Origin of the sequence: Flagellimonas okinawensis (genome assembly GCF_029194005.1) — a bacterium.
In the GTDB taxonomy this organism is placed as follows: domain Bacteria; phylum Bacteroidota; class Bacteroidia; order Flavobacteriales; family Flavobacteriaceae; genus Flagellimonas; species Flagellimonas okinawensis.
Window position 1 is genome coordinate 115344 of sequence record NZ_JARFVA010000001.1, and the last position, 57671, is coordinate 173014.

At 40.9% G+C, this 57671-nt stretch carries 56 protein-coding genes (2 of these 56 cut by a window edge); 30 read left to right on the forward strand and 26 right to left on the reverse strand.

Annotated elements, in window-relative coordinates:
* The 12 genes from PY091_RS00570 to PY091_RS00625 form a co-directional block, all read left to right on the forward strand.
* Positions 1 to 1134, forward strand: partial view of a nickel-dependent hydrogenase large subunit gene (locus PY091_RS00570; protein WP_036382135.1) — the 3' portion only. It extends 459 nt beyond the left edge of the window; 1134 of the gene's 1593 nt are visible here — the last part of the coding sequence; the start codon falls outside the window, past its left edge; it ends in the stop codon at positions 1132 to 1134.
* A gap of 79 nt (positions 1135 to 1213) precedes the next feature.
* Complete coding sequence (locus PY091_RS00575; RefSeq protein WP_036382137.1) at positions 1214 to 1681, forward strand: hydrogenase maturation protease; 468 nt, start codon at positions 1214 to 1216, stop codon at positions 1679 to 1681.
* A gap of 8 nt (positions 1682 to 1689) precedes the next feature.
* Complete coding sequence (locus PY091_RS00580) at positions 1690 to 2010, forward strand: hypothetical protein (protein WP_051947244.1); 321 nt, start codon at positions 1690 to 1692, stop codon at positions 2008 to 2010.
* Positions 2007 to 2264, forward strand: coding sequence for a hypothetical protein (locus PY091_RS00585; protein WP_036382140.1), 258 nt, complete (start codon positions 2007 to 2009; stop codon positions 2262 to 2264). The genes PY091_RS00580 and PY091_RS00585 overlap by 4 nt, the downstream gene beginning before the upstream one ends.
* The gene (locus PY091_RS00590; protein ID WP_072877979.1) at positions 2239 to 3720 is read left to right on the forward strand and encodes a hypothetical protein; all 1482 of its coding nucleotides are present in this window, start codon (positions 2239 to 2241) and stop codon (positions 3718 to 3720) included. Before PY091_RS00585 ends, PY091_RS00590 begins: the two co-directional genes overlap by 26 nt.
* A gap of 7 nt (positions 3721 to 3727) precedes the next feature.
* Positions 3728 to 4075 (forward strand): hydrogenase maturation nickel metallochaperone HypA/HybF, encoded by a 348-nt coding sequence (locus PY091_RS00595; protein ID WP_036382147.1) that lies wholly within the window; start codon positions 3728 to 3730, stop codon positions 4073 to 4075.
* A gap of 31 nt (positions 4076 to 4106) precedes the next feature.
* Complete coding sequence (gene hypB, locus PY091_RS00600; protein ID WP_072878679.1) at positions 4107 to 4805, forward strand: hydrogenase nickel incorporation protein HypB; 699 nt, start codon at positions 4107 to 4109, stop codon at positions 4803 to 4805.
* Between the two features lie 7 nt (positions 4806 to 4812).
* On the forward strand, positions 4813 to 7074 hold the full coding sequence (hypF, locus tag PY091_RS00605) for a carbamoyltransferase HypF (protein WP_094998669.1): 2262 nt from the start codon (positions 4813 to 4815) through the stop codon (positions 7072 to 7074).
* Positions 7075 to 7077: 3 nt separating this feature from the next.
* Positions 7078 to 7353, forward strand: a complete 276-nt coding sequence (locus PY091_RS00610; protein ID WP_036382153.1) for a HypC/HybG/HupF family hydrogenase formation chaperone — start codon at positions 7078 to 7080, stop codon at positions 7351 to 7353.
* Positions 7354 to 7450: 97 nt separating this feature from the next.
* Entirely contained in the window at positions 7451 to 8545 is a 1095-nt protein-coding gene (gene hypD, locus PY091_RS00615) for a hydrogenase formation protein HypD (protein ID WP_036382157.1), read from the forward strand.
* 10 nt (positions 8546 to 8555) lie between these two features.
* Positions 8556 to 9617, forward strand: coding sequence for a hydrogenase expression/formation protein HypE (hypE, locus tag PY091_RS00620; protein ID WP_229702477.1), 1062 nt, complete (start codon positions 8556 to 8558; stop codon positions 9615 to 9617).
* Between the two features lies 1 nt (position 9618).
* A complete protein-coding gene (locus PY091_RS00625) occupies positions 9619 to 10713 on the forward strand; it encodes an NHL repeat-containing protein (protein WP_036382160.1) in 1095 nt (364 codons plus the stop codon).
* Here PY091_RS00625 and PY091_RS00630 read toward each other — a convergent pair.
* Positions 10710 to 11417, reverse strand: coding sequence for an urease accessory protein UreH domain-containing protein (locus PY091_RS00630; RefSeq protein ID WP_036382163.1), 708 nt, complete (start codon positions 11415 to 11417; stop codon positions 10710 to 10712). The genes PY091_RS00625 and PY091_RS00630 overlap by 4 nt on opposite strands.
* 267 nt (positions 11418 to 11684) lie before the next feature.
* Here PY091_RS00630 and PY091_RS00635 point away from each other — a divergent pair, with 267 nt between their 5' ends.
* The 3 genes from PY091_RS00635 to PY091_RS00645 are packed head-to-tail and all read left to right on the forward strand — an operon-like array spanning position 11685 to position 13256.
* Complete coding sequence (locus PY091_RS00635; RefSeq protein ID WP_093980791.1) at positions 11685 to 12272, forward strand: recombinase family protein; 588 nt, start codon at positions 11685 to 11687, stop codon at positions 12270 to 12272.
* A gap of 8 nt (positions 12273 to 12280) precedes the next feature.
* Positions 12281 to 13072 carry an AAA family ATPase gene (locus tag PY091_RS00640; protein WP_093980790.1) on the forward strand — a complete coding sequence of 264 codons (792 nt, stop codon included), beginning with the start codon at positions 12281 to 12283 and terminating at the stop codon, positions 13070 to 13072.
* 19 nt (positions 13073 to 13091) lie between these two features.
* On the forward strand, positions 13092 to 13256 hold the full coding sequence (locus tag PY091_RS00645; RefSeq protein ID WP_093980789.1) for a type II toxin-antitoxin system HicB family antitoxin: 165 nt from the start codon (positions 13092 to 13094) through the stop codon (positions 13254 to 13256).
* 728 nt (positions 13257 to 13984) lie between these two features.
* On the opposite strand, the gene PY091_RS00650 is transcribed toward PY091_RS00645, so the two are convergent.
* Together PY091_RS00650 and PY091_RS00655 are read right to left on the reverse strand one after the other, a co-directional pair.
* Positions 13985 to 14719 (reverse strand): alpha/beta hydrolase family protein, encoded by a 735-nt coding sequence (locus tag PY091_RS00650; protein ID WP_275647818.1) that lies wholly within the window; start codon positions 14717 to 14719, stop codon positions 13985 to 13987.
* A gap of 132 nt (positions 14720 to 14851) precedes the next feature.
* Complete coding sequence (locus tag PY091_RS00655; protein ID WP_275647819.1) at positions 14852 to 16501, reverse strand: AMP-binding protein; 1650 nt, start codon at positions 16499 to 16501, stop codon at positions 14852 to 14854.
* Between the two features lie 233 nt (positions 16502 to 16734).
* Here PY091_RS00655 and PY091_RS00660 point away from each other — a divergent pair, with 233 nt between their 5' ends.
* Positions 16735 to 17577 carry a 1,4-dihydroxy-2-naphthoyl-CoA synthase gene (locus tag PY091_RS00660; RefSeq protein WP_275647820.1) on the forward strand — a complete coding sequence of 281 codons (843 nt, stop codon included), beginning with the start codon at positions 16735 to 16737 and terminating at the stop codon, positions 17575 to 17577.
* Positions 17578 to 18326: 749 nt separating this feature from the next.
* Here the strand turns inward: PY091_RS00660 and PY091_RS00665 are convergent.
* Complete coding sequence (locus PY091_RS00665; protein WP_275647821.1) at positions 18327 to 19661, reverse strand: serine hydrolase domain-containing protein; 1335 nt, start codon at positions 19659 to 19661, stop codon at positions 18327 to 18329.
* Between the two features lie 52 nt (positions 19662 to 19713).
* Between PY091_RS00665 and PY091_RS00670 the strand changes: the two genes are divergently transcribed.
* The 6 genes from PY091_RS00670 to PY091_RS00695 are packed head-to-tail and all read left to right on the forward strand — an operon-like array spanning position 19714 to position 25256.
* Positions 19714 to 20586, forward strand: coding sequence for a pirin family protein (locus PY091_RS00670; protein WP_275647822.1), 873 nt, complete (start codon positions 19714 to 19716; stop codon positions 20584 to 20586).
* A 36-nt stretch (positions 20587 to 20622) separates the two neighbouring features.
* Positions 20623 to 22110, forward strand: coding sequence for an FG-GAP-like repeat-containing protein (locus PY091_RS00675; RefSeq protein WP_275647823.1), 1488 nt, complete (start codon positions 20623 to 20625; stop codon positions 22108 to 22110).
* Entirely contained in the window at positions 22110 to 22547 is a 438-nt protein-coding gene (locus PY091_RS00680; protein ID WP_417956714.1) for a 3D domain-containing protein, read from the forward strand. Before PY091_RS00675 ends, PY091_RS00680 begins: the two co-directional genes overlap by 1 nt.
* Positions 22534 to 23190 carry a peptidoglycan recognition protein family protein gene (locus PY091_RS00685; protein ID WP_275647825.1) on the forward strand — a complete coding sequence of 219 codons (657 nt, stop codon included), beginning with the start codon at positions 22534 to 22536 and terminating at the stop codon, positions 23188 to 23190. Before PY091_RS00680 ends, PY091_RS00685 begins: the two co-directional genes overlap by 14 nt.
* 2 nt (positions 23191 to 23192) lie before the next feature.
* On the forward strand, positions 23193 to 24641 hold the full coding sequence (locus PY091_RS00690) for a M14 family zinc carboxypeptidase (protein WP_275647826.1): 1449 nt from the start codon (positions 23193 to 23195) through the stop codon (positions 24639 to 24641).
* Positions 24642 to 24659: 18 nt separating this feature from the next.
* The gene (locus tag PY091_RS00695) at positions 24660 to 25256 is read left to right on the forward strand and encodes a 3-keto-disaccharide hydrolase (RefSeq protein ID WP_275647827.1); all 597 of its coding nucleotides are present in this window, start codon (positions 24660 to 24662) and stop codon (positions 25254 to 25256) included.
* Between the two features lie 58 nt (positions 25257 to 25314).
* On the opposite strand, the gene PY091_RS00700 is transcribed toward PY091_RS00695, so the two are convergent.
* Together PY091_RS00700 and PY091_RS00705 are read right to left on the reverse strand one after the other, a co-directional pair.
* Positions 25315 to 26262: a 3-keto-disaccharide hydrolase gene (locus tag PY091_RS00700; RefSeq protein WP_275647828.1), complete on the reverse strand. Its 948-nt coding sequence runs from the start codon at positions 26260 to 26262 to the stop codon at positions 25315 to 25317.
* Between the two features lie 73 nt (positions 26263 to 26335).
* The gene (locus tag PY091_RS00705) at positions 26336 to 27418 is read right to left on the reverse strand and encodes a vWA domain-containing protein (RefSeq protein WP_275647829.1); all 1083 of its coding nucleotides are present in this window, start codon (positions 27416 to 27418) and stop codon (positions 26336 to 26338) included.
* Between the two features lie 214 nt (positions 27419 to 27632).
* Between PY091_RS00705 and PY091_RS00710 the strand changes: the two genes are divergently transcribed.
* Complete coding sequence (locus tag PY091_RS00710) at positions 27633 to 27884, forward strand: MoaD/ThiS family protein (RefSeq protein ID WP_275647830.1); 252 nt, start codon at positions 27633 to 27635, stop codon at positions 27882 to 27884.
* A 15-nt stretch (positions 27885 to 27899) separates the two neighbouring features.
* Positions 27900 to 28529, forward strand: a complete 630-nt coding sequence (gene mobA, locus PY091_RS00715) for a molybdenum cofactor guanylyltransferase (RefSeq protein ID WP_275647831.1) — start codon at positions 27900 to 27902, stop codon at positions 28527 to 28529.
* Here the strand turns inward: mobA and PY091_RS00720 are convergent.
* Entirely contained in the window at positions 28526 to 28672 is a 147-nt protein-coding gene (locus tag PY091_RS00720; protein WP_275647832.1) for a hypothetical protein, read from the reverse strand. The genes mobA and PY091_RS00720 overlap by 4 nt on opposite strands.
* Positions 28673 to 28729: 57 nt before the next feature.
* Complete coding sequence (locus PY091_RS00725; protein WP_275647833.1) at positions 28730 to 29368, reverse strand: GntR family transcriptional regulator; 639 nt, start codon at positions 29366 to 29368, stop codon at positions 28730 to 28732.
* 86 nt (positions 29369 to 29454) lie between these two features.
* On the opposite strand from PY091_RS00725, the gene PY091_RS00730 reads away from it, so the two are divergent.
* The gene (locus PY091_RS00730; RefSeq protein ID WP_275647834.1) at positions 29455 to 31041 is read left to right on the forward strand and encodes a trehalase family glycosidase; all 1587 of its coding nucleotides are present in this window, start codon (positions 29455 to 29457) and stop codon (positions 31039 to 31041) included.
* A gap of 7 nt (positions 31042 to 31048) precedes the next feature.
* Here PY091_RS00730 and PY091_RS00735 read toward each other — a convergent pair whose 3' ends face one another.
* Entirely contained in the window at positions 31049 to 31510 is a 462-nt protein-coding gene (locus PY091_RS00735; protein WP_275647835.1) for a hypothetical protein, read from the reverse strand.
* Positions 31511 to 31655: 145 nt separating this feature from the next.
* Between PY091_RS00735 and PY091_RS00740 the strand changes: the two genes are divergently transcribed.
* Together PY091_RS00740 and PY091_RS00745 are read left to right on the forward strand one after the other, a co-directional pair.
* On the forward strand, positions 31656 to 32444 hold the full coding sequence (locus PY091_RS00740) for a hypothetical protein (protein WP_275647836.1): 789 nt from the start codon (positions 31656 to 31658) through the stop codon (positions 32442 to 32444).
* Between the two features lie 102 nt (positions 32445 to 32546).
* Complete coding sequence (locus PY091_RS00745) at positions 32547 to 33917, forward strand: aldehyde dehydrogenase (RefSeq protein WP_275647837.1); 1371 nt, start codon at positions 32547 to 32549, stop codon at positions 33915 to 33917.
* Positions 33918 to 33996: 79 nt separating this feature from the next.
* On the opposite strand, the gene PY091_RS00750 is transcribed toward PY091_RS00745, so the two are convergent.
* From PY091_RS00750 to PY091_RS00785, 8 genes are all read right to left on the reverse strand, one after another.
* Positions 33997 to 34830 carry a hypothetical protein gene (locus PY091_RS00750; RefSeq protein WP_275647838.1) on the reverse strand — a complete coding sequence of 278 codons (834 nt, stop codon included), beginning with the start codon at positions 34828 to 34830 and terminating at the stop codon, positions 33997 to 33999.
* Between the two features lie 298 nt (positions 34831 to 35128).
* A complete protein-coding gene (locus PY091_RS00755; protein WP_275647839.1) occupies positions 35129 to 35251 on the reverse strand; it encodes a hypothetical protein in 123 nt (40 codons plus the stop codon).
* 127 nt (positions 35252 to 35378) lie between these two features.
* Positions 35379 to 36227 (reverse strand): hypothetical protein, encoded by an 849-nt coding sequence (locus PY091_RS00760; protein WP_275647840.1) that lies wholly within the window; start codon positions 36225 to 36227, stop codon positions 35379 to 35381.
* Positions 36228 to 36323: 96 nt separating this feature from the next.
* Positions 36324 to 36944 (reverse strand): response regulator, encoded by a 621-nt coding sequence (locus PY091_RS00765; protein WP_275647841.1) that lies wholly within the window; start codon positions 36942 to 36944, stop codon positions 36324 to 36326.
* Between the two features lies 1 nt (position 36945).
* Complete coding sequence (locus PY091_RS00770) at positions 36946 to 38892, reverse strand: tetratricopeptide repeat-containing sensor histidine kinase (protein ID WP_275647842.1); 1947 nt, start codon at positions 38890 to 38892, stop codon at positions 36946 to 36948.
* A gap of 376 nt (positions 38893 to 39268) precedes the next feature.
* Complete coding sequence (locus tag PY091_RS00775) at positions 39269 to 39697, reverse strand: FKBP-type peptidyl-prolyl cis-trans isomerase (RefSeq protein ID WP_275647843.1); 429 nt, start codon at positions 39695 to 39697, stop codon at positions 39269 to 39271.
* 108 nt (positions 39698 to 39805) lie between these two features.
* Entirely contained in the window at positions 39806 to 40897 is a 1092-nt protein-coding gene (locus PY091_RS00780; RefSeq protein WP_275647844.1) for an acyltransferase family protein, read from the reverse strand.
* A gap of 23 nt (positions 40898 to 40920) precedes the next feature.
* On the reverse strand, positions 40921 to 41508 hold the full coding sequence (locus tag PY091_RS00785) for an ankyrin repeat domain-containing protein (protein WP_275647845.1): 588 nt from the start codon (positions 41506 to 41508) through the stop codon (positions 40921 to 40923).
* A 222-nt stretch (positions 41509 to 41730) separates the two neighbouring features.
* Here PY091_RS00785 and PY091_RS00790 point away from each other — a divergent pair, with 222 nt between their 5' ends.
* Complete coding sequence (locus PY091_RS00790; RefSeq protein ID WP_275647846.1) at positions 41731 to 43794, forward strand: helix-turn-helix domain-containing protein; 2064 nt, start codon at positions 41731 to 41733, stop codon at positions 43792 to 43794.
* Positions 43795 to 43862: 68 nt separating this feature from the next.
* Here PY091_RS00790 and PY091_RS00795 read toward each other — a convergent pair whose 3' ends face one another.
* The 4 genes from PY091_RS00795 to PY091_RS00810 form a co-directional block, all read right to left on the reverse strand.
* Complete coding sequence (locus PY091_RS00795; RefSeq protein ID WP_275647847.1) at positions 43863 to 44906, reverse strand: M8 family metallopeptidase; 1044 nt, start codon at positions 44904 to 44906, stop codon at positions 43863 to 43865.
* Positions 44907 to 45069: 163 nt separating this feature from the next.
* Complete coding sequence (locus PY091_RS00800) at positions 45070 to 45915, reverse strand: MORN repeat-containing protein (RefSeq protein WP_275647848.1); 846 nt, start codon at positions 45913 to 45915, stop codon at positions 45070 to 45072.
* Positions 45916 to 45948: 33 nt separating this feature from the next.
* Complete coding sequence (locus tag PY091_RS00805; RefSeq protein WP_275647849.1) at positions 45949 to 46785, reverse strand: DUF2490 domain-containing protein; 837 nt, start codon at positions 46783 to 46785, stop codon at positions 45949 to 45951.
* Positions 46786 to 46787: 2 nt separating this feature from the next.
* Positions 46788 to 48719 (reverse strand): hypothetical protein, encoded by a 1932-nt coding sequence (locus PY091_RS00810; RefSeq protein ID WP_275647850.1) that lies wholly within the window; start codon positions 48717 to 48719, stop codon positions 46788 to 46790.
* A gap of 255 nt (positions 48720 to 48974) precedes the next feature.
* Here PY091_RS00810 and PY091_RS00815 point away from each other — a divergent pair, with 255 nt between their 5' ends.
* Entirely contained in the window at positions 48975 to 52373 is a 3399-nt protein-coding gene (locus tag PY091_RS00815; protein ID WP_275647851.1) for an amidohydrolase family protein, read from the forward strand.
* A gap of 49 nt (positions 52374 to 52422) precedes the next feature.
* Here PY091_RS00815 and PY091_RS00820 read toward each other — a convergent pair whose 3' ends face one another.
* Genes PY091_RS00820 through PY091_RS00840 form a run of 5 tightly spaced genes read right to left on the reverse strand, consistent with a single transcriptional unit; the run spans position 52423 to position 55572 of the window.
* Positions 52423 to 52764, reverse strand: coding sequence for a tetratricopeptide repeat protein (locus tag PY091_RS00820; RefSeq protein WP_275647852.1), 342 nt, complete (start codon positions 52762 to 52764; stop codon positions 52423 to 52425).
* Entirely contained in the window at positions 52742 to 53218 is a 477-nt protein-coding gene (locus tag PY091_RS00825) for a tetratricopeptide repeat protein (protein WP_275647853.1), read from the reverse strand. Before PY091_RS00825 ends, PY091_RS00820 begins: the two co-directional genes overlap by 23 nt.
* Before the next feature lie 3 nt (positions 53219 to 53221).
* Positions 53222 to 53719 (reverse strand): hypothetical protein, encoded by a 498-nt coding sequence (locus PY091_RS00830; RefSeq protein ID WP_275647854.1) that lies wholly within the window; start codon positions 53717 to 53719, stop codon positions 53222 to 53224.
* A gap of 60 nt (positions 53720 to 53779) precedes the next feature.
* Entirely contained in the window at positions 53780 to 54283 is a 504-nt protein-coding gene (locus tag PY091_RS00835; RefSeq protein ID WP_275647855.1) for a hypothetical protein, read from the reverse strand.
* Between the two features lie 11 nt (positions 54284 to 54294).
* The gene (locus tag PY091_RS00840; RefSeq protein WP_275647856.1) at positions 54295 to 55572 is read right to left on the reverse strand and encodes an aminotransferase class V-fold PLP-dependent enzyme; all 1278 of its coding nucleotides are present in this window, start codon (positions 55570 to 55572) and stop codon (positions 54295 to 54297) included.
* Between the two features lie 153 nt (positions 55573 to 55725).
* Here PY091_RS00840 and PY091_RS00845 point away from each other — a divergent pair, with 153 nt between their 5' ends.
* On the forward strand, positions 55726 to 57671 hold the 5' portion of the coding sequence (locus PY091_RS00845) for a transferrin receptor-like dimerization domain-containing protein (RefSeq protein WP_275647857.1). It continues 250 nt past the right edge of the window; 1946 of the gene's 2196 nt are visible here — the first part of the coding sequence; its start codon is at positions 55726 to 55728; its stop codon lies off the right edge, out of view.

A 57671-nucleotide genomic window follows, 5' to 3' on the forward strand; every position in this document is an offset into this window, starting at 1 on the left:
GTTCAGATTTATGCCTTGTTCGGTGGTCAATGGCCCCACTCAAGTTACATGGTGCCGGGTGGGGTGATGTGCGCTCCTACCTTAAAGGATATTACCAGAGCTCATGCTATACTCGCACAATTTAAAAACGATTGGTTAGAACCGATTTGGTTAGGTTGCTCTATCGAGCGTTATATGGAAATCAAATCTTGGGACGACATGTTGGCGTGGGTCGAAGAAAATGAATCTCAAAAGAATAGTGATCTGGGATTGTTGATTCGTGCGGGTATCGAATTTGGTTTGGATAAATTCGGTCAAGGTGTTGGTAAATTCTTAGCAACAGGAACATACTTGCATAAAGACAGATATAATAATCCAACTATTGAAGGTAGAAATGACGCCTTAATTAGCTCAAGTGGATTCTTTGATGGTGAAAATTATCATGAGTTTGACCACATGAAAGTGAGCGAGCACGTTAAGCATTCGTGGTATAAAGACCAAGAAGATGGGCTTCACCCTTGGGATGAACCGCTTCCGACACCTATGAAATCGCAGACATTGCATGATAGTGACTTTGATAATCAATATAGCTGGGCAAAAGCTCCGCGTTATGACGGACATGCTGCTGAAGCTGGTCCGTTGGCTAGGGTGATTATGAACGCTAACCCAAATAATAAGGAACATCAAATTAGAGATCCTTTATTTGGTGATATCATGAAAAAGCTAGGGCCTAGCGTATTCACTAGAGTTCTTGCTAGAGTTCATGAAGCTCCTAGAATCTATAAATTCATTGAACAATGGTTATCTGAAATTGATTTAGATGGTGAGTTCTACACCAAACCTGTTGAGAAAGACGGCAAAGGTTTTGGTGCTACGGAAGCAGCAAGAGGAGCCTTAGCACATTGGATTGAAATTAAAGATGGTGTTATCAAAAACTATCAAGTTATGGCCCCAACAACTTGGAATGTTGGTCCGCAAGATGGTAATGATAATCCAGGACCTATTGAGACCGCTCTTTTGGGCACAACGATCGAAGACCCATTAGATCCAGTAGAAGTAGGTATTGTAGCGCGCTCTTTCGATTCATGTTTGGTATGTACGGTACATGCCCATGATGCGCAAAGTGGCGTTGAGCTATCAAGATTCAAATTATAACTTCTGACATGTAGTTTTTTTGAGACTTTCCTGAGGGTGACCTCGGGAAAGTTTTTTACTTTAATAGAAAGAAAAATAGATGAAAACGGCAATAATGGGATTTGGAAATCCGGTGCGCAGCGATGATGCAGTAGGCATTTATGTAATAGAACAGTTGCGGGAAAAACTTCCCGATTCTGACGACATAAGCATTATCGATATGGGTACAGCTGCCTTTGAAGTACTTTTTGGTTTAAAAGGCCATGATAAGATTATTTTGGCAGATGCAGTTCTGAATAGCAATGAACCTGTGGGTACTTTGTTTAAAGTCCCAGCGGAAGAAGTAATGAAAGCACCTCAAGATGACCCGATGGTTTTTCTCCATGGAATGAAATGGGACCAGGCTTTATCGTACACGAAAAAAATATTACAAGATGAGTATCCAGAAGATATTCAAGTGTATTTAGTGGCGATTGAAAATACCAAGCTAGAAGTTGATTTGAGTGACGTGGTGAAGGAAGCAGGTGATAAAGTCGTACAACATATTTTGGAAGAATTAAATTTATAGATATCTACGTGAGTGCTAAAATCACCCTGAAGACTTCACATATTTATTTGGACAATGAATTGATTCAACCCATCTTCGGAGACATTCATTACGCGTATGTCACCTATGTGGAAGAGCAGAGTAAGGTTTTAATCACTCCTGTTTCGAGTCAATGGTTCGTTAAAATGTACAAACCGACTCAGTTTCTATTGAAATCACGTAATTTAAAAGGTGATAAAACCCTAGCTATTCGAGAGATATTGATAGACAATGATTTAGATATGACTGACAGGGATTTGGATTATGAAATCATTGAAAAAACGAATTTGATAAAGGTGAGTATCTCATGACAAAACCAAAAAACGACTGGCTAATAGATGCCGAGGTGCAGTACAAGGTTACCCCTGTAAAAGGACGTTGGGAGGTTTCGCTCATATTTATAAATACCCAAGACCCTAACGAGGTTTTGGTTCAAGTTATCGGTGATTACCGTTCGGAACGACTCGCTGAAATCTATGGTAGAAATATACAGCAAACAGCTGCAAAAGACCCACGAGGTACACAAAAAGTAGACAAAGATGCTTACGATATTAACAACAACTGATGCCATCCTAAAGGTTCAGAAGGCGATTGCATCGGTAGATAGATTGGATGAGTTGGTTGGCATAACCGAGGACGCTGAAACTATAGATGACCTGAAAACCTTGGTGGTAGCATCGGATGAAATTACAGTTCCTTTAGATTGGTATGATTTGGAACCGCCTTATATATTTCCTGCGACTCCATTTAACAGGCAAAATCTACTGGCCTTGGTTTTCTATAAGCTTGGAAATCATCAAAAGGCCTTTGAGTTTGTTTCTGAAGAACATCCGCTATACCACCACCTTTTGATTGCAACACATTTGCAATTCGGTTATGAGATTTCGCCTGACATGGTAGATTTTTGTTACAATACATCGCCGCACAACAGTGCAGTTCTAAGTTATTATGGTGTCGTAGAAAACCCCAAAAACAATGAGGGACTTAAAAAAGAGTTTTCTGAAGCACTTTCCAAAGCTGAAAATGATGAAGTCAAGGTATTTACGGCTAAACACTACCTAAATTTACTTCTCGATTCTGGTGAATTGCAGGAGGCAAAACAACTGGCGCAAGAACAATTCGAAATTGCCATTTCAGAAGATGCCAAAAATGCAATGAATACCCATTTAGCGGGAATTTTAATGGCACAATTACAAGTGCCTTATGATAGTCAAATGTTAGAAGAAGTTCATGAACTGCAGTTAAAGGCCATTGCTCAATTCGAAGCAAAAGACCTGAAAATACAGGCAGGAATGTTGTTGGTCGATGCAACAGAAATTGCCAATTTTAAGGGAGACTTTGTTGCATCCAAAGAACTTATTAATAGAGCGATTCAATATTTTAAAGAAGAAGATATTCCGGAGTTCTTGGGAGAGGCCGGATTCAAAAAAGCGATTCTATTATATACTTGGTCAAAGAATGGAAGTCCTCAATATTATAAAGCAGCCATTAATGCTTTTCAGGATGTATTGAAAGTGTTCAAGCGAGATACACATCCTCAGAAATTTGCAGATGTACATCACAATCTGGCGTTAATTTATTCTGAAATTCCGGTAGGTGCTGACGAGAAACCAATGTGGACGGCCTTTTGTGCATCATCCTTCAAAGAAGTTCTGGCTTTTTATACAAAAGATAAGTATCCGTATGAAAATGCAATGGCAAGTCATAATTATGCGACAGCGTTAATGCATTTTCCTCCAGCAAAAATTCATGACAATCTTGAAAAAGCAGCTGGTCTGTTTGAGGAAGCGCTTGAGGTGAGAACGGCAGAAGCATATCCCTTTGAACGTGCTTTGACCTTGATGAATCAATTGGAATTGGGATGGCTTACACATAACGAAACTAGTGAGGAGGAGTTGAAAAAATATGAAGAAATGAAGGAAAAAGCCGAGGAAGTGAAAACTTTGGTGACAGATGCTGGTATACTAGAACAAGCTGAGAAGCATCTCCAAGAATTGGAAAAAGTAAAAAGTTTAATTTAGGAGGGTTATGCACGAAACATCTATCGTAAATAGCATTATTGCGACTTTGGAACAAGAGTTTGAAGCTGAGAAACTCCAGAAGATGAAAGCAATTCACCTGAAAGTGGGAATCCTTTCGAACATAGAACCGCGTTTGCTACACAACGCATATGATGTTTATCATTTAAGGGATGGCAGATTTCAGAACGTTGCTTTGAAAATAGAATCGACACAATTGAAAATTCAATGTGAAGTTTGCGATCATGTTACCAATGTGGAGAATTACAGGTTTCTATGCGAAAATTGCGAACGACCAAGTAAAAATGTAATCGAAGGGGAGGAAATGTTGATTCACAAAATAGAATTTGATGACTAGACCATTAGGTCTTTATAAACACAAAAAAACGATGAGCGTAGATAAATCAACAAAGGCGGCACGAGGAACTGTGCAATGCGAGAACACTAATATCAATTTGCTCAAAGCAAATGATTTTGTAGCGGATATTATTAAAAAGGAAATGGCTAAAACCAATACTCTTTTAATCAACATAACCTCATCAGCAGGTAGTGGTAAGACCACCTTAATGCAGAAAACCGCAGAAAAACTAAAGGATAAAATAACAATGGCCGTGATGGTCGGAGATTTAGAAACGGAACGTGATGCAGAGCGTATTCGGGAGACCGGCATACATGCCCTGCAGATAGTAACGGGAGGTATTTGCCATCTGGAAGCTCAAATGGTGCATCAGGTTTTAGACCAATTCGACTTGGAGAATATTGATTTATTGTTCATAGAAAATGTGGGCAATTTGGTTTGTCCGGCTTCTTTCGATTTGGGTGAAGACTATCGCGTTACCTTAATGGCAACAACAGAAGGTGATGACAAGCCCAAAAAGTATCCTAAAATGTTTTTGACCAGCGATATGATGGTCGTTTCAAAAGCCGATTTATTGCCTTACGTGCCTTTCTCAGTAGAAGCCGTAATCAAGGATGCGCGAGAGGTAAACCATGAAATAGAAGTGTTACAAGTTTCGTCTACGAACGGAGAGGGAATAGATGCTTGGTGTGATTGGTTACTGGAGAAAATTGAACGGAAGAAAGGATAATGGCTAAATGCAAAAAACCTTTGAAATTACTATTTCTGGTCAAGTACAAGGGGTGGGTTTCCGTCCTTTTGTGTATAGTTTATCTAAACAATTTCAATTGAGGGGTTCGGTTTGCAATAATCAAGACGGAGTACTAATTCACATCAATGCCTCCGAAGAAAAAGCAACTAATTTTCTGGTTCAACTACTAGAAAATGCTCCATCAATTTCTATCATTCAATCACATAAGATTTCCGAAATTCCGTTTCAAGAATTCGATGGCTTCAAGATAATTCCTTCAGAAGCAAAGCATCAAACCAACATTCCGTTAACCCCAGATTTTTCTATTTGCGAATCATGCAAAGCTGAAATTAGGGATAAAAGCAATCGGCGATATGGGTATGCTTTTACCACATGCACCAACTGCGGCCCAAGATTTGCGGCGACCACAAAATTTCCTTTTGAGAGGTCAAATACAACGGTTTCTGCCTTTAAAATGTGTGCTACTTGTCAATCGGAATATATCAATCCTGATGACAGGCGATTTCATTCGCAAACGAATGGCTGCCCCGATTGTGGGATTCAATTAAAACTGCAAGATTATGACGGGAGGCAATTTGATGGAGACCATAAGGAGCTAGTTAAGAAAACATCCGACTTCATCCGAAAAGGAAGCATCCTGGCACTTAAAAACACAAATGGTTATCTGCTATGTTGCGATGCCAATAATAAGTCGGCGATAGAACGTTTACGTGAAAAAAAGCAACGCCCTGCGAAACCTTTTGCCTTGCTCTATCCATCCTTGGAAAGAATCAAAAAAGACTTTAACCTAAGTGCTACAGAAGAAAATGCACTTACTTCATCTGTAGCTCCCATAGTTATTTTGAACCCGAAGAAGTCTATTCCTGACTTGGAACAAGATGGTATCGCTCCAGGATTGAATCAATTCGGTGTTATGTTACCATCATCAGCTTTGCTCACGGTTTTGATGGATGAACTTGGTACTCCGATCATCGCCACGAGTGGAAATGTTCATGGCTCCCCGATTATCTCGAAAGAATCAGAAGCAATTCAAAAACTATCTGGAGTGGCTGATTATTTCCTGCATCACGATTTAGAAGTTACTTTTCCTCAGGATGATTCTGTATTTCGGTTTACTGATGAACATCAAATTACACTTCGACGTTCTCGTGGATTAGCTCCCAACTTTCTGAATATGACACCTTCGGGAAACGAAAAGATACTGGCCATGGGTGCCCATTTAAAGAGCACGTTTACGTTTGTGCCTAATTCGCATACCTATATGAGTCCTTATCTTGGAAATCTGGATAGCTATGATGTTTCCGAAAGATTTCAGAATAGTATTGGACAATTTGAAAAGTTGTTTCAAACACAACCGGAAGTAATTTTGATAGATGCCCATCCACAATATCAAAGTAGCATTTTGGGAAGGGAGTTGGCTGAAAAATGGAATGCGGAATATATCTCCATACAACATCACAAAGCCCATTTTGCAAGTGTTTTAGGCGAACACGATTTATTTGATTCCAAAGAAAAAATACTAGGTCTAGTTTGGGATGGAACTGGGTTTGGAGAAGACAATATGATATGGGGAGGCGAGTCCTTTACGTATCAAAATCACGAAATGGAACGGCTGATTCACTTTGAATATTATGATTGGTTGGCTGCTGATAAAATGGCGAAAGAACCAAGATTGTCCTTTCTCAGTATACTTCCCAATGCAGAAAAGGAAATTGCCAGGAAGAAGTTTTCCGAAACGGAATGGAAAGTCTATTTAAAAATGTTGGAGAACAACCCATTGAAAACATCATCGGTAGGACGCTTGTTTGACGCGGTTGCATCCTTGTTGGGTATAATAGATGTGACTAGCTATGAAGGTGAGGCTGCAATGCTATTAGAAAATCAAGCAAGAATGTATGTTGGAAATGATGAAGTTGATTTTTTAGCAGGGGTAGTATTTGAAAACATTCCAACAAAAACAATTATTCAAAATATTCATCAAGCTATGGTAGATGGTTTCTCAATTCCAAGAATTGCGAATAGTTTTATTCATACGCTAGCGCGCGTGATTTTTAATATAGCAAAGCAGCATAATTTTAGTTGTATTGCTTGTAGTGGCGGGGTTTTTCAAAATGCTGTACTCATCGAAAAGCTTATAAAACTAGCTGAAAATTCGGGAATAAAGTTAAAATTTAATCGTATATTGTCTAGTAACGATGAGAATATTTCGTTCGGTCAGTTATCTTATTATCAGCATATTAAAAAGTAAATTATGTGTTTAGCGATTCCAGGTAAAATCAAGAGTATTGAAATGCAGTATGATGGCAAGGTGCGCATGGCTAAAGTGTTATTTGGCGGTATAACCAAAGAGGCCAGTTTAGAAATGCTGCCTGATGCCGATATTGACGATTATGTATTGGTACACGTTGGTGTTGCCATCAGCAAAGTAGATGAAGAAGAAGCGCAAAAAACGTTTAAGTATCTGGAAGAGATTGGGGAACTGGGAGACCTTACCGATGTAGATGAATATTTGCCAAAAACTAATTAAAACCGTTTGCCGTGAAATGATCCATTACAAACATTACATTCAATTTGCAAATTGAGCGAATTACATCTGACCAATTAATAAAAATAAAAATCTACAGATGAAATACATGTCTGAATACCGCGACCCTGAACTCGCAAAAAAATATTTGGAAGAAATAAAGAACACCGTTTCTAGACCTTGGTCGATTATGGAAGTTTGTGGTGGGCAAACACATAGCCTTGTGAAAAATGGTATCATTGAAATGTTACCGGATTCGGTTACTATGATTCATGGACCCGGGTGCCCCGTTTGTGTGACTCCTTTGAATTTAATCGATAAAGCGGTGTATCTCGCCTCAGACAAAGGAGTGATTCTTTGCTCCTTTGGAGATATGCTGAGAGTGCCTGGTTCTCAAAAAAGTTTGCTTGAAGCAAAAGCAGAAGGAGCCGATGTACGGATTTTATATTCTCCCTTAGAGGCTGTAAAAATTGCCGAAGACAATCCGGATAAAGAAGTTGTTTTCTTTGCCGTTGGCTTTGAAACAACGGCTCCGGCAAATGCCTTGTCGGTAGTGCACGCGCATCGTAGAGGCGTAAAAAACTATTCTATTTTGGCATCGCATGTCTTGGTGCCACCAGCAATAAAAGCGGTAATCGATGATGAGGAAAGTAAAATAGATGGCTTTTTGGCTGCTGGTCATGTATGTACCATAATGGGCAATACGGAGTATCATCCAATATCGGCCAAATATAAAGTGCCGATCGTGGTTACGGGTTTTGAACCTTTAGATGTGCTGCAAGGTATTTTGATGGTTATCCGTCAATTAGAGCAAAGTAAGTCTGAAGTTGAAAATCAATACGCTAGAATCGTTCGGGAGGAAGGTAATCGTGATGCTCAAAAAGTCATTGATGAAGTTTTTGAAGTTAGACATCAGATGTGGCGGGGTATTGGGGAAATTCCTGATAGCGGCTATGCCGTTCGTGAGAAATATGCAGCGTTTGATGCTACAAAAAAATTTAGTGTCACGATTGAAGAGGCACCTGAAAACCCAGACTGTATTTCAGGTCAGGTTATGAAGGGAATCAAAAAGCCTTTTGAGTGCTCTCAATTTGGTAAAGCGTGTAAACCTACAAATCCACTTGGTGCGCCCATGGTCAGTAGTGAAGGGGCTTGTGCTGCCTATTATCACTTTTCCGGACTAGTTGAAGCTTAATCGAAACCAAATGCCGGAGAACAACAAAATACGCGTGCAGCTGCAATGCCCCATGCCTAAACTTGACTTTGATGTCATCACTTTAGGGCATGGAAGTGGCGGAGTACTAACCAACAGACTTTTAGATAGTGGTGTTTTTGATCTGCTGAAAAACGATATCCTCGACGAACGCCATGATGGTGCATTTTTAGAGTTGCATGGCAAAACGGCTTTTTCTACAGATAGCTTTTTAGTGTCTCCCATATTTTTCCCCGGGGGAAATATTGGAGAGTTGGCCGTAAACGGAACGGTCAATGATCTGGCAATGTGCGGGGCTACGCCCAAATATCTCTCGTTAAGTTTTATCATTGAGGAAGGACTTCCAGTAAAAGAATTTTGGGATATTCTGGTAGCCATCAAATTCGCTTGTGAAAAAGCAGGCGTGCAAATCGTTACTGGCGATACTAAAGTGGTTGAAAAGGGTAAGGGCGACAAAATTTTCGTGAACACTTCAGGTGTCGGACCTATTCATCCCAAAGCAAATATCCGCGTAAAAAATATATCCGTAGGAGACAAAATAATTATTAGTGGAAATGTTGCATCTCACGGAATGGCTATCATGTCGGTTCGTGAAGGTTTAGAATTCGGCTCTGAAATCAAGAGTGATACCACCAATCTAAATCATACCATACTACGATTGATTGAGCTGTTTGGAGAAAGTATTCATTTATTGACTGACCCGACACGGGGTGGTGTTGCAACAGTATTGAAAGAAATTGCACAATCTTCTGAAATAGGTATCGACTTGTTTCAAAGAGATTTTCCTATGGATGAACAGGTGGCAAGTGCCTGCGAATTATTAGGCTTGGACCCTTTATACGTAGCAAACGAAGGACTCTTTATTGCTTTCGTATCTGAGTCTGTAGCAGATGCCGTTTTGACTGCTTTGCAAGAAGATGAGAATGGTCAAAATGCTCGTATTATAGGAAGCGTCGTTGCGGAACATCCCAAACAAGTCATTATGGAAAGTGCAATAGGAGGTAAGAGGGTTATAAGTATGCTTCCCGGAGAACAATTGCCTAGAATTTGTTAATATGAATTTTGAAACGCTAGGCAAACATGTTACCGATTCTTATGTTTTTAAAGGTTCCGAGGAAATGCCATTCTTGGCTCCAAGAGGAGTTTTTACTATGGAGAATAAACTCTTTGTTTCCGATACGGGGCGTAATCGCATTTTTATCTGGAATGAAATTCCCAAGACAGAATATCAAGAACCCGATATTGTTTTGGGTCAGGTCGATGCCACAGAAACGGGTCGTAATGCGGGTGGAATTGCAACTGCAAGTACATTACATTATCCATCGGGAATATGGAGCAATGGCACTATCGTTATCGTTGCAGATGCTTGGAACCATCGCGTGCTTATTTGGCATTCGTTACCCACTCAAAATGGGCAGCCAGCGGATGTAGTGTTGGGGCAGCCCGATTTTGAATCAAATCAACCCAACGTTTCGGGTATTGGAAACGACCCTTCTGCACAAACCTTAAACTGGCCGTACGGAGTTTTCTCAGATGGAGAAAGCCTTTGGATAGCAGATACAGGGAATCGGAGGATATTGTTCTATGACGGGATTCCAATGACCAATTTTGCTCCGGCGGATGAAGTCATAGGAAAACCGGATTTCACGAACAGGGATTATGAAAATCATGAACCCATTTGGCCCTATTCCGTTAAGGTAAATGCCAAAAGACAAATGGTCGTAGCCGACACTCAATTCTACCGTTCATTAGTTTGGAATGATGCTGACAAAGCATTTTCAAAACCAGCGGATAGTATTATTGGACAAGCCGATTTTGATGCTTGTGGACAAAATCAGTTTGGCTTGTTTCCCTCTTCAAAATCGTTAAACTGGATATATGATGCTTGTTTCTATAAAGACGGGATACTAGTAAATGATACTGGGAATAGTAGAGTATTATGGTTTGATAAAATCCCAACGAAAAACAATCCCGAAGCAACAGCGGTCATTGGGAAACGAGATTTTAAAACAGGAAGCGAAAATAAAGAAACCTTGATGGGAACTTCAAGCTCCTTGTATTGGCCTTTTTCAATAACTACAAAAGAAAATAAACTAATCATTGCCGATACTGGAAATCATCGGGTAGTGATAACGGATTTAAAGCTCTAAAGACTAAGATACAGCCAGTAAACACCTATAGCAATTGCGAAAACTCCTCCCGATAAGCGCACCATTTTAAAAAGAGATTTACTGTTTTGTTTTTTGGAGTACCTCGCTAATTGTCCAAGTAAGAATGTATAAATCGTCATAGCCAATAGTGTTCCTAATCCGAAGCCAATGATGTATTGAATACTATCAAATTTATTTTCAAATCCCAATACCGGAAGGAGTAAAACAAAATGTGCTATTCCTGCGAGTCCATGTAAAACCCCAATCCCAAAAGAAGTCCATTGATTTTGCTTAACCTTTTTGCTATGAGCGTGACCATGGTTTAGCATGTTTTTGTCATGCTCATGTTCGTGTATATGAATATAGGGCTCTTCCGCATTGTGCACATGCGGATGTTTGTGGTTTTTTCTTTTGCCGAAAATACTGTATAATGCCCAGAGTCCCACGACAATTAAAACGGCGCCAACTAGCTGTTCACTATGTTCCGATATTTTCTCTATTGGAATGTATTGCCGAAATAGGAGAAAAAGCAACCCTATCAAAAGCATTCCGGTCAGATGTCCAAAACCCCAGAACAAACCTATTTTCCAGACTTTTCGTCTCGTTTCAATCGCCAAAGGGGTAACCGCAGCCAAATGGTCTGGTCCTGAAACCACATGTAATATTGAAGCTGCAATACCGGCAAGTAAAGGAAAGCTCATCATTCGATTTACAAAAGAACAATGTAGTGAAATTTCTTGTCAAAATTGTTTCTGATACGCTTTTCAATTCGCTCTACGTTGTTACAAAATATACATTTCATTATTTAGCTCTTTAAAGTGAAAATCCTAGGCCGTTATAAATCATAATTATGGTCCTATTAATCGGCCGTTTTACGGCACAGTTGAATCCGCGTCAAAAAACATTCGTTCACAGTTCCATTTGTCGTTCTTTTTAGTAGTTTCGTTATATAACCTTTTACGGAACCAAATATGACGGTCGGATATGCCAGGGTGTCCACACCCGAACAAAAGTTGGAAGCTCAGATTGCCTTGCTCGAAAAAGAGGGTTGCGAGAAAATCTATACCGATATCGCCAGCGGTACAAGAGATGATAGAAAGGGCCTGAACGAGATGCTCAAATACATGAGGAAGGGGGACACCATTCTTACCTACAAAAACGATCGTGTTTTCCGTTCCCTGAGAAACATGGTGGAACTCATAGACCGCTTCAACGAGGCCGGGGTACACTTCAAAAGTCTGAGCGAACCGGAATTCGATACGACTTCGGCAAATGGGAAATTTCTTCTACAAATCTTTGCTGCGGTTGCGGAATTCGAGAGAAACCTAATCAGTGAACGTACCAAAGTGGGACTGGACAATGCCAGAAAACGAAACAAGCTTTTGGGCAGGCCCAAGGGTGCAAAAGTGGAAACAATTGAAAAGTACCACTACGCCAAACATCTTTATGAGAACCAAGGGGTCTCAATCGATAATGCATGCAAGCGGGCAAAATTGGGAAAGACCTCTTTCTATAGAGTGGAAAAATCACTAATGGCGGATTCAACCGTTAAACCCTGAACCGATCTATGCCGTACCTATCGTCACTTAGCGTTATAGCGGAACGGACCCATCCGTTTCCCTACGATGTCAGTGCTATCAAGTTTGCAAAGGATATCGATGTGTCCGCACCAGTCACATTTATTATAGGGGACAATGGAACGGGGAAGTCCACTTTACTTGAAACATTGGCACTTCGTTTACAACTCCCACATATGGACGGGTTCGGATATGGCAAGAATTGTTTCAAGGCGGCCCGTTCGCTGACACCTTATCTGCAATTGAACTGGAAAATTGAGAGGCCAAGGGGATTTTTCTTCAGGGCAGAGGACTTTGGTGATCTCTTGAACAGTATCGATAGGGAGGATGCCAGGCTCCACGAGTCGTTCAAGGATATCTATGGTGAAGTTCCGGACCGTATCATCCAGGAAATGAAGGATAACCAAAACTATCAGATTTATAAAATGCGGCAGAACTACGGCCAAGACCTTCAGGGGTTTTCACATGGGGAAGCTTATCTGAAAATAATGGACGATACCATAAATGGAAGTGGGATATTCCTGCTGGATGAACCCGAAGCAGCATTGTCCCCATCAAAACAGTTGTCATTGCTCTATTTCATCCAAGCACACTTAAAGGCCCATATGTCCCAATTTATCATTGCCACGCATTCACCCATGCTTATGGCGTATCCCGGAGCAAATATTTATGAGGTGACGGACAAAGGAATGAACAAGGTATCATTGGAGGAAACGGAGCACTATACCATTACCAGGTCGTTCTTACAAAGTCCGGAAAGCTATCTGAGGTTTTTGAAATAACATATCCTAAATTTGATTTATGGAATACGAAATTATTTATGAGAAGAGCAGCGATGGTTGGAGTGCCTATGTACCGGAACTTCCCGGGTGTACTTCCGCTGGTGCCGATAGAGCTGAAATCGAGAATAATATCAAGGAAGCCATTGAATTGCATTTGGAACTCCTTCACGGACAAGAACACTGAAAAGAGCTTACCGTGGTTGTTCCAATAAACAAAATAGGAATCTCATTATCGCATAAACATAAAATAGAACACTTGGGCAGTACGTTCAATAAACCCTATTGCACATTACATCCATATAGACCAATAAATAAAACTGGGGAATTTAATTAATCGATAAACACCAGTGTTTTCGGTATTTCCGAGCAAAGTTTTCCGTTTATGCAGCTATGTGGTCATCGGGCGGTTTCAGCCGCTATGCGTTCACTCCCAAATCAAAGTTTATATTGGTTTCTCCTATATTTTTTCCAGTTACGGGTACGTTTTGAAAATTTTGAGTTAGTGGTCTCTATTCCATGGGGGAAACAGAACCAACAACCACCCATCTTACGGTAGTTGTCAATCCTTGAAATGCGGATATTGGATATCTTTTTAGGAAAATCAATGTGTCCCTCTTGGGTAAGACCAAAGGCTTTTATAAATCGCTTTGAATGTTTCACGATTTCAATGTTTTAAGTGAATACTTAGAACATTGAGCCTTTTAAGAAAATGGAAAGAAACATAATCGGTTTATTTCCGTAAAGATAGTCCATTAACCGTTTTGCGCCCAAGTCGTTTTAAAAGCCATGAAATGGTAGTGTAATCCCGAAACGGGCTAGCGTCCGTAAAAAATTGTATTATAATAAATTAGGTAATTTAATTGGGCATTTTGTTCAATTTTGGGACGATGTCAAAGCGGAAAGCCAATGTTTTCAATGCCTCCGAGCTATATTGACACTTTTCGCAGCTATGAGGTCACTAGGCCTATTACTGGAAGTAATGGATTTCGCATATTGCAATACCTTTTTAGCAGTACTCTGATCATGCTTGTTCTCCTTTTCCAACTCATAGGGCAACAGACCAAAAGGTGTGTTGGGGTAAGGCATATGAAAATTCGCTGAAATAAAAATATAACCACGGGAAGCAAAATATTCTGCCATTATTGAGTTTTCGTCCGACATTCCCTGAGACCCATGGTGGTACACAATAACAGGATAATCCGCATCTACGGGCAGAGCGCTACGTAGGCTTTTTGTTTGTTGGGATTTAACCAACTCCAAAATATCCGAATAACTTTTGGTGCCATAATCTATGGGGTTATCCGTTTCTAGATGGTAGGTAATGCCATCCCTAATGAAACTTTCATCCATGTGTTTGAGCAATTCCTGATAAACGGACTCTAATGCTTCCGGTACCTGACGATCTCTAAAGTCATCGAATTTCATTAAATCTTGGTCGGAATCAATAGCCGTAGGAAACCATATTTGAAGAAAGACAGGTTGATTTCCCTCATAGCCATATTGTTTGTACTGTATCTCTTGGTTGTATATAATGTTATCGCAAAACCCAACATGGTAAGAGCCCAATGGAACATAATCGTAATAAGTCTCCTGACAAATTCCCGAGATGGATAGAAAAATGAAAATACAAGCCGAAATTGTTCTCATCTAATGGTTTTAGGGCCTCATGCATAAAAGCACTGTAATTTATCCAATTTGAAGAGGAAATATTGTGGGAATTGATGAATGCGTCAATTGATCTTATGAATGGTGCTTTAGAACCAAAAACGATGCTAAAAGCTATGATTCACTTTCATACACAACTCGTTCTTTTCTGGAAAACCAGTCCAAGTACATCGGTTGGTGAATAGCTTCAATTCTATTACGCCTTATTTTCATAGATGGGGTCATTAAACCATTGTCAACGGTCCAGTTTTCTTTCATCACTACCGCTTTTTCAATTTTCTCATGCTTTTTTAAGGTTGGGTTCAATGCATTAATGGATTTTAAAATTGATGCATTCAAAGCATCTTTACCCTTGGACCAGCCAGACTCAGAGGGAATCAAAAGAACTATGGGTTGGGAAATGCCTGTTCCAACCAAACAAATATGCTCAAAATCCGTGTTTTTGGATAATTCGAGTTCTATGGGGGAAGGAGTGACATACTTACCCTTATCCGTTTTAAATTGATCTTTGATTCGTCCAACGATTGACAAGAAACCATCATGATCAAACTCTCCGAGATCTCCGGTCTTCAAAAAACCATCTTTTGTGAACATAGCATCCGTCTGCTCTTTGGATTTGTAATACCCGACCATTAGAGCATCGCTCTTAATGAGAATTTCACCTTCTGCGGATAATTTAGAGGTAACACCGGGCAAGGGTTTGCCCACGGTTCCAAACTTATTTGTTTTTGTTAGATTAAAATGTGAAAGAATGCAATCCTCGGTCATGCCATAACATTGCTGAATATCTATTCCTATTTTAGAGTACCAATTTTGAAGACTCAATGCTAATGGAGCTGCTCCTGAACCGCAAAATGATGCATTGGAGAGTCCCAATTTAGCAATGATTCTTTTCTTGATGATATTATTGATGATTGGAATGGACAACAATAGATCCAATTTCTTCTGTGGTATTTTTTGCAACACCCCTTCTTGAAATTTTTGCCAAATCCTGGGCACAGCAAAAAAGGTATTGGGTTGAACATTGGCCAAATCCTCTGCAAAAGTTTCCAAGGATTCCGGAAAACTAACGGTGCTGCCACCGTACATAGAGCCCATTTCAATTCCGATTCGCTCCGCAATATGCGAAAGTGGCAGATAGGAGAAAAAATTGGATTGGTCCTTAACTTCCAGCGCTTTCATTCCAACTTGGGTCACCAAATTAAACGATTTGACCTTGTGCATGACACCCTTTGGATTCCCCGTAGTACCGGAAGTATACATTATGGTTATTAAATCTTCGGGGTTCTGGTCAATAGGTCGGAAGTCATTTTGTTTTTGAATGAGCTCTTCCCACGAGTACGCTTCTTTTATACCGTAAAGCTCAACACCAATTTTTGGAATGTCCGGAATTCCATCTTTTTGAGCGCTGTAATCATCCAATTTACCCAGTAGAATTGCTTTGCTCTCACTGTGCAACAATATCTCATTGATACTGTTTTTGTCCAAAGTTGGGTATAAAGGAACCGAAATAAACCCTCCCAGCATTATAGCTAGGTCGGCCATAAACCAATGTGCACAGTTTTTGGATAAGAGTGCCACATGATCACCTTTTTTTAATCCCATTTCATGCAAAGTGGCGGCTATTTGTAAGGCTTGTTCAAAAGCATCCCGGCGAGTATATTCAATAAATTCTCGCTTTATAGGCTGCCTTAAAAAAATATGGTCAGGGTCTTTGTCAAGCCAATAAAAAAAGGCTTCCAAAGGAGTTGTGAAAGTTGACATACGGGGTTGCTGATTTGTATTAAAGATACATTATTTTTAGATGAACCACGACATAATCAACTGTGAATGAGACCCGAAACCGATTCAAAAAACCTCTTGACCATTCAATATTTGCAAAATATTTATTCGCAACTTCATATTACCAGATGTCCTTCTGTATAAATTAGTATGATTTCATAAATGGGGATAACTTAGATTTTCCGTTATTTTGTGGAAAGACAAATTATAGCACTATGGAATCACCCAACTGGCAAACCGCCATGGAATTTGAAGATATCACCTATAAAAAATGTAATGGGGTTGCACGCATCGCCTTTAATCGCCCAGATGTTCGCAACGCCTTTAGGCCAAAAACTACCAGCGAACTTTACAAGGCATTCTACGATGCACAGGAAGACACCTCCATTGGTGTAGTGCTACTTTCCGGTGAAGGACCTTCGTCCAAGGACGGCAAATGGGCATTTTGTAGTGGTGGGGACCAAAAAGCTCGCGGACATAAAGGTTATGTTGGTGATGATGGTTACCACAGATTAAATATTCTGGAAGTTCAGCGTTTGATACGCTTTATGCCCAAAGTGGTAATTGCCGTTGTTCCTGGATGGGCCGTAGGAGGGGGGCACAGCTTACATGTAGTTTGTGATATGACCCTAGCAAGTAAAGAACATGCCATTTTTAAACAGACAGATGCCGATGTTACCAGTTTTGATGGAGGTTATGGTTCCGCCTATTTGGCAAAAATGGTAGGACAAAAGAAAGCTAGGGAAATTTTCTTTTTGGGGAGAAATTATTCGGCACAAGAAGCATATGAAATGGGAATGGTAAATGCAGTGATTCCTCATGCCGAATTGGAGGATACCGCTTACCAATGGGCACAGGAAATTTTGGAAAAATCACCTACTTCGATAAAAATGCTCAAATTCGCCATGAACCTTACCGACGATGGTATGGTAGGTCAGCAAGTATTTGCCGGAGAAGCAACCCGTTTGGCCTACATGACCGATGAAGCCATAGAAGGGCGAAATGCATTTCTTGAAAAGCGTAAGCCAGATTTTGGTAAGGACAAATGGATTCCGTAATTCAATTTCCTTTTGAAGAAATAAAATGACTTAGGGACCTTCTGCCTTATCCGGACTTTTGACTCTTGATTCCAGTCGGAGATTATTGATGTGCTTAAAATAACATCGATGTTGTAACATCGAGCGAAGTCGAGATGTTATAGGAATAATTCAGGATGGTCCCAAATAGAAAAGAGCCCTGCCACTTGGGTCAAGACTCTTTTACGAGAACACTATATGAAAATGAAAAAATTACTTTCTGAATTAATTACAATGTAAATGTACCCAGCAACTCCAATTAAGCGAAATTATTGTTGTGAAGTCAGCTTTACATGTTGTCAGCTGGTCTTTTTTTGTAATTCTAGGCTTATTAATTGGCTTGCCAAAGGTCTTTCTAACTGAGTTAATGAAGGAAAAATCTAGATTTCATCTCACAGTGCTAGAAATGACAATGGGATTCTTCTGCCTTGTTAGGACTCTTGACTATTAGTTCCAGTAGGAGATTATTTGTTGTGCTTAAAATAGCATCTATGTTGTCACATCGAGCGAAGTCGAGATGTTACAGGATTAATTTAGGATGACCCCAAATAGAAAAGAGCCCTGCCACTTGGGTCAAGACTCTTTTACGAGAACACTATATGAAAATGAAAAAATTACTTTCGTTTATTAATACATGGTAAAACTACCAATCGTGTTCCCGTAAACGAAATTATTGTTGTGAAGTGCCACTTAAGTGTGGTTTTATGGACATTATAGTATATCATATCGTTCTAAGGCACTGCTTTTACGATGTTCGACAACACACCATTTATGTCAAAATAGGGTTCCTCCGCCAATCCTGTGCGAACTACCACCAATTCCTTGGATGGTATTACAAATACATGCTGTCCTTCAAAACCGTTACAGGAAAAAAGATCTTTGGGGACATCAGGATATTTACCCTCGGCATTCAACCAAAAATGAGCGCCATAAGTACCATTGGAATTAATAGTGGGCGTGGTAATATAATCTACCCAATCCGCATCAAAAAGCTGTTCACCGTTCCATTGGCCCTCATCCAAGTACAATTGTCCAAATCGAGCCCAATCACGTGTATTGGCCCAAGCATAGGATGACCCCACATAATTGCCAGCAATGTCGGCCTCCATCACCATGGAATACATACCTATTTTATCGATCAAGGAAGCGTAAGGAAAATTCAAATACTCCTGGTGTGTTCTAAACTGTTGCCTTAAGATACCGGAAAGCAAATTTGTAGTCCCAGAAGAATAGTTCCAGATTTCCGTAGGTGCGGCAATGGCCTTTTTATTGCGTTGTGCCATCGTCATATCGCTGTCCAAAAAGAGCATACGGGTAACATCGGAGATGCCTGTATAATCCTCTTCCCAAGCTAACCCACTCTGCATGCGCAATAAATGGTTCAATGTTATATTTTTCCTTTCATCATCTTTCCATTCGGGAATCGGTGCCGGCCAATCCATTTCCAATTTACCTTGGTGTTCTAGGATTCCAAAATAGGTGGCCAAAATACTTTTGGTCATGGACCAACCTAAAATTGGAGTGTCCTTATCAAAACCATCAATATATTTTTCTGCAATTAAATGCCCCTTATAAAGAATGAGGAACGTTCTCGTTTTTTGGGTCTCCGGATTGGCAAAGGCCATCGCCATAGCTTTGTTGATTTGATCCATATCCACCTCTGGCAAAATAGTATCCATGGGAGGAGCTTGTCCAAACGGGTAAGGTATGGTATCATTATTCTGTATCCTTTGTGGGCGGATGGTAAGTTTTTCCGGGTCGTAATCATCATTTACCAAAACAGCACCCAATCCATCTCTGTAGACTGCTGTTCTTTCCATTAGGCCATAAACGGTGGACGAAGCAGATTCTTCACTTTCGTTTACTTCTGTGGTAGCCAACTCGATCAATGGGGCATTGTTATCATTTAAATTAATGCTGGCCGCCGAGCGGTGGGCCAAATAAACTCCGGAAGCCATATTTTTGGCGGCATACCCAGAAATTATGTTCAATTTAGGATAATTCAAATAGATGATCACTCCAATCGCAACGATCAGGAGCAACAAAACGCGTTTAAGTAGTTTCATGGTTATAGGATGTATTTGTAACTTTCTGCATCTAAATATAAACATTTAAGACATGTCCAACATTGGATTGATAATAGAAGAAAGAAGTCGGGATATTGGTGATTTTTTAGTGGGACGATTGATTCCTTTCCGTAAAAAAAGAATGATCGGCCCCTTTATTTTTATAGATCATATGGGACCCACCCAATTGGGGCCAGAGAAATATATGGATGTAGACCAGCATCCGCATATGGGGCTATCCACACTTACCTTTATGCTGGAAGGCGAATTAATTCATGAAGACAGTCTTGGGACCCACCAAAGAATAAAACCGGGGTCCGTTAACTGGATGACGGCAGGGAAGGGGGTCACCCATACGGAACGCACCCCTCAAGATATGCGCAATGGCAATAGCTTTACCGCTCACGGATACCAAATTTGGGTTGCTTTGCCAAAGGAACTTGAAGATATGGAACCGCAATTCCACCATATTGACGGTAAGGATATTCCTAAATGGTCGGATGGGTCTACCGAATTCAAATTGGTTGCAGGTGAAGGTTACGGTAAAAAATCCCCTGTACCTGTGCACTCCAATTTATTTATGGTTGAGATAAAAACATCCGAAACCTATACCCTTAATGTAAACGGTGATTTAAAGGGCGAAATCGGAATTTGTATTGTGGAAGGTAGTATTGAAGCATGTGGAGAAACGGTTGTAGAGGGGAATATTTTGGTTTCCAAGGTTGAAGACACCTGTAATATAAAACTAACTCCCAATACTCATTTAATGCTGTTCGGTGGTGAACCTTTTCCGGAGGAACGCTATATTTATTGGAATTTTGTTTCGTCCAGCAAAGAAAAACTGGATCAGGCCAAAAAAGCATGGGATAACAAAACATTTGTAATGATGGATAACGACACGTCCTATGTTCCTTTGCCTAAATAAACAGACCAACTTAAACCTTAACTTCTTAATAACCCAATGCCAATCATAACCAGAACGTTCCTCCAATTAACTTTACTTTTCCTATTCTCCCTAATTGTCTCCTGTAAAAAAGAGAAACCTAAGCAAGAAGAGGCACAGTTGTACAATAAGTACTGTGCTAGTTGTCACGTAGCACCACAAATCAATGAACTACCCAAAGAAGTTTGGGAGAAATCCGTACTACCGGCTATGGTGGCCCGTATGGATGTTGAAGGAATGTACCAAGACCCAAATGAGTTGAAAACTGGTTTTAGACCAAAAATTTCGCTGCAAGAATGGGCACAATTGGAAAATTATATATTGTCGAACGCCCCTTCTTATTTGGAGACTGTGGATGTTCCAAAAGCCGATACCTTAAGGCAATTTAAAATGAACCCTTTTGCTTTAGATGAACAAAATGGAGCAATGATCACTTTTTTAGGCTTTTCTGCAGATGATAGTAGACTGTTTTATGGGGATCTAACCGGAAAATTGGGCGCATTTGATTTTATCTCCGAAAACAACACCAAAATTCATCAAGGAACGACCCCGGTTACCTGGTACAGCAAAAAAGATTCAGTAGAAATTATAAGTGAAGTGGGGATTTTAGGGCCATCCGAAGAGGAAAAGGGAAAACTTACCCGCAAAATCGACCAGGATACCATTTCCTTGGACAACAGCTTTCATAGACCCGTACATACGCTATTGGAAGACTTAAATGGAGACGGAACCAAAGAAATAGTGGTCAGCGAATTTGGTAATGAAGCTGGTAGGTTATCGCTTTTAATCAAAAATGAATCTGGTCAATACGATAAAAAAATACTGCTCAACCTCCCAGGCGCCATTAGAACTGTGGCCAGGGACATGAACAACGATGGTAAAATGGATATAGTTGCCTTAATGACCCAGAGCAATGAGAGCATTACCATTTTTCATCAAACAGGAGACCTTGAGTTCGAGGCAAAAAAAGTGCTTGAATTTAGCCCTGTTTACGGAACCAGTTGGTTTGAACTGGTAGATTACAATGGAGATGGGTTGGAAGATATTGTTACCGTACAGGGTGACAATGCCGACATTTCCTATGTACACAAACCCTACCATGGTATGAGGATTTTTATAAACAATGGTAAAAACGCCTACGAAGAATCATTTTTCTATCCCATGTATGGCGCTACAAGAGTAGTATCCAGAGATTTCGACCAAGATGGAGATATTGATTTTGCTTTGGTAAGCACATTTCCAAACTATCAGGAGTTTCCCGAACGTACTTTTGTTTATTTAGAAAACTTGGATGCCAACAATTATACATTCAACACCAACATTTTAAAGGATCCTACTTTGGCTCGCTGGTTTTTAATGGATGCGGCCGATATAGATAATGATGGGGATGAAGATTTGGTACTAAGCTCATTAACCTTAGGTTTTACACCCGTACCAGAAGTACTTTCTAACCGATGGAAGAACAGTAATGTGGATATTTTAGTTCTCGAAAACCTGTTACATTGATAAAATGGAGTGCCATATTATTTCTAATATTCCTTGGTTGTTCTCCCAAAGAGAAAACTATTGAGCCACCACCAAAATATAAGTGGTACGGACACGAGGTAACGGCATCTGCCTATAACTCCGTTTTTTGGCAAACGGACAGCATAAGTCCTTCCGTTGCAGCCTGGGGAGACACTTTAAAACCTGGCATGAAAACGATTGCAGTGTCCAGAGACCTAATAAAAATGGGACTTACCCATAACACCATGGTTAAAATAGATACGTTTCCCGATACATTTTATGTTAAGGATAAAATGCACTATCGCTGGCGTAACCGTATTGACATATACATGGGAAAAGACGTTAAAAAAGCAAGGGAATGGGGCAGAAAAAAATTGATGATCTGCTACGCTGTTCCCACCGACTCTATATTAAATATAACGAATGAAGAAAACTAGCTTAATTGTTTTGGCCTTGGCCTTGGGAGCATGTTCCTCTCAAAAGGAAATCGTGGACATCCCTATTATTTTTGATGAACAACGCGTTGAATTGACCAAGGAATACCTTTTAAAAAGATACGAATTGGACCAGGAGACCCCTGAAATAATCCCCAAAATGGTAGTGTTGCATTGGACAGCAATTCCATCATTAAAAAAATCGTTCGAAGCCTTTAATAGGTCCACGCTTCCAAATTGGCGCCCCGATTTAGTGAATGTGAGCGGGTTGAACGTATCCTCGCATTTTTTAGTGGATCAAGATGGTACTATTTATAGACTGATGCCCGAAACCACCATGGCAAGACATACGATCGGACTTAACCATTGTGCTATTGGAATTGAGAATGTCGGTGGCACCGAAGGAATGCCTCTGACAAAACAACAACTTAAATCCAATATATTTTTAGTGGACTATTTGGCATCAAAATATGATATAGAATATGTGATAGGCCATCAAGAATATACGCAGTTTGAAGGTCACCCATTATGGCTCGAAGTTGATGATGGGTACCGTACCGAAAAAACCGATCCGGGAATGGACTTTGTGGAAAAAGTGAAGAAAGCCAATAAAAACTTTAATTTTAAACCAGTTCCAAAAAAATAATCATGCTCAAACAATTACTCTCCTTGGTAATTATCTGTCTGGCATTCCAGGTGCAAGCACAAGATGAACTGACCTCCAAGCTTTATGAAACCTATGAAGATTATAAGGAATCCAGCATAGGCAAACGTAGAATCAAACATGCGGATATTCAACCTTTGATTGCCCAGTTAAAGTCCAATCCAAAATTTGAGGTACAAAAAGTTGGGGAGTCCATCCAAGGAAGGGATTTGCATTTGATTAGCATAGGTTCTGGAGATAGCAATATTTTTTTATGGTCTCAAATGCACGGTGATGAGCCAACGGCGACCCAGGCCATTTTTGATATCCTTAATTTTTTTAACGCCCCTGAGTTTAAGGAGGAGAAGGATGAGATTTTATCAAAGCTCAAACTTCACTTCTTGCCAATGCTCAACCCGGACGGGGCCGAAGTTTTCACAAGACGAAACGCCCTTGGTATAGACATCAACCGGGATGCCCTGAGATTACAATCACCAGAAGGAAGAACTTTGAAGCGACTTCGTGATAGTCTTGATGCCGATTTTGGTTTTAACCTGCACGACCAGAGCAAATATTACAATGCAGAACGTACAGAGAAACCAGCAACCATTTCGTATTTGGCCACTGCCTTTAATTATGAAAAAGACATCAATGAGGTACGGGCCAATGCCATGAAGGTGATCGTTTATATGGACAAAATCATTCAAAATTACGCGCCGGGGCAGGTGGGACGTTACAGTGACGATTTTGAACCTAGGGCATTTGGTGACAATATTGCCAAATGGGGGACCAGCTTAATATTGATTGAATCCGGAGGTTATCCCGGTGATCCAGAAAAACAAGAGATCCGAAAACTGAACTATGTCTCTATTCTATCTGCCCTGTATACCATGGCAAATGAATCCTATAAAGACATACCTGTCGAAGATTACGAAAAAATTCCCCGAAATGATCGTATGTTGTTCGACCTTAAAATCGAAAATGCGACCTATGAATTGCTAGGGGATTCATATATCCTGGATTTGGGCATTTTTAACCAAGAGGTCGACCTCGAGGGACACAATCAATTTTATTACAAAAGCATAGTGGCAGACCAAGGCGATCTCTCCACTTATTACGCTTACCAAACTTTTGATGCCAGTGGATATACCATTGTTCAGCCCAAAGTGGCCAAAGTTGATAGAATTGATAACCCATTGAATTTATTAAAAGATGGTGTAGCTTATGTAAAAACAGAAAAGCCCGAAAAAAGTGCTTTTGTACATTTTCCTTTGATACTTGTTGATGAAAAATTCGAACTAAAAAAATTCAGATTACAGCCAGGTATAAACCCAACCTTCTTTTTAAAGAAAGATGGAAAACTAACACATGCCGTGGTCAATGGCTTTTTAATAGACCTTGCCAAACCTTTAGACCAACAAAACTCGGGCAACGGCCTAATCAATAGCAAATAAACCTTAATCCACAAGAAAATGAAAAATATACTTTGGGGACTGTTGTTAGTAGCAGCACAGTTTATTTCCGCACAGGAAACGATCACTTTGTTTAATGGTGAAAATTTAGATGGCTGGATAAATCATGGAGAAGAAAAATGGTTTGTGGAAAATGGTGAACTAATTTGTGAAAGTGGACCAAAAGGCGAGTATGGTTATTTGTCGACCGAAAAATTTTACAAGGATTTTGAACTGACCTTGGAGTTTAAACAAGAGGCAGATGGAAATAGCGGAGTTTTTATCCGTTCCACTTTTGAAGGAACCAAAGTAAGTGGCTGGCAAGTAGAAGTTGCCCCTCCCGGAAAGGATACGGGTGGAATATACGAGTCTTATGGCCGTGGCTGGTTAATAAAGCCGGAGCCCGAAAAAGACAAAGTCCTAAAGATGGGGGAGTGGAACACTATGAAAATCCGAGTAAAGGGCCCTGAAGTCACTTCTTGGCTCAATGGGGTGGAAATGGTGCATCTCGAAGATGAAATTATTGGTAAAGGCAAGGGTGCCATAGCACTTCAAATACACGATGGCGGAGGTATTCGGGTTAAGTGGCGAAACATACAACTTGTTTCTTTGGATTAAGAGCAAAATAAAAGCCCGAATTAAAAATTCGGGCTTTATTTTCAATAACTGCTTCCTTTTAATTTTTCAAAGGAGTTACTTCAAAACTTTTATATTCAATTGGGCCGTGGTCACCTTGAATCATAAATGGACCCGGTTCTCCTTCTTTACTGTCCAACGCTCCTCCTGTAATTCCAGGAATAGTGGCATCAGAAATAACGGTTTTACCATTTAGGGTAACCGTCACCCTTCTTCCGATCAAAGTGATATCGTAAGTCTGCCATTCACCTGCGGGTTTGGATGCATTTTCATTAGGCTCCAAAAAACCATAAACACCACCTAAATAAATATCAGAAGGTTCATAACCTTCACTATCCACGATTTGAACTTCGTAACGTCCGCGTAGGTAGATACCGCTATTACTTCCTGATGGATAACGGAATTCAACATGTAATTTAAAATCTTGGAATTTCTCATCGGTAATAAGGTTGGAACCAGATTCTGGACTGGTCAAGATTCCATCTTTTACCACCCACTGGTTTTTGTCACCATCAACATGCCAACCGGTAAGGTCTTTACCGTTGAAAACATCGATAGTTTTTCCCCATTTTGGATTTTCTGTGTAAGCCAGTTCAGGTGCTTTGGTTCCTGTCCAATTAATAATGGAACCATCGGTATAGATAATTGTCCCCTTTAATTCCTCTCCTTTTAATTCCCCGTGGAAAATCATATCACTTCCCTTAGGCTCCCATTGATTGGGTATGCTAAATGTAAATTTGTTCTCTCCGAAAGTTTCTACCTCGGCAATGGGTCTGGCACTACCGAATGCGAAAACAAAACGTCCAAGCAGCGTTGCTGTTCCCGAATGTCTTATTTCCAACCAAGAAGGGGAGGTCCTCCCCATAAAATCCATTTCCAAATCCCATCTTCCTTCCAAAGGACTGATTTTTTGGGCATAGAGATTACTGGTTAACCCCAATAATAAGGCGCAAATTAAAGTGTAAATCGTTTTTCTTTGGGTAATCATACGTATGTTTAGTTTTATTCCTGAACAAGATACGTATAATCCAAAAATTAACTAATTAAGATGTGGCCGATGCTTACTCGCAACCTCCCGTAAATCCGTTGGCGCTGAACTTTGTCTGTACAGCTCCCTCCAAACCATTGTGGGTCAATTGGATTACTAAGTTGCTTTCACCGCTACCATCCCGTTTAGGAGTACAATATTCAAACAAATAGTAACTGCCAGCCTGTTCCTCCACACGTTGAGAAATATCGTTAAACGTGTTTTCCAGTTCTTCTGAATTGCTGGCAAAGACACTCGCGGTCTTTCCGATCTCAGTCAACACTTCTGTATCTATTTCAGCACCAAGTCCAATAGTAAAGAAGGAGATATTCCTATCGGCTTCTTCAACGGCACGCAGTGCATCCGATTCCCTGTAGCGGGATGCTTGGTCGGTACCATCTGTAAATAAAACTACGGATGCTGCGTTAATCACCTCGGCATTCTCAGCAAGTAAATCTTCCGCAATATTGGTTGATTTTATCACTGCACCGTACAAATCTGTTGATGGGTCGTTGCTAATATCCGTAGTGATGCCATCTACTGAGGAAGTTAACTCGGTAGCCGAAGAGGTCAATGGATTCAAAAGATGTAATTCGTCCTCACCATCGAACCAATAAATCGCCATTTTAAATGATTCCGAGCTTGGAGAAGGCATAACATTGTTGATAAAACTGATTGTAGCAGCTTTCAGTTGGTCCAAACTGCCTTGTAATACACTATTGCTCAAATCCAAGACTAAGAGCGTATTGTTATTGAACACCTGAGAATTTGGTGAGATTCTAGCGAAGGATTCCGATGAGGATATGGAATTAAAACAGTCATCGTTCCTGCCTTGCTCATAAATGGAAAATTGATTGGCGGATAATCCTGAAATTGGGTTGCCCAATAAATCGGATACCCTAAAAAGAACGGATACCTTCCCTGGCAAGGTTGTAAACTCATCTTGAATGGATAAGTGCAATTCGTTCTCGCCAAATCCCAAACAATCATCTGGTTCTTCGCCCAGTCCAAGTTCTCTGTCGTTTATGTCGAAACTTACATCGTCTTCTGCGTTGCCACAGGAAAATATAAGAAAGCTCAATGATATTAGGAATGCAAATTGAAGTATGTTTTTCATTTTCATATAAAGTTAAGGTCCTGCAAGCACAACGTATAAATTCACTTAAAAGTATGCCCATTGTACAGAAATGAATTAAAGAAAAGTTAAAAGAAATTTGTACTTGTTAAAATGGTTTGGTTCCAATCAATTTTTAATATTTTCACCCTGTACAAAACCTACCAACCTATCTAACCAAAACCATAATAAACAATAACACTAATAGGTTGATACTATGACTATACTTTTGTTCGGAGCTACCAAGGATATTATAGGCACCCCGACTTTATCCGTTCCCACAGCGAGCTTAAGCGGCAAAAAAATCCCAAATACCGTTGGGGAACTCAAGAGGTTTCTTGAAAACACTTACCCAGAACTCAAATCCATATCCAAAGTGACGGTTGCAGTAAACCAAAATTATGCTTCGGATAATGATAAAATCAATTCTTATGATGAAATTGCGCTGATTCCGCCACCCAACAGGTAATTTTAAGCTATTACAGTGAAGTCAACATGGAGCACATCAGCGAATAACAACCCCAAACTATATGGATTGGTATTGTCCGGTGGTGCAAGCTCTCGAATGGGAAAGGACAAAGGCTTAGTGGAGTATCATGGTATTCCACAACGCGAATATGTATATGCCCTTTTGAACCAATTGTGCGACGAGGTTTTTCTAAGTGTTCGGGAACAACAGCTACATGGGGTGCCCAATGACTTCAATACCATTGTTGACCAGGATAAACACTCAGGTCCATTCAATGGTATCTTAAGTGCGTTTAGTGCGCACAGGAATGTGGGTTGGTTGGTTTTAGCCTGTGACCTTCCTTTAATGGATAGGGAGACCTTACTACAATTGATACATGCAAGAGATTCCGGTAAATCGGCAACTGCCTTTAAAAATCTTGAAACCGGTGAGCCTGAACCATTGGCTTGCATTTGGGAAAAGAAAGGTCTGGAAAAAGCTTTGGTGTTTTTACAACAATCCGATTACGCCAGTCCAAAAAAGTTTTTAATGCAAACCGACATCAAACTTGTGCATGCGAATAGAACGGATGCATTGCTGAACGCCAATTCACCATCTGATTATGCGTATGTAAAAAAGAAGTTGCTGGAGCAGGAGGGAGGCTAGCTCCTCGGGGCGGTTCTTTTATGACCGTCCAAATCCAAAGTTTCCAAATCTTGAAAAGTTCCACAAGAAATCTGTCTTTTTACAAGTGATTTGGATTTCTTTCTTTTGGTGCGCGATTCTATTTCTTTGTTCAGGTAATTCATTGTGAACTATTTTTCCTAAAACGAAAGTAGCACTATTTTATTTTGACAATCAGAAGATTAACCTTTTTTAACGCTGATCTGCGATTCGATATGTTCCAATATGGACATCCAATGCATACGAAGAATCAAAGCTGCTGTGGGCACATTATCCTCTTTGATCGCCTCAACAACAGAACGGGTCTGCACGCTCAGTTTTTTAAAAAAACCAAAGTCACGGATAAGATCATACTCGTAAAAATGAAGCCGTAATTTCAAATCCTTTAAGATTTGCAACAATACTTTATTGGTACAATGCTGCACCAACTCATTATGAAAATTAAATCGGGCCCTGAGTCCTTCAGTAATGGTTGTAGTAGCCTCCATTTCCGAATGTAATTTGCCCAACCCTTCCATTTCTTCCAGGTTGAATTCCGATTGCTCCAAAGCCATCACCTCCAATTGCGCCACAATTTCTATAAGATTTTTGACTTCTGTTTTGGATAGCTTTGCTACCATAAAACCACGGTTGGGAATTGCTTGTAATACTTGTGCATGCTCCAGCTGGCTCAAGGCTTCACGGATGGGAGTTACACTTATACCGGTAGCTCTGGATAAAGCGGCTAAATTAATGGTCTTTCCCACTTGTAGTTCTCCATTCTGGATTTGGAACAACAAATGTTCCTTGATCTTATCCCTAAGTACCAATGTCTTTCCCATAGTTCAAAAATAAAAATCGTATACGATTTAACGGAATTCTATTACGCTTATTATTATATATTTAGGCTTTCAAAAATTAAGATATCATGAAAAACCTATGGTTGGTGCTATTCGTTTCTTTGTTTGTTATTGGCTGTAAGCAGTCCGAAAAAACCCCTGCGGAACCTATTAGTCTTTATGAAACAGAATTATTTAAAGATGTTCAAATGTCCGGTGTTTTTGAGGACTCCAAAACATTTGTAGACCTAGTGCCGACAAAAGATATAGCAATACTTGAAAAAGAATATCTTAACACTAAAGATAATCAAGGTTTTAGACTGGATAGTTTTGTGCTTAAAAACTTCAAAAACAGGTCTTTGGAAGGGCTTCAATTTAAATTGGACACCACCAGAAACATGTATGAGCATATTTCCAATATGTGGAACATTTTAAAACGCAGCCCCGATAGTGTAATCGCAAATTCTTCGAGGATTGCACTTCCCTACAAATATGTTGTGCCCGGCGGAAGGTTTCAGGAAATCTATTATTGGGACAGTTATTTTACGCTTGAGGGTCTTTTGGTCGATAACGAGGAGGAAGTTGCTCAGGGTATGGTGCAAAATTTTGCTTTTTTAATTGATTCACTTGGGTTTATACCAAATGGTACCAGGGACTACTATAAAACACGCTCCCAACCGCCTTATTTCGCTTTAATGGTAGATGCCATTGCCAGAGATAACAACGATTTATTGGTGGAATATCTCCCGCAGATGACTAAGGAGTACAATTATTGGATGGAAGGAGCTCTCCCTGGAGATAGTCTGAATCCCGTAAAACGAGTGGTAAACCTAAAAAGCGGTGAAACATTGAATAGGTATTGGGATTCAGGTCAAACTCCTCGCCCGGAATCGTACAGGGAAGATTTTTTGCTAGCCGAAGGTCTAGAATCCGATTCCTTGAAACAACGACTTTATAAAAATTTACGTTCCGCTGCAGCATCAGGCTGGGATTTTAGCAGTAGATGGTTTGGGGAAGAAGGTGGGCTGGCTTCTACGGAAACCATTTCCATATTGCCCGTGGACCTAAATTGCCTATTGTATTTTATGGAAAAATCCATCGCACGGGCGTCCGCAATAAAAGGGGATACTACTTCCCAAGAACACTATCTGGATTTGGCTGAAAAGCGAAAATCGATGATTCAAGCGTATTTCTGGAACGAAACCGAAGGATATTATTTTGATTATAACATCGAGGATGAAACCTTCACTCCAAAACTAACATTGGCAGGGGTAACACCTTTGTTTTTTGAAATAGCCACACCGGACCAAGCGGAACAAGTAAAAAATGTGATCATGAACGCTTTTTTAAAAGAAGGGGGATTGGTAACCACCTTGGAACACAGCGGGCAACAATGGGACGCACCAAACGGATGGGCGCCTTTGCAATGGTTGGCCGTGAACGGCTTATTAAACTACGGCTATGTTGACGAGGCTAAGGAAATTATGAATCGTTGGTTGACACTTAACGAAAAAGTCTATCAGAACACAGGTAAAATGATGGAGAAATACAATGTGGAAGACCTTTCCCTGCTATCGGGAGGGGGGGAGTACCCTACACAGGATGGTTTTGGTTGGACCAATGGCGTTGCTCTGGGGTTCAAACAAATCCTAGAAGATTTAGAGAAGCCCAATTAGCAGGATTTTATCTGCGCTCGTAAACAAAACTGGCCACTCCGGGCAATTCTTCCCCTTCATTTTTAACTACGGTGTTGTTTTTCAGCTCCAAGGTGCCAAGTAATGTACTTCCCTGAAAAACAACTTGTAGACCATCACTGGCCCAAGCTCCGGTAGCTTGCGACATGCCGGAACACTGCACCACATATTGGTTATTAGTTATTGTGGTGATATTAAAAACAGTCTGTTCAAACTGGTAAGTGGTATCGTCCCGTAAAACAATGGTTCCCGTGATACAATCTTCCTCATCCATAAGGTTGGTGGAAGTGGTGCCATCCCCATCCAAATCGACCGCAGTACTAACATTAACGGCAATCAAATCCCATGTTCCAACAAGTTCTGCACTGGAAAATCCATTACCGTTTTCCTCGTTGTCTTCACTACAGGAAATTATGGCAACCATTAAAAATAGATACTTAAAATTCTTCATAGCATAATGTTAAGTGGTGATGAAAATACTACAATTTGTCTAAAGACCGCTTCCAACACCCTTGCAGTTCATCGATTTGTATGATGGGATTACACTACAAGACCCTTAAAATCGTTAGTTCAACATCAATACATAACCAAATAAAATGAAGAAACTTACGCTAAGAATCTTATCCATTGCCGTTTTGGCCATTGCTTTAATTGGATTTCAATCCTGTAGTGAAGATGCAATGCCAGGAGAGGGTGAAGCCCTTACATCGGCAGAACTTGAAACCATATTGTCAACAGACAATATTGCTGGAGCAGCCGATACTGCATTGGCAGAACTATTTGCCGGGAATTCAGCAAAATCCTATTCGGCCAGAGAAGGGGACTGTTATACCGCAGAATATACCGAAACCGGATTTGTGGCCACGTTTAATAACTGTGTCCTTAATGGAACGGATAATGTAAATGGTACCGTAACGGTTACCTACACCACAGGGGAAGAGGCATCTTCTTTTACCGCCACCTATCAGGATTTTTATGTAGGCAGCATTAAACTAAACGGTACAAGAAGTTTTGAAATTACCGCTAACAGTGAAGCAACTTCTATTTTGTTCTCCGTGATCAGTGATATGTCCGTAGAAATGGAAGATGGCGCCGTTATCTCTGAAAACGGGACCAAAACTTTTGGAATCACCTTTGGTGATAGTTTGGAAACCACGGTGTTCAGCCTTGCTGGTAATTGGACGGTGGAGGCCAATGAAAACACCTATATCGTAGAAACATTGGAAGATTTACAAGGCAATGCCTCTTGTGAATATTTGACTTCCGGTGCAATGACAGTTTCCAAAAACGGACTTGCTGTAACGGTTGATTTTGGAAATGGTGAATGTGATGACATCGCCACTATAATTTATCCAAACGGGGCAACCGAAGAAATTACTTTGTAATCCCCTTTGATCATATAATGAAAAAGCACCGGTAATCCTGGTGCTTTTTTGTTTTGATCGTATTCGGGCTTAGATTATTATATTTAGAGAAATAATCGGATTATGGTGAAGCAATTGGTAGCAGCCCAAAATGAGTTTTTTGATACGCAAAAAACTAAGGATGTTGCATTTAGAAAACAGTATCTCAAAAAATTGCAACAAGAGATCCTTGATCAGGAAGACGCTATTTGTGATGCGCTATACGCCGATTTTAAAAAGCCAACTTTCGAAAGTTTGGCCACTGAGACCCAGTTGGTGTTGGCCGAGCTAAAACTTGCAATTAAAAATGTAGGGGAGTGGAGTACCCCAAAAAGAGTAGGGGCCTCGTTGTCCAATTTTCCTTCCAAGGATTGGATTCAACCTGAGCCCTACGGCAAAGTTTTGATTATTTCCCCTTGGAATTACCCATTTATGCTGGCCATTGCACCCTTGATCGGCGCTATAGCAGCTGGCAATACAGCTATTGTAAAGCCATCCGAGTTTAGTGAGCATACCTCCAAGATAATTTCCCGAATCATCCGCAAGGTGTTTCCTCCAGAATATGTAACCGTAGTGGAAGGTGGAGTAGAGGTTTCCAGCGAATTACTGGCAGAAAAATGGGAATATATCTTTTTTACCGGCAGTACACGGGTAGGCAAGATTGTTTATAAAAGTGCTGCAGAACATCTGACCCCGGTCACCTTGGAACTAAGTGGAAAAAATCCATGTATTGTGGACAGTACGGCAGCCATAAAATTGGCGGCCAAACGAATAGCGTGGGGGAAATTTATAAATGCCGGACAGACCTGTATTGCTCCAGATTATATTTTGGTGCATGAAAGTGTAAAAAAAGCACTGGCAGACCATATAAAAGACCAAATAACTCAATTTTACGGGCAACAACCGGAAAGTTCTCAGGATTTCGCCAGAATTGCAACGAGCAAACATTATGAAGAACTTAAAGTTATGCTTAAAGACCAAAATTTGCTTTTGGGAGGTGATTGTAACGATGAAAATCAATTTATTGCTCCAACCTTAGTGGATGAGCCTAAAATGGACAGTTCTCTTATGGAAGGGGAAATTTTCGGTCCCATATTACCGATAATCTCGTTTACCAAGGAAAGTGAATTACATGGCTACATTTCCAAATATCCCAATCCATTGGCGTTTTATGTGTTTTCCAGTGATAAAAAATTTCAAAAACGATTGATGGACCGATATTCTTTTGGTGGCGGAACAATAAACGATACGGTGGTCCACATTAGCAACAAGAATTTACCGTTTGGTGGTGTGGGACAATCTGGTATTGGCGGATATCACGGTAAATATACATTTGATTTGTTTTCGCATCATAAATCCATTTCTAAAAGAGGCACCTGGTTAGATGTACCATTGCGTTATGCACCGTATAAATTACCGATAGATTGGATAAAGCGTATAAAACATTTATTCTAGTCAGAATTCACTATAGAGAGGGGTTCTGAAAAATCCTATTTTACATAACATAAATTATAGTACAAATGTACTTTTCAATCTATTTGGAATTAGCAGGCCCTAGAAATTTTGGGCTCAATCCAATTCCAAAACCCCACCAACGCCGGCCATTGTATTTCCATGATTTACCAATAGTACTTGTAGCGTGATCATGACCTATGGGGATAAATGAGAAAGCTATATCATTAAAAGAAAGATTAAAAGATAAACCGGTTGAAAGAAATAGCTCATTTTGCTCTCCCGTAGCGTCCGAGGGGAAACCATTTCTTTGAGAATCGCTGAATTCTTCAACAGTTGGAGATATTATTACTCCGATTGAAGCTCTCATCAATAATTTTTTCCCACTTTGATAATAAATCTCCCTACGTCCTCTAATTAAATCAAAATTTACTGCCAGATTCTTAAGACCTGAAGTAGTTATACGTTTTAAGTCGTCATTACCAGGCCTTATCTTATATGGAATTGTCAATAGTGAAGCAGATTTTAAAAAATTTTTAAATGAAAATCCTATTTTCTCTTTTAAAACAAAATTTCTATCTCGCCTTAGCTCTAGTATGACTTCGTATAAGTCATTTTCTTCCAAATCCTCATAAGTGTTTTTGTAATTCTTGGGATAATCATCGTTTATTTGAGACTTCTTAGGTATATAACCATAAAGTTTTAACTTATTGCCATCATGTTTGACTGACTTGATTTCGCTTAAAAAAGTTTTCTCTTCTTCATAGACAGTATAGAAGTAATCGTCCCACTCGATTGTAAGTGTTCTATCGTTTTTCTTATCTACCTTTATAATTTGATCTTTGAGAAATACTTTATCTTGCCCGAAAATCGTTTGGGTAACTATCGCAAATAAACAAATTACTAGTTTTTTCATGAATGGTCGTTTTTATTAAAAAAAAGAATGGTTGAATCTTAAAGTCAATAATACCAACTAAAAGGCATCTCAAGGGGGAAAGTAACTAGTAGGAAGTCAATAACTTGGAGACCAACAAGATAGCTAATGTCCTCGAAAACTCATTACACGAAATCCTTAAAAATTTTGCGGCTTTTATTGCTGATTTCTAGGGTTTTACCTCAATTTAACCCATAAAAAAACCACCCAATTTGGGTGGTTCAACTGAACTATGTATAGTCAATGGTTAGCGCATTTTGCAGTACATATAACCTACCTATTAGTAGTCGCCTTCGCGATACTCATAAGGCACTTCTCCGTTACTTTTTCTGCATGACGCCATTGTAACCAATGAGGATACCACAACCATTAATAATACCAATACCTTTACTTTTCTTTTCATAGTTTAATTTTTTGGTTCTACTTATTTAACAATCACAAGTTCCTGTAAATCAGTAGATAATTTTTAATAGCAATACACTAAATCTTAATTTGGCTGAAAACTACTAGAGCTCAATTTTTCTTTGCCACTATCGCAACACACAGGGCCCATCTTCCGGACTCAATTGCTCTACGATCAGTTGTTGTCCATTATTCCCAAAAGTGCCGTTTAAGATGTTATGATCATCAAATGGGGCGCCCACATTACCTACGGGAAATGGCAATTGACCTTGAGCAAAATTGGCAAAGTCACTCGCAATACGGAACGTGGCAAAAAACTCGTTGCCAGTTTGGCGGTAAATACCGTAGCCACGTCTTACAATTGGATTGGCCGCTCCTTGCACATGGGTATCCTGCTGCCTAAATATGGACCCCAGTACCGGAAATTCCGTAGGAACGGACCTGTGGACGAGTTCTATCGCATTTTCCTCACTACTTGCCGCTTGTACATTGATCACAGGGCATCCATAATTTGCTGTGGCCCTGGGCGGCGCTTGCTCGTTAAGTCCATGGCCAATACAAATGGCTATCATTTCGTCGGTAGCAAAGGCTGCCACCAGACCAAATTGAGGCATGATCACGGTACTGGTTTCATTTAATCCTGCCGGAAAAGGCATGGTAGGCCCTGCGGGCATTTGAATGGTAATCTGATCGTTCACATAGGTGTAACTGCCCGAAAACGAAAAGTCTTGGTGCATATCGGTCGTAAAAAGTACATCCAATGTTCCATCTTGGTGAAAATTGAAATACCACTCCAAATTGGAGCCACGCCTGGCAGCAACATAAAGCGCCTCAAAAGTTTGATTGGGCTGAAACGGGAAAAGGTTGTCCACCGTTTCAAGAATATCTTCCTCCGACAGAGGCATGTCCGGCAAGGGGTCGTTTGTTTCGGAACAGGCCACAACAAACAATAACAATACTAAAAATAGATTTTTCAAAATGTTGGGTTTTATGGGTTAACAACTGCAATTTCCGATATGATCGGTTTACATTTTTAGCCGCTAAACCCTAAAACCAAGATTGGCTGAATACTACTAGGCCCAGCCTTTTTTGAGTGCATACCGCACCAATTCCGCACTGTTTTTAAGCTCCAGTTTCAACAATATATTTTGTCTGTGCGACTCTACCGTGTGTTTGCTCAAATGAAGGCGCTCGGCAATCTCTCGCGTGGTGAGGCCTTCGACGATCAATAAAATCACTTCTTTTTCGCGCGGAGTTACCATTCCCTGTTTATTTTTTTCCCGAAGACTTTGGATGACCATTTGCGTGGTCTCTGGTGGAAAATAACTCCCAACTTTGTGTACTTGTTCAATGGCACCGAGCAATATTTGCTGGTCCGAATCTTTTTTGAGGTAGCCATCGGCCCCTGCCGATACAATATTTTGCACAAAAGCACCAGAATGATGCATGGTCAACACCAGTACTTTGGTGATCGACTTTTTCTTTTTCAATTCCTTGAGCACCTGAAAACCATCCACTTCGGGCATTTCTATATCCAGCAGCAAAACATCTGGTTCGGCATTCATCATCAAATCCAAGGCTTCCTGACCATTGGCGGCCTGCCCAATGATCTCCAATTGTTCAAAATCGCCCAACATGGCTGCTATACCTTGCCTAAAGAGCATATGGTCATCTGCAATAAGTACTGAAATCATGTTATACTGGAATTTGAATGTTAAGAATGGTTCCCCGATCGGGCGCACTGTCGATGGAAAAGATTCCCTTTAACAATTGAACCCGCTGCTTTATATTTTTGAGGCCTATCCCCTCTGTTGTGGAATACATAATGCCCTTGCCATCGTCCTCGATCATTAAGACCAGGTGCTCCTTATGCTTGTTCAGTTGAATGAACAAATTCTTGGCACTTGCATGTTTCAACACATTCTGCAAGGCTTCTTGCACAATTCGATACAATTGGATTTCCTTGAGGGGCTCCAAACGTTCCTCCCCCTGATTGCTTAAAAACTGTGCGTTGATCTCGCCCTCGTTCAAATTCTCGAGCAAAGTGTTTATAGCGGCCACCAAACCAAACCTGACCAACTCCCCGGGCATAAGGTTGTGCGAAATCTGCCTTACTTGGTTCGTGGTTTGCTCCAAGGTGGACAAAGCACTTTCCATCTCGGGTGAAGGTTCATTCATTTTCTGTTTGGCCATTTCAAATTTGGATTTGGTCAATGCCAACGACCCCCCGATGCTATCGTGCAGGTCTTGGGCAATGCGCTTACGCTCTTCTGTCTGGGTTTCGGATATGGCCAAGATTAATTCGTGCTGCTTTTTGTTCTGTAAGCGTTGTCGGAACAGCACAAAGCCCAGAATCCCGATCAATGCGATAGCACCCAAGCCAAAATACAATTGTCTCATTCGGCGATTTTGCTTCGCAATCACAATCTCTCCTTCCTGCTTTTGTTTGGAAAGTTTCAGCAGTTCATTTTCCTTTTGTTGGGTCTCATATTTAACTTCGAGCTCACTGATGGCCTTGAGGCGCTCCTCTCCTACTATACTTTCATTCAAATCATGATATTTGATGTAGTACTCCAATGCTTTTCTGGGTTTGTCGATTGTATCATAAAACTCGGAAAGGTTGAAGTAGGCATCCCTTAGTTTATCCCTATTCCCTAGTTTTTGGGTCATGGCCACACCAAGGTCAAAATATTCCAGAGCTTTGGCGTTATTTCCGGTTTTATGTTCCAGCCAACCTACATTTTGGTAACCCAGTGCCATGGATTGAATATCGTTTTGGGAGATGGCCAAATCAAGCCCTTTTTGATAATAATAAAGAGCTCGATCATAATTCTGTTGCATCTCTTTTAACCTGCCCAAGTTATTGTAGTTCTTTGCGGCGGAAATACTATCGCCCGTCTCCAAATAAATGGCCAAATCCTTTAAAAACCATTCTTCGGATTTATCAAAATCACCTTGTTCCGCATAAATAATGGCCATATTCCCTATTGCTCTTGAGCGTTCAAAAGCATTGTTGATCGCTGCTGCTTGGTCCAATGCCTTACTGGTGTATTCCTGAGCCTTTTCCCAATCTCCCGTGCCCATATAAACCACACTGATGTTGTTATAAATACCGGGCAAACAGTCCAACTCTTGATTAGCTTCACATATCTCCATTGCTTTAAAATGTGATTGCAGCGCCTTTTCGTAGGATGATGTATAATAATGGCAGGTCGCAATCGTAGAATGTAAATAAATCAATTCATCTGGTTTGGACAACTTCTCAAACTCAAGTGCTTTTGCTCCATCTTCCAGGGCCAATGCATATTGATGATGAAATAATTCGTTTCTGGATTTCACCAAAAGGAACAAGAAGTCCTTGCGTTCCAAGTTTTTGGTGTTGATCAAGGGCTCAATACTATCCAAAAGGGCCTGCATTTCAGCCTTCACTCCTATTTGTTGAAGTTTCCATGCTTTTTCCAATGTCTGCAATAGATCATCGGCCTTTTCCTCATCATCCTGAGTGATGAAGGAATCCAACAGAGAAGATAATTCTGTTCTGGTGCTATCACTTTGCGATAATTGGGAACTGGATAATTGGGCCAGTAATAAAAAACCAAGTATCGTTAAGACGTTCCTCTTTAACCGAGAAGTGAATTTCATAGAGGTTGGTTTAAATAAAAGCTTGTTCGTAAAATAGACATGCTTGTCTATTCAATTACACTAAACGTTTGCATGCCCTTTAAATTATGGGAAAGTTATACGTTATCTGCCCTTTGGACCCATTATCTGATGAAAATACAGCAGAAATCCAAAAAACATAAGGTTCAACATACAAAACTCCCAAAATTGAAAAACTTTACAAATATCTGGATTGGACGGCTATACTTGAAGACCATTTATTGCCAATTCTAAAATTGGCTGTAAACTACTAGGGTGATCTAAAGGAAGAATTTTCTAGCCAACGACCAAATTGGACCAAAAAAAACCGTCTCATCCAAAAAGGACGAGACGGCTTTTAAAAAATCTTAAAAGGAATTTATAGTATTTCCACTACTTCTAGGTCGAATACCAAATCTTGTCCGGCCAAAGGGTGGTTGGCATCCAAGATGATATCGTTTTCCTCAACTTTAGCAACTCTAAACTGCTGCTGTTGACCTTCCGCATTGGAACCCACTAGTCCCATTCCTACTTCGGGCTTAATATCTTCGGGTAATTGAGATTTGGATATTTTTTGAAAAAGTGACTCGTTTACTTCTCCGTAAGCTTCTTTTTTATCGATGGTAATGGTTTTTTTCTCATTTACCTCCATATCGATAAGTCCTTTTTCAAAACCCGGTATAAGTTGACCTTGACCCAAGGCTACTTCCATAGGCTCTCTTTGCAGCGAACTGTCAAAAATTTGTCCATTGGTAAGTTTACCTGTGTAATGAACCTTTACCGTATCATTCTCTTTTACTTTACTCATAATTTTGGTTTACAATTTTAAAATCAAAACGTTGCAAATATACAGGGTATAAAACAGTTAAACGAAGGAGTTTCTGTTCGTTTTGCTAAAACTCCCTTAAAATTGCCTTTATCTGTCACTAATTATGATTTCTGAACCGATTTTGTTGTCAGACTTCCCTTTCAGTCCAAATAAAGGTCTTAAAAATCCTATTCTTCGGATCAGGAACTCATACAACACATAACACAATGCAAAAGTGAATACAGTTATCGCTATAAACTGTAAAGCTGGATGAATCTTTATGGGTAAAATCAACAATCCGCCCAAATACATTACAAACATATGGATGATGTACACCGGATAGGCCGCTTGGCTCAAATAGCGCAGTAATCCACTAGGTCGGTTTAGATATCGATATCCCAGACCGAATACTCCAAAAATCCAACAAGTGGATTCCAAGGCCATTAAATACCCTGGTGCTTCCAATTGAAATTCCAAATAACGGACGGCATACAATAATAAGCCCATTGCCAAATAGCCCCAGCGCCATTTTTTTACCGTGTTCCAAAAACTTTCACCACTGTAGACGAACAAGTAACCAAAAAAGAAAGCCAATGCACCCAAGAAGAAGCCGTGCCAAGTTTCGGCATACAAGGAATAAATCTGTGGTTTTACCAAAATGGCTTCCAGCATAAAAAAGAGTGAAACCAACAAAGGTCCGCCCGGATTGGACATCAACTTATTTAAAAGTTGTTGGAACCTACCTCCCTCCTTCTGTTTTAAGAAATAGAAAATGGGCAAAAACAACAGCACGTAGACAAAAATATTCCCCAAAAACCAGAGATGTCCCATATGGGGATAATACCCCAAAGGCAGCTTGTAGAATTTTTGAAAAATGAACATATGCAACGGAGCAATGGCCACTATACCAAAGAGCAATGGCAACAGTATTCTTCTGGCCCGCTCCCCTACCAATTGCTTCCAATTGCGTTTGCGCATGGCAAAATAGAGTCCCATTCCCGATACAAAGAACAAGATTGGAATACGCCAAACATTGAGCATGGACATGGGAGTCCATAATCCTTCCAGGGTCTCATTACTTCTTATAAAGCCTACAAACATGGCCCAAGGTTGAAAGATAATGGCAATATGGTAAATCAGTAGCAAGGCAATGGTGATTACCCGCAACCAATCAATATCGTGTCTACGTTCTGTTTTCATGACTTGTTTCGTTTTTTGATGAATTATTGTAGCATTACGGCAATGGTAGGACGTGTTTCCTCAATTTCTTCCAAGTCCAATTGAAGACCAATGGGCCCCAATTGCTGTTGCATCATTTCGTAGATGGGTTTTACATCGGCAAACGGACCAATAACGGTTTCGCGTGCAGTTGCCCCATAGTTGTTCTTTACCTGTTTGTCGGCCCCTGCATCCATCAACATTTTAACTCCTTCAACCTTACAGAAGAAAGCAGCCACATGCAGTGCCGTGGAACCATCATTATTTTTAATGGATAGGTCGGCACCGGCATCGATCAAGGCTTGTGCAATGTCCTGCTTATCAAAAGTGATTGCGGTAATCAAAGGTGTTGATCCGCTCAACGGGTCTTTCTCGTTGATGTTGGTTCCAGCTTTTATATGTTGCTCCACAGCCTCCAAGTTTCCGGATACCACCGCGGCAGAAAGAGCAATGTCCGGTGCCTTAACTTCAGATTTGGCCGAAACCGTCTTATCGGCGGTTGACTTTTCGTCTTTACAAGCGGATAGGCTTACCAACATAATACATAGGGCGCAGGTTAGAATTCTCATTGAATTGCTTTTAAAATTTTTCATGACTTTTCGTTTTACGTGTTGAACAATAAATTTTATGGTACAAAGATTCTCCAAAGCCTGATGCAGCACCAATCAGCTATGCCGCGTTGTATATAAGTTCTGCACTGACCATGAAAATTATGGCGCATCGATATTAATTATGCGGCAAAACCTGCATTTTTGCCATGGAAAGGAATCGCTTATATTTGTTCAACCTATGCAGTTATTAATCTGCAAACCACGATGCTAGACAAACCAAAAGGGCAGAAATTTACCGATGAAGCCAAAGAGATAATCCTAGAACACCTGAGCGATGAGCATTTTGGTGTTTCGGAATTGGCCAATACCATGCACATGAGCCGTTCGAGCCTATTGCGCAAATGCAAAAAGCAGACAGGATTATCGGCAAGTCAGTTTATTCGACAAATCCGATTGGAAGAGGCCATGGAATTACTTCAAGAATCCGACCTTACCGTTTCGGAGGTTTCTTACCGAGTGGGTTTTGGCAGCACTTCTTATTTTATCAAATGTTTTCGGGAGCATTACGGTCACCCGCCGGGTGAAGTTGGTAAAAATGATTTGGAAACAACACAGGAAGAACCTACAGCATCATTTCTGAATAAATACATATGGGCCCTGTTGGCCTTTACTATTTTGATACTAGGTGGCATTGCCTATGTATTGATTCCCTCTTCCCCTCCTGCTGCAAACACCACACAAAAATCAGGCGTAGAAAAATCCATTGCGGTGCTGCCCTTTAAAAATGAGAGCAGTGATTCCACCAACCTTTATTTCGTCAATGGTTTGATGGAAGCGTCTTTGGGCAACCTTCAAAAAATTGAAGATTTACGCGTGATCAGTCGAACATCGGTGGAAAAATACCGCAACTCCAATCAGAACATCGGGGAAATTGCTTCGGAATTGGATGTAAACTATATTGTGGAAGGTAGTGGGCAAAAAGTGGGCGATCAAGTAATGCTCAATATCCAATTGATCGATGCGGCAACCGACACCCGAATCTGGGGCGAGCAATATACTCACCAAGTGGTTGATATTTTCGCCGTGCAAAATGAAGTGGCCAAGAAAATTGCGGACGCCATCGAAGCCAAGGTAACTCCTTCTGAGTTGGAACAGATTGATAAGAAACCTACGGACAATCTTGCTGCCTACGATTATTACCTTAAAGCCCAAGAGCCCTTTAACCGAGAAACAGAGGAAGGTCTTTTGGAAGCCATCCCTTTGTTTGAAAAAGCCATTGAGGAAGACCCTGAATTTGCCTTGGTATATGCCGATTTGGCAATAGCGTACTACTACTTGGATTTGTATAAAAAGGAGAAACAGTATACCGAAACCATTAATGTGTACGCCGACAAGGCCTTGCTACACGACTCCAAACTCACCGAGAGTTTAATTGCAAAAGCCTTGTATTATATGCATATTGGTGATTACAGGTTGGCTGTCCCCCATTTGGAAAAAGCATTGGAATACAACCCCAATTCTTCGGGCGTGGTAAATATGTTATCATCCATTTATTCCAATGCACTCCCCGATACCGGCAAATATTTGGAATATGCCCTTAAGGGCATTCAATTGGACGTGGCGGACAATGATACGGCCAAGAGCTATATTTACCTGCATTTGAGCAATGCTCTGATTCAATCCGGGTTTACGGATGAAGCCTTGGAATACATTAACAAATCGATTGAGCTATTTCCCCAAAATCCCTATGCAACCTACCTTAAAGCCTATATCCGTTATGCCAAAAACAAGGACATCAAGCAGACGTTGAGCGCCTTAAAACAGGAACTTAGGAAAGATTCCACACGGTTGGACATATTACAGGAGGTGGCCAAATTACATTACTTTCAGAAAGAATTTGATAGTGCATACCATTACTACAAACCTTTTAATGAAATAAAAAAAATAAAAGGATTGAACATTTACCCCCAAGAGGACATAAAACTGGGGTATACTTATGAAAAAATGGGTTTTCAAGAAGAGGCTGATAGGCTCATTGCTTCTTACGCCCAATATTGCGAAAATGACCAATCCATTTATCAGCCAGCTAGTATGGCGGTGCTATATGCCTACGAAGGTAAGTATGCTGAAGCTATTGAAGAATATGAAAAGTTTGCATCAAAAAATCATTTTCAGTATTGGATGATCTTATTTATGACCATGGACCCTGCATTGGACTCCCTAAAGTCCTACCTGGGCTATAATGAAGTGATTCAAAAAATAGAAAATAGGTTTTGGGAAAACCATAACCGTTTAGAAGAAACTTTAAAAGAAAAGGGATTGCTTTGAGCCCAATGGAAAAATAAAAAGGCCCACTAGTTCAAGTGGGCCTTTTTATTTTATGGACTATCCGAATATTACTTCTTTTTGGTGTTGTCCACAAATCCGATAGGTAATAATAATGTTTCTTTGGCAGCTATGTTCAAACCTTCTCCTGAGGCACTCTCAAGTTCGGTAAGTTCAACACCGGGGGTACCTTTTGGTAAATAGTATTGTTCACCTACACTTGCGGCACCATAACCAAGATCGGCCATAGATCCAGCCGTAATTCTACTTAATGGGTTTTCGCCCAAGTTTAGGAATCCGGTCATCAACTCGTTATACAAAGTTGATTCCTGCCAATGCCCATAAGCGGTTCCAGGGCCATAAAGGCTTTCGATCGGCAATTCTCCGGTACCACCTTCGGCATTCCAGAAAACATTGGCCTTATGGCCTGCAAAATATGGACTGGTGGCCGTTCCTTGAAGCAATGTTCTGCCCGGAACATTCCACAACGTACCAATTCCCAGTACATGGCCCATTTCATGGACAATTACCTCTTCAAATAGATCTAATCCCTCCAAAAAGTCCAAATCTTCAACATCAAAATACATCACACCTGAAATGGTAAGATAGTCGCTTGTTCGAACAAACCGTGGTCCTGCTTGTCCCAAAATACCACCAGGGCCATCTATTTGTGCCAGTGCGACTTCGATAATAATGTCATCCAAAGTACCATCAACAGCTGGAGGAGCTCCAGCAAATGCAGAGGGTATTGTTGCTGTAATGGATGGTACATCTTTTATAATAATACGTTCCCAACGTGCAGCTGCTGCATCGAATACTTCGGCTTGCCTTTCGGTCGGGGGCAAAATGTATTTCAGGGTGATATTAAAGCGACCGTTATCGTTTCCAGCTGCCCCAGTTGCACGTGCTTCAGTAATCTGGGTGTCTGTCAAATCATCAATAATAATGGGAGTGCCATCAGTTTGTGCTAAAGTTAAGGCAGGCGTTACTGAGGTTTGGAATACTTCTGGTTCTTCAACCGAAGCTGTATCGTCGGAGCATGAATTAAGGCCAAAGGCACCAATTATGGCAGCCAGACCTAAAAATTGTGAACGGAAATTAATGAGGTTTTTCATAAACGTGTTCTCAGTTAAGGGTTAGTATTAATACAATTTCATTTCGTGTTTATGAAATTAGCAATTAACCTTTTAAACTGAGAAGTGATACACGGATGACCTCAAATTCTGTGTAAACGGAATTGATTTACGTAAGAACGGTAAAGAAGAAATTTAAAATATGCTATTTTTCGTTGAGTTCCACTAGTTTATCATCGTCCCATTCTCCACCTGCGACAACGTCTCCATTGGAATCGTAGAATTTACCGGCACCACTTCGTTTATCATTTTCCCACTCTCCGGTATACTTTTCACCATTGGGCCAATAATAGGTTCCAAAACCGTTGCGCTTGTCATTTTCATAGCTACCGACGTAATATTCTCCATCTGCCCAATAAAATGTACCTTCTCCATGTCGTTGATTGTTCCTCCACTCTCCTTCGTACCTGCTTCCGGTGTCTAGTAGTGCCACTCCAAATCCATGTGCCTTACCCTCTTTTACCTGTCCAATGTAATGTAACTGATTTCCTTTTTTGCTCGTAAAGGTCAAGTATTCTCCAAAGGATTTTTGTTGTAACTGTTTTTTCAATCTTGCCAATTGAACTTTGGCTTTCTCCAAGGAAAAATTGATGGAGTCATATTTTCTAACAGCAACTTCTTCGGACCAATCAGATGGTGGCAAGTTGTCCTGTTCGGTTTTTACACTATCCTTAATGGGTTGGGTTTTTATTTGGTTGCCCTTCAACTTTTCGGCCAGTGCAATTCTCAGTGGAACAATCATTTGATTCTCCTTATCTGCATTCATCGAGGCATGATAGGACTCAATTGCACTATCATATTCACCTTGCAACAGCAATGAATCGATTTCTGCCAATTTTTCGTAGGCTACTACCTTATTCGAGTTGATTTTGTTCTCTTCTTTTATTTGTGCCAGTTCCTTACTCAATTGATTGGATTTTGAAATAAAGAACAGCATTCCGGCGGCCAAAAGAAATAAGAAGATAAATGGAGCGTATTTTTTAAAAGTCATGCGTTACTAGCTGGGTTCATAATTAAATACGAATCAATCTGTTAAATGGATGTCCGGGAGTTTATTTTTAACCCTCCTAAAATCTGGAGAAAAGTATACATGGAAACGTAATGTCCAATTCTGTTGATAATATCCACCATTGTACCTTTCCTGTCCTTGGGAATACATTACACCCGCCGCAAAGGTCAATCTTGGGGTTGCAATATATCCTATGGTTGTGGTTAACCGAAGATCTTCCATAGGGCTGGCCACCACCTCTTTTCCACTTTGCATAATAAGTTCCGCCTCTGGAGAAACATAAAAGGTCTTTGGCTGCAACTTGGTATCGTTCAATGGTATTTTGGCCCGGAACATATAACGCCATCGATTCCTGAAAATATATTCACTGTCCTCCGCAAAACCTTGGGTCCATCGATGTTCTATTCGGATACGATGATAGAGCATGGCCGAATAAAATGGCATTGCAAATTGGTATTGGTGCCAAATACGCCATTCGGGAACCATATTCCTATCTTCTGATTCTTCATCCGTATTAAAATTGATACGAACCACACCACCCAAACTCACATTGGTTTTTTTGGAAATAATATATCCAATGGCATGTCGATTATAAATTTGACCGATCTGCCCCATAAAAGGGGTGTTTTTGGTCTCCTCGAATCTAAAATGGGTCTGAGCGTCCCAAAAAAAGCGCTTACCTATCCTAATGTTTCCATAAGTGTTGAACCACACTTTGGTCTTGGGGTCTTTATATTGCGATGTTTCCGGTAATACTTCCGGTTCAGATTCCTGGGCCTTAAGAGTGCCAAATAAACCAAAGGTCAATAAAACTACTACCAAAAGACTACTACTGTTATTCCTCATGCTCATGCCTATTGGTTTTTAGTATTTGAATGCTGATTCAGCAGTTTTAAAACTTCAATAGGCCGTTTTTCGCGACGTAGCTTTCGTTCCAGTTTCTTGGTATCCTTATATCTCAGTTCCAATAGTTTTTGGTGGGTATCAACAATCTGTTCGTTCAACTGGCCCACATTGCCACAGGTCAATTCTTCGGTAGCTACATTTAGGAAATAAGGAATCAGAACATTCTCATAAGCACCGACTATTCGTTTTTTTACTTCCTCGGCCATTACATTGGCCATAAATGGATTCCAAACAGCATCGGTATATTCTTTTTTTATGTGTTCCTTTTGCGCTGGAATTCCTTTGATGGTTTGTGCCAAAGAATCCAATTGGGAAAGGCACAATTTTGCCTCGTTGCCATACGCCAGTTTTTCTTGGGGGTTTTTAATGTCCGCATACATTGTCAAGGAACTATCCGCCAATTTTTGAAGTTGCTCCAACGCTGCTACATATCCATTCGGAAGATGGGAAATGGAATCAACATGTTGTTCCAAATTGTCGTTAATGGCTATAAGTTCCTCCTCGATACCATTTAAGATTTGCAACTGTTCCTCGTTGGTAAGCCTCGAAGAAAGAGACCCTTTGATATATTCCAAACTCATTTTGGCATATGTGCCCATAGCTGCTACTGACAGTAGATCGTTCCCGTCATATCCGAACTCTTCGGAACTCGGTAGGCTAAAGGTTCTTATGTCTCCTGCTTCATTTGATTTTACTTTGATGTCTTTGGGTGGCTTTCCGTTTGGCCATAATCGCTGCATTACGGTTGAAATATCTTGGAACTGTAGAACGTCATCATTTTGATAACCGACCAATTTACCTAAGGGCCCCAGAAAATCCTTGTTTATTTTCTCCGCAACATTATAAAAGAAATAAGCTTCTTGGTCTGTACGTTTAACTATGTTAAGGTGACTATTTTTTAGTATGGAATTGCCTATTTCAGCAGCAACTTTATAATCGGCCACTATTTGTTCCAAAGTTTGGATTTGGGTTGAATCCAATGGGTAAAAGGGCACTTTTACTTGAGTATCATTGGCAAAACCCTTAGAGTCCAAATGAGTGAGAACGCTGTTTATTTTTTGATAATAACCGAGGTTTTGTGCCAACAAGCCAGCAATATGACTCTTGTGCACATTGTCTTCCATTACCGCAGTTAAAAGCGATAAAAAGCGATCATCCAATTGTATGGTTTTGTATTGGGGGGCATTCTTGTCGAAAATTGAAATTTCTTTGGAAACCCTATCAGACTTTACTTGTACGGTCCGTAACAGACCATCATCAAAAAACCAGTTTTCGATATCCTCCACCGTTTCTGTACCATAATACGACCATTCATCATGGGCTAGGCCATCTCTAAGAAATCTTCCGACAAGGACACTGCTGTCATTCTCAATTTGAAAATTTTGTTGGGGCACGCCGCTATCAAAAGTGAAGTGGCTCTTGAATAGAATTTTCTCAATTTCCGAGTCCTTTATCTGATTGATGGTATAAGTCCATTCGCCATCCGGTTTTCCGTTTACAAGATTGCCTTCGCCAGTTTCTTGAACGCCACTGACCATTACGCGATATTCGTTATCCACTACCCTACTTTGGCTACTTGTCTGGAACTCTCCAAACTGAAACTCCCAAGGTCCGTTTGCAATTCCTTTGTCAAAATATCCAGCAAAACGGAAGGTTGCATCCTCATTTTGCATTAAAGTTTCCAGATTGGATTTTTGAAGTAGAAAATCACCGTCGTAGACCGTATCCAAATCAATAATGGTGTATTGGTAATTGGCCTTTCCTTTATAAGGTCCAACCTTTAAAGGGCCTTCATACGATTTTCTCTGCTGACCGAATGAAAGAGATATGGCAAATAAAAACAATAATGGAAATAGCCATTTGGTAAAGGGCTGTATCATGTGGAGATATTATTTAGCTGATGGTCCATAATACCTACGTTGCAAAAAAGGTATTCGGACTATTGTTCCAGCGGCTTTTACGGAATTCCCTTAATTTACCCCAAAAAATTCAAGCCCTTTTAACAAGCAGGCATTTTTTATTAAAATCCCTTAGATGACTTTTAATGGTTTGTTATAACCTTCCTCTATTGACATCCAAATCGCTATCTCAATTTTTCATACCTTGTTTGCTTAAGTCATCAATAAACTAACTAAATGAAAAGAAATCACTTCCTAATGGCCTTGGCCATGTTTTTAAGTGTATTCTCCCTTTTTGCCCAAAGCAAGGAGAAAGAATCCGACACTACCAAAAAAGCGACCAAAGAACTTCCTTTGGAACCAGAAAGAACCGTTTCCTTTACAGCAAAAGAGGGTACTTGGCTGTCCTTAGACGTGCATCCCAATGGTGAAACCATCATTTTTGATATGATGGGCGACCTCTACACCATTCCAATTCAAGGTGGTAAAGCATCCAAAATCACGGAGGGAATGGCCTACGATGTCCACCCAAGGTACAGTCCGGATGGGAAATCCATTGTTTTTATTTCTGATAAAAGTAGTTCTGATAATATCTGGACAATGGAATTGGAGTCCAAAGAAACCAAACAGATTACCAAGGACAACAATCAAAACTTCTTCTCTGCCGATTGGAGTCCTGATGGCGAATACATTGTAGGAGCAAGAGGCCGCAGGAATATAAAATTGCACATGTACCATAAAAATGGTGGCGGCGGAGCACAGCTCATCGATAAACCGGAAAATCTTAAGACGATAGACCCAGAGTTTTCTCCCGATGGCAAGCTAATTTATTTTTCCAGCAGAATGAGGTCTTGGAATTACAATGCCCAGCTACCACAGTATCAGTTGGGTACCTATGATACCGAGGATGGGGGTGTCACCACAATTACATCCCGTTACGGTTCTGCTTTTACACCCACCCTTTCACCCGATGGTAAATGGTTGGTTTATGGCAGCCGTTTTGAAACAGAAACGGGCTTGGTTTTACGCAATCTTGAAAATGGTGATGAGCGTTGGTTGGCTTATCCCGTGCAGCGAGATGAACAGGAATCCATAGCTCCATTGGGTGTATTGCCAGCAATGGCCTTTACTCCAGATAGTAAAAATGTAGTGGCCAGTTATGGTGGTAAAATATTCAGCATCAATTTAGCGACCAATACCGCTTCGGAAATTCCTTTTGAAGTGGATGTGAACCTAGAACTTGGTCCTCAGCTTAAGTTTAAATACCCCATTAAAGACACACCTGAGGCTTTGGTGACACAGATCCGTGATGGTGTACCATCTCCGGATGGCTCTAAATTGGCTTTCACTGCTTTGAATAGGTTGTACGTAATGGATTTACCTGACGGAAGCCCAAAGCGTTTAACAAATAACGATTTTACAGAAGCCCAACCTGCTTGGTCGCCAGATGGTGAGCAAATTGTTTTTTCCACGTGGGAAACGGACAGCGGCCATTTGTACAAAGTAAACGCAAATGGACGTGGTAGAGTTGAAAAATTAACGGAAGAAGCAGCCATTTACAGTAACCCGGCTTGGTCTTACACCGGCAACCGAATTGTATTTACCAAAGGTTCTGCCCAAGTCTATAGAGATGCCATTGGGCCTAGGGCCAGTGGTGCTCAGGAAGATTTGGCTTGGATATCCGCAGACGGAGGCAAAATCAATATTATCGACAAAGCCGAAGGACGCACCAACCCTCATTTTACCAAAGTGGACAATCGTATTTACTTAAGTAAAGGAAAGGATTTGCTATCCATTCGCTGGGACGGAACCGATCAAAAAGAACACCTAAAGTTAAGTGGCATCACCACCTTTGGGTCTTCATCTTTTGGTTTCCACGACAAAAATGGAGGGCATAGTATTTTACCGGGTTCTGAACAATATCAGGCACCTGAGGATAAATCATCATCACCCTCAGAAATTAAAATATCACCGGATGGTACAACGGCATTGGCAAAAATCAACAATGACATTTACACCGTAACTATCCCAAAGTATGGGAAAACACCTAAAATATCAGTGGCAGATGCGGAAAAAGCGGCTTTTCCGGCAATGAAGCTGACTGTTTTGGGCGGAGAGTTTCCTGCATGGGCCGGAAACAGCAAAGATGTACACTGGTCCCTTGGAGCGAGTCATTTTATTTATAACATCCCTGCCGCAAAAGCTTATGCCGATAGCGTGGCCACCGCCAAGAAGGAAATGGAAAAGCTAAAGTCGGAGGAAAAAGATGATGACAAGGAAGAGGACAAGGATGATGAGGAGAAAGATAAAGAAGAGGATAAAGGTTATACGGCCAAAGAACTAAAGGTAAAGGTCTATTATACCAAGGATATTCCGGAAGGAACCATACTGCTCAAAGGTGCAAGGGTCATAACCATGAAAAATGATGAAGTTATTGAAAATGGTGACATCCTGATCGAGAACAACCGTATTAAGGCTGTGGGAACATCGGGTTCTTTGGAAATTCCAAAAGGGACGGTAGAAATTGATGCCACTGGCAAGACCATTACTCCTGGTTTTGTAGATACTCACGCCCATATGTGGCCCAATTGGGGAATCCATAAAAACCAGATTTGGATCTATTCGGCCAATTTGGCCTATGGGGTTACTACTACCCGTGACCCGCAAACGGCCACTACCGATGTTTTGACCTATTCCGATATGGTGGATGCCGGCATGATGCATGGCCCCCGTGTATACAGCACTGGACCCGGTGTAGGTTACTGGTCTTATAAAATCAAATCGTTGGAACACGCCAAAGAAGTGCTAAAACAGTATAGTGAGTACTACGATACCAAAAGCATAAAAATGTATTTGGTTGGAAACCGTCAAATGAGACAATGGATCATCATGGCGGCCAAAGAACTGGAATTGATGCCTACCACGGAAGGTGGATTGGATTTTAAACTGAACATGACCCAATTATTGGATGGATATCCCGGTCATGAGCACTCCTTTCCCATTTATCCTATTTACAAAGATGTGGTACAATCGGTTGCCGAATCCCAAATGGCGGTCACCCCTACCCTTTTGGTGTCCTATGGGGGGCCATGGGCAGAGAACTACTACTATGCCACGGAACAACCTTATCACGATAAAAAGCTACAATACTTCACACCTTACGAAGAGTTGGCGCAGAAATCACGAAGAAGAGGCGCTTGGTTTATGCCCGAAGAGCATATCTTCCCCAAGCACGCGGAGTTTATGAAAGATTTGGTTGAGGCCGATGGTCTTGGTGGCGTTGGAAGCCATGGGCAGCTTCAAGGATTAGGTTACCATTGGGAACTTTGGTCTGTGGCAAGTGGTGGCATGGATAACATGGACGCGCTTAAGGTGGCTACCATTCTAGGTGCTGAATCCCTTGGATTGGATGGTGACCTAGGTAGTATAGAGGAAGGCAAATTGGCCGATATTCTGATTTTGGATAAAAACCCATTGGAAGATATCCGCAACACCAATACACTCACCCATATTATTAAAAATGGAAAGGTATATGATGCCGATACGCTTGATGAAGTGGCTCCTGTTGAGAAGAAAGCAGAATCCTTTCACTGGCAAACTAAAAAACCAGAAGGAGTTCCCGGCATGAAACAATAAGATAAAACTTCTGTAAAAAGTAAAAGGCGCACCGTTGGGTGCGCCTTTTTTAATTTAAAATCTTTGACAAGGCATCCAGATCCTCCTGATAAATTTCATTTAAGTATTCCTTGTAAACATCATTGTATTTGTAACCAATGGTCTCTTGCGCTTTTGACAGATTATATTTTGCCTGGATGGTATCCCCCAACTTTAAATACACTTGCGCCAAACCAAAATAAGCTTCGCAAGTGGTGTCATATTGGGCAAGACCATTTTCATGAGAGGATATTGCCTCTTCGTATTCACCTAACTGGTAATAACATAAGCCTTGGTACACAAAAGTTTGTACATCCGCCCAATCGGCACCCTGATTGCTAATACTACGCTTAAAATAGGGTATGGCCAGCATATTTCCCCATACCATAATAAGCCTCTCCGCGCAAAAAATCGATATCCTCACCCCATGGTGCATCCACCACATCAGGAGTCATGGCATCTAGGCGATCAAAATCCGCCAAAGCAGCTTTATAATTACGTAGAAAACGAAGTTTCATGTATCCGCGGTACCCAAGATGCTCCAAAGGATTGAGTTCAACGGCATGATTCAAATAATAAAACCCCGTGGCATAATCCCCATTTTTGTTAAACGGTACAGAGCGCTCAAAGAAGGCTTCGGAATACTTGGGATGCTGCCAATTAAGAATCTCGAACATGGCCTGCGACAAACCATTCCCTTGTACTCCCGCCGCAATATTGAAACGTTTTTCCTTAGGCTGAAAAACCAATTCATAGGCTACCAATCCAATGTAAACTGTAAATAGGGACGCGAGGATGATTTTTATGATTTTAAGAAACATCTTCATAGGCTAAAAAATATCTGTGATGTTACCATTTTCCACTTTAAAGACAATCTGGATATAACTATCCAAGGGTTCCCCCTGAATTTTTCCGGGCACCCAACCCTCAAGTCCAGAGATCAAATCGGCAAAGTGTTTTGATGTTTCTTGTGGTACTTCTATACGTTTTACATCAGGATCGGTCATAGTGGCTCTAAATAGCCCTGTTTCTCCATGGCAATTCACCACAAACCGAACGGTAAACAATCCATTGGGTGGCAATCCGTCTGCGTTTACCTTGGACCATAACTGTTTTTTTATGGCTTTTTTACCTCCCTGATAATAGGTTCCAGTCTGGTAATACTGTGAAGTCCTGTATTCGCCACAAACTTTAAACTCGGGAGAATCAATAGCACTATCATAGGAAATATCACCCACATAGTGAGTTAATTTTATATAGAGCCAAAGAGATAGCATGCCAGCAATAAGAAAGCTGACCAATAACCAAATATTGAGTTTGCTTTTCAAAAAACAGAAGTTGTTTTGTTAATGGTTAGGGGAAAGATACTAATAACGAATCGATTACAACTATTGGTTTTCGTTTAAGTATTTTTTCGGAATATCCTTTCCGTTGTCACTGCTCATGGACCAAACCATATTGGCAATCCACCAACGCCCATTGGAATACACCAACTGATAGCTATTTACACCCTTCCCTGTTTCATTTTCAGAGTCCACACCCTCAAAACTTTGAATTACCTGAGCTATACCGTTAAATTCTTCCACAATTTCACCCATGCCTTCTTCGTGATATCCCATGGAGTAATAATCATCGGTAAGTGTTTCCAAAAATTCATCGAGTCCCATGGTCTCTTGCATAAATACGCCGTCCTCTTGGCCTACCATGCTGAAATGTGCTGTGGGTAAAAACAGGGTTCTGAAATAGGCCGTATCGATAACTTGTCCTTTTTCAACTGAAATGACCCGCTGGGTCTCCTTTACCAGTTCAGTTACATTCTGAAAAATATCTTTGGTTTGTGCGATTGTCACGCTGCAAATCAACAAAGCTAAAAATAGGGTCCTCGATTTCATAACTAACTAATTTATGATAGGCCTTTTATAAGTTTCAAAGCTCTATCTATTTCTTCTTTGGAATTATAAATATGTACGGAATGGCGCAACATTTCACTGCCTACCGAGCGTGGCTGCAAGCGCTCCTTCTCCCACATATATTTTTGTAGTTCCGGTCCGGACATACCATCCACACCATAGGTGGTGATTCCCGCCGCCATATCCTCGTTGGTGGAGGAGTATAAAGTGACATGCCCCATTTCCTTGAGGCCATCGCGCAAATATTTGCCCAGTTCCTTCACTCGGCTTAACCACACATCATGACCAATTGTATTGAAAAAATCCACGGCCGCCTCATACCCTGCCATTAGGCCGGCATTGCCCGTTCCGTTTTGCATCAAGCGGAAACCATGGTCATCTTGATTGTCCCAATTGTAGCTCGCAATGGTCGTCCAAATATCGCCCACCACATCTTTATTGATATACAGCAACCCACTGCCCGAAGGTGCCAGTAACCATTTGTGCAGACTGGAATAATAGGCATCACACCCAATATCCTTCACATCTACGGGAATCTGCCCTACACATTGTGCGCCATCCAAAATGGTGAAAATGCCCCGTTTTTTCGCTTCGGTACAGATTTCTTTTACCGGCATTACCGTTCCAAAACCGGAAATGATATGCGGAATCGCAATGACCTTGGTTTTTGGAGTGACTTCTTTAAAAATAGCATCGATAATTTCTTGTGGGTCGTTCGCAGGTTCAGGCATAGTGGCCTGTTTGTACACACAGCCTTTGCGTTTGGCCAACAATTGCCAAGCACCAAAACCGCCGCCGTGCTCTTGGTTGGTATTCAGCAGCTCGTCCCCTTCTTTTAGATCGAGGCCCATCCCCACGTAGTTCATACCAAAGGTGGCATTTTGTGTCAGTGAGATTTCCTTAAAATCACAATTAATGATCTTGCCCAATTTGGTGCGCAGCTCTTCATACGGGAAATATCCGGTCAGCAATTCTGGTCCAGACCCGTTCTTATAGTCCACCGTTGCGGCCTCTACGTTCCAGTGCATCATATGGTCGAACATTTTATCCAGCACATAACCGGGAGTCGGCCCCATGGTTCCATTATTAAAATAGGTCTGACCCTCTTTCAATGGAAATTGTTTGCGCACCATGGCCCAATACGCTTCATCTTTTGGTGCCTTGGTTTGTAGTGAGGTAATGGACCAATCTTTCTTGGGATCAAATGAAATGAACGGTAACGACAGCATTGCCGCTGTACCTTGTTTTAAGAATTTTCTACGTGGCGCCATGAGATGGTTGGTTTATGGTTATTGGTTGTTTATCAATTTACAGGTGGTTTTTCAAAGAAAATGTAAATTCTTTGAAAATTTGTCATCACTTCTGTCCTTTTTACTTCATTACCTTCAAACAAACCCTTAAATTTAGGGAGCTAATTCAAAACAATGAAAAATAAATTATTACCTCTGCTCCTCCTTTTGGGAGTAGTCAGTGTCTCGGCCCAGGACAAAATAATTGGGTTCAGTGAAAAAGCTTCGGAAGCACAGACCCAACTCGAAGCTGCATACGAAAAACAACTTTCCTCCGAAAATTTGGACCAATGGATGAAACTCATGGTGGCAGAGCCACACTGGGTTGGTACCGAATATGGCGAAAAGAACGTAAAATGGATGGAAAAGCAATTTAAATCTTGGGGATACAAAACCAAGATCGATACGTACCACGTGCTTTTCCCTTACCCTAAGGTCCGCGTGCTGGAATTAACAGCTCCGACCAAGTACACCGCTTCTTTGGAAGCTATCCCAGTGGAGGGTGACCCGTACACCGCACAAGGTGACAAATTGTTGCCCAGCTACAATGCTTTCTCCACCGATGGTGATGTAGAGGCCGATTTGGTATTTGTAAACTATGGAATCCCAAGCGATTACGAACAGCTCGAAAAATTGGGCATCGATGTAAAAGGTAAGATCGTTATTGCCAAGTACCAAGGTTCTTGGAGAGGTATTAAACCAAAACTGGCCGCCGAAAAAGGTGCCATTGGTTGTATTATCTATTCCGATCCTATGGATGATGGGTATTACCAAGGCGATGTGTACCCAAAAGGTCCGTACAAGAACAAAACTGGTGTACAGCGTGGTTCCGTAATGGATATGCCGTTATATCCTGGTGATGTATTAACTCCTGGTTATGCCGCCACCAAAGACGCGAAGCGTTTGGATCGTGAAGAGGCTCCGACCATTACCAAAATTCCTGTTTTACCAATTTCCTACGAAGATGCACAACCTTTGTTGGCCGCTTTGGAAGGCCCTGTAGCTCCGGAAAATTGGAGAGGTGGATTGCCCATCACCTATCATATTGGTCCTGGACCTGCAAAAGTGCATTTAAAATTAGAGTTTGACTGGCAATTGAAACCTGCCCATAACTTGATCGCTACATGGGAAGGTGACGAATTCCCAGACGAATGGGTCATCCGTGGAAACCACCACGATGCTTGGGTACACGGTGCCAGTGACCCTGTAAGTGGTATGGTAGCCTTAATGGAAGAAGCCCGTGTAGTGGCCAAATTGGCCAAAGAAGGACACAAACCCAAACGTACCTTGGTGTACTGTGCTTGGGATGCCGAAGAGCCCGGACTGATCGGTTCCACCGAATGGGTAGAGGACCACATTCCAGAATTGAAAGAAAAGGCGGTGGCCTACATTAATACCGATGGAAACAGCCGTGGCTATTTAGGAGCAGGAGGTTCCCACTCCCTACAAGCTATGGTAAGCCAAGTGGCCAACGTAGTAACCGACCCACAAAAAGGAGTTTCGGTGGCAGAGCGTCGCAAAGCGGCCAATGTGATCCGTGGAGGGGACAACTCTTTTAAATTGTCCGCATTGGGTTCAGGTTCGGATTATACGCCATTTATACAGCACACCGGTATTGCCTCGTTGAACTTGGGCTACGGTGGTGAAGGTCGTGGCGGAGAATACCACACCATTTACGACACCTACTCCCACTACACCCGTTTTAAAGATCCTGGGTTTGACTATGGTGTAGCTTTGGCCAACACGGCCGGACGTATTTCTTTGCGTTTGGCAAATGCCGAGGTATTGCCGTTTGAATTGACACAATGGCACAGCACTATCGAAACCTATTTGGGCGAGGTGATGAAAACCTTGGAAAGCATGCGTGCCGAAGTTGAAAAACACAACAAACTGGTTAAAGCGGATACCTACGGATTGGTGATGGATCCCAAAAAACCGATAGCTCCCGCAAAAATGGAGGCCGAAGTTCCGTATTTGGACTTCTCGCCTATCCAAAATGTGGTTGCTGACCTAAAGAAAAGTATAGCCACCTTTTCCAAGGCAGATGTACTTGCTTTGTCCGCCTCCAAAAAGGCACAACT

What these genes read in the sequence shown, in the direction of transcription:
- PY091_RS00575 (WP_036382137.1), top strand. Translation starts at nt 1,214, where the DNA reads ATGAAAACGGCAATAATGGGATTTGGAAATCCGGTGCGCAGCGATGAT.
- PY091_RS00585 (WP_036382140.1), top strand. Translation starts at nt 2,007, where the DNA reads ATGACAAAACCAAAAAACGACTGGCTAATAGATGCCGAGGTGCAGTAC.
- PY091_RS00590 (WP_072877979.1), top strand. Translation starts at nt 2,239, where the DNA reads ATGCTTACGATATTAACAACAACTGATGCCATCCTAAAGGTTCAGAAG.
- PY091_RS00595 (WP_036382147.1), top strand. Translation starts at nt 3,728, where the DNA reads ATGCACGAAACATCTATCGTAAATAGCATTATTGCGACTTTGGAACAA.
- hypB (WP_072878679.1), top strand. Translation starts at nt 4,107, where the DNA reads ATGAGCGTAGATAAATCAACAAAGGCGGCACGAGGAACTGTGCAATGC.
- hypF (WP_094998669.1), top strand. Translation starts at nt 4,813, where the DNA reads ATGCAAAAAACCTTTGAAATTACTATTTCTGGTCAAGTACAAGGGGTG.
- PY091_RS00610 (WP_036382153.1), top strand. Translation starts at nt 7,078, where the DNA reads ATGTGTTTAGCGATTCCAGGTAAAATCAAGAGTATTGAAATGCAGTAT.
- hypD (WP_036382157.1), top strand. Translation starts at nt 7,451, where the DNA reads ATGAAATACATGTCTGAATACCGCGACCCTGAACTCGCAAAAAAATAT.
- hypE (WP_229702477.1), top strand. Translation starts at nt 8,556, where the DNA reads ATGCCGGAGAACAACAAAATACGCGTGCAGCTGCAATGCCCCATGCCT.
- PY091_RS00625 (WP_036382160.1), top strand. Translation starts at nt 9,619, where the DNA reads ATGAATTTTGAAACGCTAGGCAAACATGTTACCGATTCTTATGTTTTT.
- PY091_RS00630 (WP_036382163.1), bottom strand. Translation starts at nt 11,417, where the DNA reads ATGATGAGCTTTCCTTTACTTGCCGGTATTGCAGCTTCAATATTACAT.
- PY091_RS00635 (WP_093980791.1), top strand. Translation starts at nt 11,685, where the DNA reads ATGACGGTCGGATATGCCAGGGTGTCCACACCCGAACAAAAGTTGGAA.
- PY091_RS00640 (WP_093980790.1), top strand. Translation starts at nt 12,281, where the DNA reads ATGCCGTACCTATCGTCACTTAGCGTTATAGCGGAACGGACCCATCCG.
- PY091_RS00645 (WP_093980789.1), top strand. Translation starts at nt 13,092, where the DNA reads ATGGAATACGAAATTATTTATGAGAAGAGCAGCGATGGTTGGAGTGCC.
- PY091_RS00650 (WP_275647818.1), bottom strand. Translation starts at nt 14,719, where the DNA reads ATGAGAACAATTTCGGCTTGTATTTTCATTTTTCTATCCATCTCGGGA.
- PY091_RS00655 (WP_275647819.1), bottom strand. Translation starts at nt 16,501, where the DNA reads ATGTCAACTTTCACAACTCCTTTGGAAGCCTTTTTTTATTGGCTTGAC.
- PY091_RS00660 (WP_275647820.1), top strand. Translation starts at nt 16,735, where the DNA reads ATGGAATCACCCAACTGGCAAACCGCCATGGAATTTGAAGATATCACC.
- PY091_RS00665 (WP_275647821.1), bottom strand. Translation starts at nt 19,661, where the DNA reads ATGAAACTACTTAAACGCGTTTTGTTGCTCCTGATCGTTGCGATTGGA.
- PY091_RS00670 (WP_275647822.1), top strand. Translation starts at nt 19,714, where the DNA reads ATGTCCAACATTGGATTGATAATAGAAGAAAGAAGTCGGGATATTGGT.
- PY091_RS00675 (WP_275647823.1), top strand. Translation starts at nt 20,623, where the DNA reads ATGCCAATCATAACCAGAACGTTCCTCCAATTAACTTTACTTTTCCTA.
- PY091_RS00685 (WP_275647825.1), top strand. Translation starts at nt 22,534, where the DNA reads ATGAAGAAAACTAGCTTAATTGTTTTGGCCTTGGCCTTGGGAGCATGT.
- PY091_RS00690 (WP_275647826.1), top strand. Translation starts at nt 23,193, where the DNA reads ATGCTCAAACAATTACTCTCCTTGGTAATTATCTGTCTGGCATTCCAG.
- PY091_RS00695 (WP_275647827.1), top strand. Translation starts at nt 24,660, where the DNA reads ATGAAAAATATACTTTGGGGACTGTTGTTAGTAGCAGCACAGTTTATT.
- PY091_RS00700 (WP_275647828.1), bottom strand. Translation starts at nt 26,262, where the DNA reads ATGATTACCCAAAGAAAAACGATTTACACTTTAATTTGCGCCTTATTA.
- PY091_RS00705 (WP_275647829.1), bottom strand. Translation starts at nt 27,418, where the DNA reads ATGAAAAACATACTTCAATTTGCATTCCTAATATCATTGAGCTTTCTT.
- PY091_RS00710 (WP_275647830.1), top strand. Translation starts at nt 27,633, where the DNA reads ATGACTATACTTTTGTTCGGAGCTACCAAGGATATTATAGGCACCCCG.
- PY091_RS00720 (WP_275647832.1), bottom strand. Translation starts at nt 28,672, where the DNA reads ATGAATTACCTGAACAAAGAAATAGAATCGCGCACCAAAAGAAAGAAA.
- PY091_RS00725 (WP_275647833.1), bottom strand. Translation starts at nt 29,368, where the DNA reads ATGGGAAAGACATTGGTACTTAGGGATAAGATCAAGGAACATTTGTTG.
- PY091_RS00730 (WP_275647834.1), top strand. Translation starts at nt 29,455, where the DNA reads ATGAAAAACCTATGGTTGGTGCTATTCGTTTCTTTGTTTGTTATTGGC.
- PY091_RS00735 (WP_275647835.1), bottom strand. Translation starts at nt 31,510, where the DNA reads ATGAAGAATTTTAAGTATCTATTTTTAATGGTTGCCATAATTTCCTGT.
- PY091_RS00740 (WP_275647836.1), top strand. Translation starts at nt 31,656, where the DNA reads ATGAAGAAACTTACGCTAAGAATCTTATCCATTGCCGTTTTGGCCATT.
- PY091_RS00745 (WP_275647837.1), top strand. Translation starts at nt 32,547, where the DNA reads ATGGTGAAGCAATTGGTAGCAGCCCAAAATGAGTTTTTTGATACGCAA.
- PY091_RS00750 (WP_275647838.1), bottom strand. Translation starts at nt 34,830, where the DNA reads ATGAAAAAACTAGTAATTTGTTTATTTGCGATAGTTACCCAAACGATT.
- PY091_RS00755 (WP_275647839.1), bottom strand. Translation starts at nt 35,251, where the DNA reads ATGAAAAGAAAAGTAAAGGTATTGGTATTATTAATGGTTGTGGTATCC.
- PY091_RS00765 (WP_275647841.1), bottom strand. Translation starts at nt 36,944, where the DNA reads ATGATTTCAGTACTTATTGCAGATGACCATATGCTCTTTAGGCAAGGT.
- PY091_RS00770 (WP_275647842.1), bottom strand. Translation starts at nt 38,892, where the DNA reads ATGAAATTCACTTCTCGGTTAAAGAGGAACGTCTTAACGATACTTGGT.
- PY091_RS00775 (WP_275647843.1), bottom strand. Translation starts at nt 39,697, where the DNA reads ATGAGTAAAGTAAAAGAGAATGATACGGTAAAGGTTCATTACACAGGT.
- PY091_RS00780 (WP_275647844.1), bottom strand. Translation starts at nt 40,897, where the DNA reads ATGAAAACAGAACGTAGACACGATATTGATTGGTTGCGGGTAATCACC.
- PY091_RS00785 (WP_275647845.1), bottom strand. Translation starts at nt 41,508, where the DNA reads ATGAAAAATTTTAAAAGCAATTCAATGAGAATTCTAACCTGCGCCCTA.
- PY091_RS00790 (WP_275647846.1), top strand. Translation starts at nt 41,731, where the DNA reads ATGCTAGACAAACCAAAAGGGCAGAAATTTACCGATGAAGCCAAAGAG.
- PY091_RS00795 (WP_275647847.1), bottom strand. Translation starts at nt 44,906, where the DNA reads ATGAAAAACCTCATTAATTTCCGTTCACAATTTTTAGGTCTGGCTGCC.
- PY091_RS00800 (WP_275647848.1), bottom strand. Translation starts at nt 45,915, where the DNA reads ATGACTTTTAAAAAATACGCTCCATTTATCTTCTTATTTCTTTTGGCC.
- PY091_RS00805 (WP_275647849.1), bottom strand. Translation starts at nt 46,785, where the DNA reads ATGAGCATGAGGAATAACAGTAGTAGTCTTTTGGTAGTAGTTTTATTG.
- PY091_RS00810 (WP_275647850.1), bottom strand. Translation starts at nt 48,719, where the DNA reads ATGATACAGCCCTTTACCAAATGGCTATTTCCATTATTGTTTTTATTT.
- PY091_RS00815 (WP_275647851.1), top strand. Translation starts at nt 48,975, where the DNA reads ATGAAAAGAAATCACTTCCTAATGGCCTTGGCCATGTTTTTAAGTGTA.
- PY091_RS00820 (WP_275647852.1), bottom strand. Translation starts at nt 52,764, where the DNA reads ATGCTGGCCATACCCTATTTTAAGCGTAGTATTAGCAATCAGGGTGCC.
- PY091_RS00825 (WP_275647853.1), bottom strand. Translation starts at nt 53,218, where the DNA reads ATGAAGATGTTTCTTAAAATCATAAAAATCATCCTCGCGTCCCTATTT.
- PY091_RS00835 (WP_275647855.1), bottom strand. Translation starts at nt 54,283, where the DNA reads ATGAAATCGAGGACCCTATTTTTAGCTTTGTTGATTTGCAGCGTGACA.
- PY091_RS00840 (WP_275647856.1), bottom strand. Translation starts at nt 55,572, where the DNA reads ATGGCGCCACGTAGAAAATTCTTAAAACAAGGTACAGCGGCAATGCTG.